Source organism: Brevibacterium otitidis (genome assembly GCF_042429315.1).
GTDB classification, from domain to species: Bacteria; Actinomycetota; Actinomycetes; order Actinomycetales; family Brevibacteriaceae; genus Brevibacterium; species Brevibacterium otitidis.
The window spans coordinates 57381-107475 of sequence record NZ_JBHMAU010000046.1; the positions used below are offsets into that span (position 1 = coordinate 57381).

Below are 50095 nucleotides of genomic sequence, written 5' to 3' on the forward strand. Positions count from 1 at the left end.
TGCCTCCCGCCTCGGGCGCGGCCGGAACCGGGTACCCGCGCCCGCAGCGCACCGCCGAACAGCGGCCCATATTTCCCCCGCCGAACAGCGCCGGCCAGCGCAGCGAGGGCGGAAACCCGAGCGGCCGCCCGTTCCCACCGGCCACTCAGCCTGCAGCCGGGCAGGCACCGCACACCTTCCCCCCAGCGCCGGCGAGCGCCCCGACGACGGCAGCGAGCCAGCCCTATGGCTCCAGCAGCGGACAGACTCCGCAGCCCGGCCCGCAGCCGGGAATGCAGCCCGGACCGCAGTCGTTACCGGCACGCCGTGAGCGACGCGGCCCCGGCTGGGGTGCGCTGACACTGTTCACCCTCATGGCGGTGCTGTTGGGCGGACTGCTCGGCGCGGGCACGATGTACGGCATGCAGGCGCTCGGCCTCGGTTCGCAGCAGGGCCAGTCGGAGGCGACGACCGCCGATCCTCCGCAGCGCACGCAGGAGACTCCGGACTGGGCGACGATCGCTGAGACCGCCTCGCAGTCGGTGGCGGCGATCCAGGTCGGCGTCAACGGCCAGGTGCAGGGGCTGGGCTCCGGTTTCGTCTACGACAGCGACGGCCACATCGTGACGAACAACCACGTCATCGCCGCTGCCGATACCGGCGGCGGTCAGGTCAACGTCGTCTTCAACAACGGCGACACCATCGAAGCTGAGATCGTCGGCCGCGATCCGGAGACCGATATCGCAGTCCTCAAGCTGCGCCAGAACCCCGACGGCCTCACCCCGCTGCCGATCGGCGACGACAGCCAGCTGAGCGTCGGCGACCCGGTTATGGCGCTGGGCAACCCCCTCGGTCTGGCCGACACGGTGACCACCGGCATCGTCTCCGCGCTCAACCGCCCGGTGACGACGGAGAACATCGGCGAGGACACCGATGACCCGCAGGGCACCCTGACGATCACCAATGCGATCCAGACCGATGCGGCGATCAACCCGGGCAACTCCGGCGGCCCGCTCGTCGACGGCAACGGCAACCTCATCGGCGTCAACTCCGCGGCTGCCACCCTGCGCGATGCCCAGGACAGCGGCCAGCAGAGCGGCTCGATCGGCATCGGCTTCGCGATTCCGGTCACGCAGGCGAAGAACATCGCCGATCAGCTCATCTCGAACGGCTCGGCTGAGCACACAGCGCTCGGTGTCGCCGTGCAGGATTCGCAGGTCGACCACAACGGGATCGCGCGCGGTTCGGCGAAGGTCTCCGAGGTGGAGGACGGTTCGGCGGCTGCGCAGGCCGGCATCCAGCCCGATGACGAGATCATCGCCGTCGACGACACCCCGGTGAACAACTCGGTGGCGCTCCAGGCGCTCATCCGCTCGTATCCGATCAACCAGACGGTCACCGTCACGCTCGTGCGCGGCGGGCAGAAGCAGCAGATGGATGTGACCCTGCAGGCGAAGTGAGCCCCCTCCCTTCCCGAGGCGGGACGCGGGCAGCCTGAGAAGCGTCCTCGCGACTGCAGACTCGCGGGCACGGCCGGGTGTGGACACCGCTGGATGTCCACACCCGGCCGTCGTCGTGCCGGCTCATGTGCGGGCCGGCGGTGCAATGGGTGCCGTACCTGTCACCCGAAGGAAGGAGCCAGCGATGGCTGTCATACAGGTCGACGCCCAGGAGATCGAAGCCACTGTCGCGCGCACGCAGGAGTCGTGCACGGTGCTGCACAGTGAGGCGGCCAGTCTCATGAGCCACCTGCGGAATCTGGAGAACTCGTGGCGCGGCGGGGCCGCTGAGAGCTTCCAGCAGATCGCCGGGGAGTGGGAGGTGGTGCAGCGGCAGGTGCAGGAGAGCATCGAGAGCATCCGCGATGCCCTTTCGGCTGCCGGCGTGCAGTACTCCGAGGTGGAGGAGGCCAACCGCAAGCGCTTCACCCGCTGATTCCCTGTCAGCCGCCGGCACGCACTGCAGCTCGCCGCAGTTCTGGTCGAGGCTGTCGCGCGTGCCGGCGGCCGCGGTCTGCCCCAAGCTTTTTCCAATCTCACGCAGTAGAGTGAGGGAGAACGCAGAACATGAGCTTGAGCTCGAAGGAGATCCCCGGGATGAGCATTTTCTCACGCATGAAGATGATTTTCGGCGCGAAGGCCAACTCGGCCCTCGACAAGGCCGAGAACCCCAATGAGACGCTGGACTACTCGTATCAGAAGCAGCTGGAGCTGCTGCAGAAGGTGCGCCGCGGCGTCGCCGATGTCGCTACCAGCCGCAAGCGCCTCGAGCTGCAGATCGGACAGCTGGAGAAGCAGCAGGACAAGCTGCAGGGACAGGCGCAGAAGGCGATGGAGGTCGGCCGTGAGGACCTCGCCCGTGAGGCGCTGACCCGCAAGTCCGGCCTGCAGCAGCAGATCTCCGATCTGCAGACCCAGCACCAGAACCTGCAGGCCGAAGAGCAGAAGCTCGTCACCGCTTCCCAGCGCCTGCAGGCCAAGGTCGATTCCTTCCGCACCCGGAAGGAGACCATCAAGGCCAACTACAACGCCGCTGAAGCACAGTCGAAGATCAGCGAAGCCTACTCCGGCATCTCCGAGGAGTTCGGCGACGTCGGACTGGCGATCCAGCGCGCTGAAGACAAGACCGCACAGCTGCAGGCACGCGCCGGTGCCATGGACGAGCTCATCTCCGCCGGCGCCCTCGACGATATGACCGGCACCGCGCAGGACGATATCGACGCTCAGCTCAACGCCCTCTCCAGCGACAACGATGTGGAGATGGAGCTGGCACGCCTGCGCCAGGGTCTGCCCGGCGGCCAGGAGGAGCGCCCGCAGATCACGAGCGAGGCTCCTGTCGACGCCGAAACCGCAGATCCGCAGAACTCCGCTGAGCAGCCAGGGCAGGGGGCCTGAGATGATCGTACGCATCATGGGCGAAGGCCAGTTCGACGTCGCCGATGTCGAACAGGATGCCCTGCAGGACTACGACGACAAGGTCGAGCACGCTGTACAGGCCGGCGATGAAGAGCAGACCAGCACCGCGCTGCGGGATCTGCGCTCGTTCATCCTCTCCCACGGCTCCCCCGTGGCAGACGACTTCCTCGGAGTCTCCGATATCGTCGTGCCCTTCGCAGACGCGTCGCTTGAGGACATCCGAAAGCTGCTCGACGGCTCGGGTCTGATCCCCGATATCAGCACCGTCGAGCAGCAGAACTGACGCGCGTGGCAGAAGAAGGCACCGCAGCAAAGGCAGGAAGAACGTGAAGAACCGTTTCGTCAAGGACCGTGGGCTGACCTTCAGGATGACGACGGCCATGTTCCTCAATGGCCTCATCTTCGTCCTGCTCATGGCCGCGATCTGGTTCATCCTCGACCGCAGCTCCATCGGTCTCGTCCTCGCCCTGCTTGTGAGCGCCGGTGCCTTCTTCTTCCAGTGGTTCTTCTCTGACTCCATCGCCCTCAGCGCGATGGGCGCACGCGTCGTCACCCCGGAGCAGGCCCCGGAGCTGCACGCCATCGTCGACCGACTCTGCCAGCTGTCGGACACCGTCAAGCCGCGGGTCGCCTACTCCGACTCCCCCACTCCCAACGCTTTCGCCACCGGCCGTTCGCCGAACCACTCCGTCGTGTGCGTCACGCGCGGCCTGCTCGACACCCTGGAGCCCAAGGAAGTCGAGGTCGTCCTCGCCCATGAGCTCTCCCACGTCGCCCACCGCGACGTCACCGTCATGACGGTCGCCGGCGTCACCGGTGTCGTCGCCTCGCTCATGGTGCGTGCCGGCCTCCATACGCGCAGCTCCAGCCGCAACAGCAACGGCCTGCCGATCCTGCTGGCGATGATGGTCGTCGGCGCTGTCGTCTACGTGCTGAGCTTCGTGCTCATCCGCGTGCTCTCCCGCTACCGGGAGCTGGCAGCCGACCGCGCCGCCGCGATCCTGACCGGCCAGCCTTCGACGCTGGCCTCGGCGCTGACGAAGATCAGCGGACAGATGACGCAGATCCCGTCAGAGGATCTGCGCAAGAACGCCAGTGCCAATCACCTCGCGCTCGTCCCGGCGATCAACGGCCGCGACGTCAACCAGCTGTTCTCCACGCATCCGAGCCTGGAACAGCGCCTCGAGCAGCTCAGCCAGATCTCTGCTCAGCTCTCCCGCCCCGTCTGATCTTTGCCTTTCTGATCCCTGCCTGGAGATCTCCGCTGCGCCGGAAGCCGCCGTTGCAGTTTCCTGCCCGGCAGCAGGCTCGTAGACTGGGCGCATGGGATTCTTCGACGCGATTCTGGGCCGCACCCAACCCAAGCGAGCCAACCTCGATGACCTCTTCGCCCTGCCGAACGTCTCTCTGACGCTGCAGTCCTCCTCGACTTTCGTCCCCACCGGAGTGGGCGGGGTGTGCTTCCGCGAAGTGGAGGGTCGCGCCTTCGCCGATGCGGAGCAGGAGAGCCGCGAGCTCATCTCCCAGGATCCCGACTGCGAGGTCGAACAGGTCAATGACGGCTACGGGTTCACCTGGCAGGTCATCAGCGACGCCCAGGCCAATATCTCGAACTTGGCGACGAATATGCACGCGATCAACTCGGCTCTGGTGAATCAGGGTTTCGACACGATGCTGCTGTGCACCGCCCTGTACTTCCGCGACGCTGAAGGCCGCAGTGCAGCGATCGTCTACCTGTACAAGCGCGGAACCTTCTACCCCTTCGTGCAGGTCGGGCCGCATCAGCGCGACAATGCCCTGGAGATCCAGCTCAAGGGCCTGCTCGCAGGCGAGGTGCCGCTCGAAGAGGATCTGTCGAAGTGGTCACCACTGTGGGACGCACCGGGCATGAACCGTACGACAGGCTCCGGAGGCAACAGCCTCTGACCGGCCCCTCGGCTCAGCCGATCGCCGGCGGTTCGCTGGCCGTCTCGACGGTGAACTCGACTCCGGCAGCCGGAACCGCCACGACGTCCCCGGCGACGATCCGGGCGCTGCGGCGCGTATCGACCTCGCCGTTGACGAGGACGTCACCGGCAGCGATCATCTCTTTGGCCATGACGCCGTGCTCGGCGACACCGTGCAGCTTGAGCAGCTGACCGAGGCGGATGTCCTCGGAGCGGATCTCAACAGTCTCCATACGGCTCAGCAGTCCTCCATACCGTTCAGAATCCGAAGTCGAAGTCGCCGAAGCCGCCGCCGTCTCCGATGCCGCCGCCATCGGCGCCGCCGCCCATGCTGTCAGCGCCCATGCCGTCCTGGAATCCCTCGCTGTAGGCCCCGTCCCAGCCGTGGCCGAAGCCGTTGACGAGCATGGCGCCCATGAGGACGCCGGGCAGCAGACCGGAACCGGCATAGGCGTTGAAGTAGCCGCGGTTGTACTCGGCGTAGCTGGGGCCGGCCTCCCAATAGGCGCGGCGCCCCAGGCCATCGGCAGTGGCGACCTTGCGGACTGCCGGTTCTGCGCCGACGGCCACGCGCTCGGCATCGGCCGCGCACACAGGGATCGGGCGCGGCTGGCCGCCGGCCGGGGCCCAGTCGATCTCCTCAGTCGAGGGACCGTGCTGCGGGTTGAAGAAGCATGGCGGGCGACGGGTGGGCAGCGGCTCACCGTTGACGCGGGCGCGCACGCACTTGGCGGCATAGCGGCCGTCTTCCAGCGCCTCGGTCACATGGCGGATGTCCTCGGGTCGCTGCACACGCTCGAGGGTCTCCTTGGCGGTGTCATACGCATCGAGGGCCCGCTTGTACTCCTGGCGGCCGCCTTCGTCGAGGTCAGCGCCGGTGGTGATGATGTCGAGATCGGCGACTTCCTCACCGAATGCCGTGACGTCCTCAGCTGCGGACTTCGCGACGAAGCTCAGTTGCTCAGCCTGCTCCTCGAGCTCCCTCTGCTTCTGCCGGCGCGAGCCGAAGAACATGAGCGCGCCGACGATGATGAGCAAACCGAGAAACACGTACCCCATGCCTGTTCGATCCTTCTTCCATCACGGGTGCAGCTGACTGATCTATTATCACCGCGCAACCTTAGCGCCGTCTGAATCGCACAGAGCTCGCACACAGCGGCGCGCGGGCGCCTGATCAGAGCCCGGCAAGCCCCTTGACGAGGGTCGCCGCTCCCCCTGCGAGAGCGATGGTGATCATGCCGATGCGCGCCACCCGCACCGGGATCCGCTCAGCCGTCAGATCACCGATGATCTGCCCGGCGGCCAATGCCGCGAAGACCATGAGCCACTGGCCGATCCCGAGGTGGGGAAGGACGTTCGGATCGAAGATCACCTTGGCGATGATCGACATGACCGAGGCGATGGCCAGCAGCGGCTGCATCGTCGCCGCGAAGCTGCGCTGCTCCCAGCGCGTGAGCACCGCGTAGGTGCTGAAGGCCGGGCCGCCGACACCGGCGGCGGCGTTGAGGACCCCGGCGAGGAATCCCGAGGTGGCGATGCCGCCGGTGTTGACCGGCAGCTGCCGGCCCACTCTCCCGATGACGACCGAGATGAGGAGCGCACAGACGACGACGGTGCCGATGAAGGTCTGCAGGGGAGCCGTCGGCATCGTTGCGGCCATCCAGGCGCCCGGCAGGGTGCCGATGACCGAGGTGATGGCCAGGATCTTGAGCGTCGGCCAGTGCACATCGCGCCAGGTGCGGGAGAAGACGATGACGCAGGAGACGAAGCCGACGATGTTGACGAGCACCACGCCCGACAGCGGGTCGAGCAGCAGCACGAGGAACGGCCCGGAGACCAGCGCGAATCCCATCCCCGTCACACGCTGCGACAGCGCACCGACGAAGACGGCGAGCAGGATGAAGGCGATGACAGGCATGATGGGCTCAGCATAGCCCGCAGGCGGCGGGTGGCTGGCAGACTATGACGGAGGGGCAGGAGAGCACTGCGCTCTCCTGCCCCTCGCACCGCGGCTCAGCGGCCGGCGGTGTCAGTTCTCAGCGGCTCAGAAGCCCATGCCGCCCATGTCCGGCTCGCCGCCCGGCATGGCCGGTGCCGGCTCCGGCTTATCGGCGATGACGGCCTCGGTGGTGAGGAACAGGCCGGCGATCGAGGCGGCGTTCTGCAGAGCAGAGCGGGTCACCTTGACCGGGTCGTTGATGCCTGCGGCCATAAGGTCCTCGTACTCGCCGGTGGCGGCGTTGAGGCCGTGACCGTCTGCGAGGTTGCGGACCTTCTCAGCCACCACACCCGGCTCGAGGCCGGCGTTCGTGGCGATCTGCTTGAGCGGAGCATCGATGGCGACCTTGACGATCGCAGCACCGGTGGCCTCGTCGCCTTCGAGCTGCAGCTTCTCGAAAGCGGTCTTGCCCGCCTGGATGAGTGCCACGCCACCGCCGGCGACGATGCCCTCGTCGACAGCAGCCTTGGCGTTGCGCACGGCATCCTCAATGCGGTGCTTGCGCTCCTTGAGCTCCACCTCGGTGGCGGCTCCGGCCTTGATGACGGCCACGCCGCCGGCGAGCTTGGCCAGGCGCTCCTGCAGCTTCTCGCGGTCGTAGTCCGAGTCGGAGTTGTCGATCTCGGTGCGGATCTGCTGCACGCGGCCCTGGATCTCGTCAGCGTCACCAGCACCTTCGACGATGGTGGTCTCGTCCTTGGTGACGACGACCTTGCGGGCGGTGCCCAGCAGGTCGATGGTGGCGTTCTCGAGCTTGAGGCCGACCTCCTCGGCGATGACCTGACCGCCGGTGAGGATGGCGATATCGGCCAGCTGCGCCTTGCGGCGGTCGCCGAAGCCCGGAGCCTTGACGGCCACGGACTTGAAGGTGCCGCGGATCTTGTTGACCACGAGCACAGCGAGAGCCTCGCCCTCGACGTCCTCGGCGATGATGAGCAGCGGCTTGCCGGACTGCTGGATCTTCTCCAGCACCGGCAGCAGGTCCTTCACGTTCGAGATCTTCGAGTTGACGATGAGGATGTACGGATCCTCCAGCACGGTCTCCTGACGCTCAGCGTCGGTGACGAAGTAGCCAGAGATGTAGCCCTTGTCGAAGCGCATGCCCTCGGTGAGCTCGAGCTCCAGGCCGAAGGTGTTCGACTCCTCGACGGTGACGACGCCTTCCTTGCCGACCTTGTCGATCGCCTCAGCGATGAGCTCGCCGATCGCCGGGTCACCAGCGGAGATGCCGGCGGTGGCAGCGATCTGCTCCTTGGTCTCAACGTCCTTGGCGGTTTCGAGCAGCACGTCGGAGACAGCAGCGACGGCCTTCTCGATGCCACGCTTGAGGCTGAGCGGGTCAGCACCGGCTGCGACGTTGCGCAGACCCTCGCGCACGAGAGCCTGAGCGAGGACGGTCGCGGTGGTGGTTCCGTCACCGGCGACGTCGTCGGTCTTCTTCGCAACTTCCTTGACGAGCTCGGCGCCGATCTTCTCGTACGGATCCTCGAGTTCGATCTCCTTGGCGATGGAGACACCGTCATTGGTGATGGTCGGTGCGCCCCACTTCTTTTCGAGCACGACGTTGCGGCCGCGCGGGCCCAGGGTCACCTTGACCGCATCGGCCAGGGTGTTGAGTCCGGTTTCGAGTCCGCGGCGTGCGTCTTCATCAAATGAGATGAGCTTTGCCATATGGCTGGTCCTCCCTGAACGGAGTGGCATGTCTTCCCGCACCATGAGCGCCCGCGACGGCAGAGCCGGTTCTGCTGATTCCCTTCCACAGCAGCCTGTCTCACTTCCCAGGGGCGGGATTTACCAGTACTAGATTTAGCACTCTCAGGCCGAGAGTGCAAAACTGCACCCACACCTCGGGAGCGGCCGCCAGCGGGCGGAGGAGACGCGAAGAGCCGGGATCAACCCGGCTCTTCAGATCGATCAGCGTACAGCGCCGGCGAGGGGGATGCTCAGAGCACCGTCACCGATTCTGCCTGCGGGCCCTTGGCGCCCTCACCGACCGTGAACTGCACCTGCTGGCCCTCTTCGAGCGAGCGGTATCCGTCCATCTCGATTCCGGTCCAGTGGACGAAGACGTCCTGGTCTCCGCCCTCCACGGTGATGAATCCGTAGCCCTTCTCAGCGTTGAACCACTTGACCGTGCCTTGCGTCATCTCTTCTCCATATCTGGGTGTTCTGCAGCGGGCGCTTATAGGAGGAGCCCCGCCGTTCGGGCCGGTTCCTCCGCCGCCGCCAGCGCAGCAGCCTCGTTCCCAGCTCTCATGCACGGCCGGAGGACTGCCTGAATTCAGCAAGCCTCCTTGTGGCACATGCACTGCAGTAAGACTAAGCCACGGCAGCGGTCGCCGCAAACATGAGCCGCGCGGCCGCGCTGGAAGGTCAGTCGTCAGCGCCCTCGGTGCTGCCGTCGCCACCGAGGCTGCCGAGGTCCTTGTCGGCGATGTCGGAGGTAATGAGCAGGGTCACCTGACCGGGGAACTCCGTGGAGCTTTCGACGGTTTCGACGCCGAGCTCAGCCGCCAGCGCACCGGCCTGCATCTCGAACTCGTCATCGGAGTAGTACACCGCCGAGGTGGTCTCACTCGTCGAATAGTTGCCGACCTCAGCAACGGTCCAGCCGTTCATCTCGAGATGTTCGCGGAACTTCGCCGCCGCGCCGGTGACACCGGAGCCATTGAGCACGTGGACTTCGGCGGTCTTGTCGACGACATCGACCGCCGGGTCATCCGTGGGCTCGTCACTCGGCTCGGATTCCTCGGCGGGGGCTTCGGTTTCGGCGACGACCTCCTCGGGATTCGAGGTGGACTGGCGGATGATGTTGAAGGCTCCGAAGACGACGAGCAGCGCCGCCAGCGCCAGCACGGCAATGAGGGCGAACGCCCCACCCTGGGAGATGGGCCCGCCGCGGCGGTGAGCGCCCTTGCGGCCGGTCGGCTGCAGGTCATCGAATTCGTCACGTGGGTACTGTGCCATCGGCTACCTCGCCATGCGCGCGCGGGCGCGGTCCTGGTGTCGGCTTTCACGGATGCGGCGCAGCCGCTTGATGAGGATCGGGTCGGCCGCATAGGCGGCCGGGTTGTCGAGCAGTGTGTTGAGCAGCTGGAAGTAGGCCGGCGCTGACATATCGAATTCCTGCCGGATGGCGCCGTCCTTAGCGCCGCCGTAGGTATGCCACTGACGCTCGAAGCGCAGTACGCGGGATTCGAGTTCGGTGAGCTCCTGCTCGCTCATGCCACCTGCTTTCGATCGGATAGCCACAGTCTAGCGAAGAATGACACGCATGTGCTTCCCTCGCGCCAGACAGGTGCCATCAGCGCAGACCCCCGCCACGGCGCCTGCCACCAGGCTAACAGTTGTCATCGACACGCTTCTGTGCTCGAATCAGTAGCACAGCGGAAGGAGAGCCATGACCACCTGGCACGCACATATGGCATTCACCACGGACTCCCCGTTCAGTCACGATGCAGCGCTCGACCTGCTCAGCGAACTCACCGAGCATGCCGCGGCCGTCGCGCCCCGCGTTGACGCAACCGGCGGCGACATCAGCTTCACCATCGAAGCGGACGCCATCAGCGCGGCGTTCGACACCGCCATGGCCACCGTCACTGAGGCCGTCGCCGCCATCGACGGATTCCCAGCGCCGGTCATCACCACCGCCCAGGGACCCCTCATGACCAAGGCTGCCGTCGAGCGGTGGCTGGAGAACCGCAACACCCGCCCCGGCCGCCCCGCGACAGGTGGGAGCTGACGAGTGACAGCAGGCGCCCCGCCACCTCACACTGCGGAGATGGCGGGGCGCCTGCTGACCGGCATCGAACCGGATCAGCCGATCTTGACGTTGATCTGCTTGGTATGCGGAGGGGGCTGGTCAGGGCGCTGTTTGGCTTGTTTTCGCGGTTTTCTGGTGGGTGCTGGTGGGTGTAGGTGGGTGCCTGTGTGGGCATTTGGTGGGCATCTGGTGGGCGCGGGGCGAGCTGTAAAGGTTCGGCTTTACAGCACTTTAGACTCCTTGTAGATGTGGTCTAGATCACATCTCTCTGAGTTGCTCTACTACTCACTGAGTAGTATCATGGAGGTACACACAAGGAAAGGACACCACAATGGCACTCCACTACATCCACGACATCACCATCGACACCGACATCATCCCAGCCGAGGTCATGGCCGCCTTCCGCGATGTCACCACCAACGACGACGGAAAGCTCATGGCAATCGGCCGCGACGCCGAACGGGAAATCCGCGCATGGGCCGCACGCCGCTCCCGCCCCGCCGCAGTCGAAACCACCGGCGGGGCAGCGCACGCCGCCCCACTCGCCACTGAGAAGCAGGTCAACTACATCATGCGGCTCATCGACCGTGGCGCCCACGAGGAGGGCGGTTTCATCTCCGGTGGCCCCACCACCATCGACCAGGTGCGCCGGATGACCCGCCGCGACGCCTCCATGTACATCGACTCACTCACCAGCAACTACTGAAAGGACGATCATGGGACTCCTTGAATCCAGCCTCCACAACGCGGACGAGGCGCAACGCCGCCTCACCGCCGCACTCGAAGAAGTCGATCAGCTGCGCGACAAACGCGACGAACGGATCCTCGACGCACTCGAAGCCGGGGCGACCCGGTATCAGCTGTCCAAGAGGCTCGGGATGAGCGAAGGACACCTCGCCCGGTATGTCCCGCGGCTGTCCCGCCGCGCCATCCCCGACACCGCCCCCGAACTCGACAACCTCGACGCATTCGTCGCGCACGTTGTCCAGTTCCCTGACGTTGACGCTGCGGTCATGCTCGACGGGACGGCGCTGGTCTACCGGGGCCGCGTAAGGGAGGAGGCGCGCAACGAATACGGGAACACGGAGGTGTATGGGGTGTCGCGGTACTATGCGCGGCACGGCATCGACACCGTCGGTCTGCTGACGACGGGGATGGGCGAAAAAACCGAGGCATCGGTGCGGAACGCGATCGAGGCGGTGCTCGCCGGCGAGAAACGCTACTAGAACAAAAAGAGACCCCCACCGTGACGGTGCGGGTCTCATCCCCGCAAAGGGCGGGGAACGCTGTGAACGGCTGAGCGACAAACGGCTCACCCCCGCAAACGGCGGGGACACCACTGACAGTACCAGGCCGGAATCGGCTTGTGAATGCTGAAAAGCGCCCCACACCGGGATGGTGTGGGGCGCTTCGTGTCCTCCCTGCAAAGCAGCAGAGGAACTCCTGTCGGGCAACAGATGGGTCGAGTGTATCACTCGGTGCGCGCTGGGTCGGTGCGTTCTATCGTCACCGCTCCCTCTGCGACTTCCAGCCGCCCAACCTTGAACGGTTCTTCGAGGGCTTCGGCGCATTCGACCTGCACGCGGTCCACATGCTCAGCGAGATCACGCTCGACAGCCCGCCGGGTTTTGCGGATGGCGAGCTGCTGCTGCAGACGCTCAATTTCGGCGGCGAGTTCTTCGTCAGTCATCTCGTCCATGTCAGTGCTCCGGACGGTAGATGATCGGCTCTGACGCATCGTCATCGCTCATCTCAACCGGTTCGGGCAGCTCCGGCTCCACCTCGACCGGCTCACCGGTAACCTCCGGGTGCGCCTCCCACGCTTCAGCCTCAGCCGAGCGGACACCGATCGTCTCAGTCGCGACCAGGGCGGGGCCGGGCGTGCCGATCGGTGACGACGCGACCGACATGAGCACCGATGCGACCGTTGCGAGCGCCGCGACGGATAGGACGGAGGTCCAGTCGATGTCGAGGATGCCGAGGCCGTCGCCGGCGAGCAGACCTGCAGCGGTCTGCGCGAACGTGCGGAGGGCGCGCTCACCTGTCGCGGCCCAGAACTCTATCGTGTAAATGTTCATGATGTGTGATCCTCACTCGTAGAACGCGGCCGAGCGGACGCGCTTGATCGTCACAGGACTGGCGGAGTGGTTGGCAATCTCCAGCTGGTACTCGACCGAGCTGACTGTCTTCGTGCCGCGCTTCCCACCTGGCTGGGTGCCGCCAAACTGCTCAACCTGCGGGACATGCACAGACGACCAGCCGCCCGTGCCAGCCGGGAACGAATGCTCCTCGAACGGCCGGGTGATCTCCGACCCGCCGCCCTTGAAGTAGTAGACGAGGACGATCTGCGCCTTCACGTCTGCGCCGGCCGGCACCGACGCGAGGGTCGCGTCTGCCTGCAGCATGAACTTCTGGCCGCGGCGCTTCGGTCGTGCGATGTAGTGCGGGCCAGCGTGCGTTTTGCTCGCCGGGTGCATCCGGATGCGGGTGCGGGTGCGGGGCTTGATGGTCTGGTCGCTGACTCGCGACCTCTGCTCATATCCGGACATGCCGAAAAATCCCTTCTCAGTCGTCTCCGTGGTCGGTGGTTTCGGGGCCGGGACGGTCGTGGTGCCGCCGAGACCCGGCCACGCGCTGGTGTCGTCCTCCAGACGGGAGTACACGCACGACACATGCGCGTGAGCGGTGTGGGGGTTCGCGCCGGCATAGGGTCGCCACCGCCGGGCGATAGACGGGTTGAAAATCTGCCGGTTCGAGATCAGATACTTGATGCGCCGATCGCCGGCCTTGGCGAGCCTGCGCATGTAGGCGTGCGCGTCGAAACCGCCCTTCGGGTCGTGCGTGAAGTCCCGGGCGTGGACGATGCCGCGACTGTCGGGGTTGTGATCGGATTTGCGAGCCGAGTGCGCGGCGTCACCGATCGACCCGTCCGAGCGTTTCGACCGGCGCGGGGCGTAGACGTTGATCTGGGCGAGCAACTTATCGAGGCTGCGCGCCACTCTCCATGAGCGGGCCATAGGCTCCTCCTTGAAAGACGGAACCCCCGGCTAGTGCGGGGGTTCTGGTGGTGCCGGCGGATAACCCGGCTTGTCTGGCGGCGGGAGGGTGACGTATGCGGCCCACAGGGTGGCATAGGCCGACCTGTACCAGCGCAGCTCCCAATCAGCCTCAGCGGCTTCTTGTGCGTGTTTGTCAGCGATCGCCTGCCATGTCGCGATCGCTGTCGATTCCTCTTGGAGCTCGCCGGCGCGGCGTTCTTGGATGAGCTGCTGGATTTTGACTGCGATGCCGACAACGCCGCCGCCGCCGACGAGGGCGATGATGAGTTGTGCCCAGTCCATGCGGCGGATCACCCTCTCATCTGCTGAGCCAGTCTTGCGCTCCTGATGTCGGCGGACAGGTCGAAATATCGGGCGGCTGCGAACGCTGCGAGTGCCCACAGGATGAGCGTCCCGCCGCCGCGTGTGTGGGTGATGGGGTGTTCGAGCATCACGAGGGTTTGGGCGAGTGCGAGCATCCCTGTGCCGACGACGATCATGAGCATCCCGAGCTGTTCGATCTGCAGGATGCGGGTGCGTAGGCCGGCGGCGGTGACGAGTCCACCGGCGAGGAAGATCCCGCCCCAGACGAGTGGTGGCCAGTCGGCGTCGAAGAACGTGGTGGTGGTGACGGGTGGGGCGAGCAAATAGTAGATGCCTGCCGCGATGACGAGGGTCGTGGCGGTGATCCTGCAGGCCCGGCCCAGCCGGTAGAGGGCATGTTGTTTCCGGGTCATGGTAGCGGAATCCTGATGTTGTCGAGCGACACCTGCCATGTCCTAGGGTTCGGCGTGTGGACGACCAGGTTGTCACGCACTGAGCTGCCCATAGCGGTGGTGAGCAGCGCTGAGCGGCCAACAGGGTTGGTACCGATCGAGATGTTCACGTCCGGGAGATTGACACCCGATATCCATCCGATAGTGGACGGTCCGGTCGTCGAGAAGTCGCCGTTTTTGCGGCGGACAAGCCCCCGCATTTCGATGTAGCCGCGGCTGATCCGGTACTGCACGGGGACTGCCGCCGTATAGGCAGAGGTGAGTGTGATGTTCTTCCATGGCGGGTTGTCGAGGCTTTCCCATCTGGTCGGGCCGCCGGTCTCCTCGGACTCGCCACTTGCGATGAACGTCTCGCCCATCTGGTAGTCGTAGCGGATGTAGCATTGCGCGCCCCACAGCTGTGTGCGCGGGTCAGGCAGGTGCTCTGGGCGGTCAACGTGGGTTGTCGGCGCGATTTTCGGTCGCCGCTGCGTGACTTTCGCCTTCGAGAGCAGCTGGGAGGGGTTACGCTCCACATCCCAGAGGGGGAGGTAGTGTTTCCCGCCTGACCAGTCGAGGCTGGTGAGGACGCGGACACGAATCGGCCCACCCGGCTCCTTGTGCCTCAGGGGGTCGTATTCGAGCACGACTCGGTAGACGGTATTCCGAGATACAGGCGGGAATTTGAGGGTCATGTCCTGGTTGAGGCGGTGGTAGAAGCCCCGCAGGATCGCCTGCGCTGTCTTCGTTGTTTTCGAGACTGTGAGCTTCCCGGTGTCTGTCACGTCCGACAGGTTCCTCAGCCAGTACGGCTGACCGCCGACGTCGAGGAGACCTGACCCGACGCCGAGGGTGACGTACTGCCACATCTCGTCGTCCATCGGCTGATGCACGACAGGGTACGAAAACTCCGACCCCTGGAACGGCTGATAATTCGTCTGGACAAGGTCCTCAACACCCTTGATGCGGGCGTCCTGTGTCAGGTCATACGCTGTCGGTTCGCTCATGGTGTTCTCCTATCTGGTCGCTGTTTCTCGCAGCTGCCTGGACAGCTCACGCACACGCTGGTTGAGTCGGCCTGTCGCCTGGTTGAGTTGGGTTTCGTCCGCAGTCGGGCCGACCTGGTATTTCGTGTCCGTTTTTTTCGCGTCCCACGTGATTTCGGCGATCTGCAAGGTGTCGGTGATGGTCTGCCCGTCGAGGTCGGCTGTGATCCGGTCACCGAGGCCGTAGTCGATCCCGAACCGGCGGTTGGGGACAGGGTGCGCGTCGAACGTCACCAAGCTCTTGGCTTGACCGTCGTCCAGCTCTTTATCAGCGGCCTGCTTCAGCTCGTTGCTGTCGGTGGTGGATTGCCGGTCAACGAACTGCGTGACGCGGATGCCCCAATGTGGGTCGGGGCGGGTGGCGCGCCAGAGTTTCCGTGTCGTGCCGGTGCCTGTCCCGCCGACGATCACCTCAGTCACCTCAGGGGCCTGCTGGGTGAGCGTGTACCCGCCGATACCGCCGTTGGCGCGTGTCAACCGGACAACGCGGGTGAGGTCACGGGGTGCCCTGAGGCGGAAGATGACCTCGGCGTTGTGGGTGTCGAAGAACGTGACCAGCCCACCATTCTCGGCTGCCGTTTTGACCACGTCGAGGAGGTTCGTGAACCTCTCCCCCACCTGCACGGTCTTGCCCTTGACGGTGGAGTCGGGGACACGCAGATATGGGACCTTGTAGTCTGCTGGCGCGGTGGGTCCGATCTGCTCACGGATGAGCCTACGGATCACATCCCCTGCCGGGCCTTGCCCTTTCCACATGTCCTGCGCGGGCAGCTGCCCTGTCACTGTCGGGGGGTTGGGGATGACGAGCGCGCCCGCGAGGAGCGCATGATAGGACACGCCCGAAATGCTGATGGTGCGTGTGTGGTTGTCTGGTGAGGCGGTCTCGGTGAACTCCGTGATGAAACCAGAGACGACGGGTGCCCCGTGGTCGGTGATGCGGACGTGCCAGCCGGGTTGTGCGCGCCGCCATCGTGGGTCGTTGCCGTTCGCCTCCACAGACCAGGTCGAGACGCTGTTGTTGCGGAGGACGGCTTTCCCTGACAGTGATGGGAGCACGCCACGCGGGGCGAGATCGTGGTTGCGGATTTCGACCTGCATCAGAAGCCCGCCAGCCACTGTTCAACATATTTGAGGGTGACGGTCGATTCGGGTTTGCCGTTCACCATGCTCATGCGGATCCTGTTAATGCCAGGCTTGAGGGGGAAGAACGTCGAGTCCTCAGAGACCCGCTCCCATAGGCTGCCGTCCATCGCCGACCCTGAGGTGACATCCTGCTCTTGCGGCCGAGTCGTGATCGTGACCTTCTCCCCGAACTGGCCTCGGATGAAAATCCGTTCGCCGGTGTCGTCGTTCTGGATCAGCAGGTCCTCACCCGGGCCGGTCACCTCCCAGACGGGCCATGCTTCGGCATCGCCCTGGATGTTGATGACTTGCGCGCCCTGCACGGTGGAGTCGGACAGCATGACAGGGAAGAACGGGTATGCGTGTGAGGCTCCACGCCCGTCCGCGACTGATGGTGTCCTCCCCGGTGCGCCCTCCCACCGATAGTCGGGGTCGCTCGTGTCTGGCGTGTCACCTGAGAAGAACTCGCCCGTCTCGGTCCCTGCCTCGATGATGAGCTGAGATACGGTGATGCTCTCTCCGATAGGCATTGGCCCGCCGTCGGGAGACGTGACATTGAGGTCAAGACTGACCTTGTGGAGTGTGTGTGCCGCATCCGTGCGAGCCTCGACCGCTACCCACTCCCCAGCCGGTGCTTCCACCACGGCAGGGGTGCCGAGGTACGCCCACTCGCTTGCTGGGGTGTCCTGCCTGCTGAATCGGGCTTCCACGCTCATCGGCGCGGACGCCCGCACCATGACTCGGCCCGCGAACAGCGATGCCGGAGGCAGCGTTGACGTCGATCTGAGGCCGGTGGAAATGCCTCCGCTCCCGGCAGCCTTGGCGGTGAGGATGAGTCCGCTACCGCCGTCGATCCCTTCCGTGTCAGTCAGTGAACGGGTGTGCGACTGGCCGCGGTACAGCACCACGTTATGGAACGACGAAAAGGTGGGGTTCTCTGCGAGATTGACCCGCTGCACCCTCGGATCCGCACCCGTGATAAAAGCCTTTCGCGCCGCCGCGACGCGCTGCTCCTGCACCCGCGTCACCCCGAACCAGAGTGGGTCCAGGGCGAGGAGTTTCACCGCACAGTGCCGCCACCACACATGAGAGTCCTGGCCACCAAGCCCACCCTGCAGGCCGTCAACGTAGTAGCACCAGCGGCGGCGCACAGTCCCCAGCTCAGGTGCGCGGACGATCAGCTCGACCGGCTCCGACGATGCTGGGACGAGGACACGCTCAAACTCGCGCACCCGCACCGACACCTGGGACTGGTCTGTGTCGCGGAACGCTACCGGCAGCATCATCTCCGACTCACCGAACCGGGTAGACCGGAACACCGACCCGTGCACGGCAGGCAGCGGGGTTGACTCGATTTCCCGTTCCGGCAGACCGAAACCCCTCACCCCGTCCAGCAGGAACACGCCGGACGCACCACCGACCGTGGACAGCTCGATTTCCCCAGCCGACGATTTGAGAGTGACCTCCAGCCACATCAGAACCCACCCCCATACAGTGCCTGCGTATCAGCGAACGCCTGGACAGTCTTCTTCGCGATCCGCTCCTCAATCAGCCCCGCGTTGTCGTTGTTCACGACCAGCGACGGCGGCAGATTATCCACGACAGCCTTAGCCAGCCGGTCGTAGTCGATTGCTCCGGTACCTGCCGTCGAGGTTGTGTTGGCCAGCCGCAGTGACGACATGACCTCGGGGGTGAGCTGGCTGTTCGGGATGACCTGCTCCCCGCCGTGGAAGTGGACGAGCTCGGGGCCTTGCTCACCGACGAGCGCCCACCCCCGAGTAGCGGCCTCGGTGCCCTCTTGGTAGCCGTGACCCTTGCCGATGAAGCTGAGCATCGACCGGCCGCGCCGGGATGCCTTGAACTTTGCCCAATTCATGCCGGCGACGAGGTTCGCGAGCGGGTGGAACCGGTCGTTGGGCAGGCTCTTGTCACGGAAGGCGCGGAAGGTGGAGCCGATGACCTGGACGAGGCCGTGGGCGAGGTCTCCGGAGCGGTTGTTGACGTCGCCGATGTTGCCCTGGATCGCGCGAGGGTTGCCACCGGACTCCGTCTGGATCTGCCGCAACCACGCGCTGATGTAGTCCTCGGTGGTGGGCAGGCCGACACGCTGCAGGGCCTGGATGACGGTGTCCCGCCAGCGGCCCACACCAGACCCGCCGGGCATTTGGAACGTGTTCTGTTTGCCGTACTCGGCGGCCTTACCGACCAGCCCGACAGCGGCCTTGTCCATGATCCCGCGAGCCATCTGCGCCATCGTCGGGTTGAGACCGTCCAGGGAGATGTTCTTGCGGATTCGGGTGATGTGCTTCGCCGCCGCATCCCGGTACGCCTTCTCCAAGTTCGCGCCCGCCGTGACACCGACCTTGTCGAGGAACGGATAGGAGGGCGTGAACCCACCTCCGTGCATGTCCCACTCACCCGGCGGCACCAGACCAGCACCCATCGGCGGTCGCATCGCCGCGAGGTGGATGTGGTCGAAGTGCATGGCCCGGGTGACGCCGGTGTACATGTGTGGGCGGCCCCGGTGGAGCTGGCGGCGGCCTGCCGGTGAGAAGATCAGCTCGGCGAGCTGGGGGCCGTAGTTGGCTGCGAGCCAGTTGAAGATCGCCATGCTGGGAGTGATGTCGATAGCCCGGCCAGCCCCGTGGTGGGAGCGGTTACCGGTTGCTGTGATCGACCCGGGACGGTATGCGGAGTGCAGGCGTGCTTGCGGGAACTGGTTTTTGACCAGCGCCCACCATGGCCGCCAGATGCCGGAGTCAGCGAACGCGGTCACTCCCGGGATCGCTGGGATGACGCCGCCGTGGGCGAAGTGCATCATCGAGTGGACGGCGGCAGTGTCTCCGGCGCGGGCGGCACGGTTGATGGCCTTGACTCCGTCCGCGCCGCCGACCATGCGGGTGAACTCGGGCCGCATGATCGCTTCTCCACCAGAGAGGTAGAGGTCGCCGCCGGTGCGTGACCGGAAGTGGTGCACGTCCTTACCAGGGGTGTAGCCAGGTAGCACACCGCCAGATGCAAGAGCAATCGGCTTGGGTGCCGAGAGTTTCACGCCCACGTCACCGAACGCGCCGTTGACCTCCTTCGTGAACTTCCCGAGCACGTCAATCAGCCGGTTGAGGTCGCTGCCGAGGACAGGCCTAGCTGCCTGCATCTGGCCGTGCATCCCATCCCTGAGGCCCCGGAATGCGGTAACGCCGGTGTCGCGCATCGAGTGGAAGCCCGCCCGGTTCACGTCACGCATCACGCTCATGTGCGCTGCATGGTCGGCCCGCATCCCGGACTGTGTGGCCGCGTTGACGTTCCGCAGTGTCTGCGTCTCCGTGATGCCGGTGGCGCGCATCTGAGCGAAGCTGGTGCGGGTGCCAGACAGCATCTCCGACTGCCGCAGACGAGTATCAGCCAGCATCCCTGCCTGGTTCGTCTGCACAGTCGTGAGCATCGTCGCCTGCTCCGCCGCAGTCGCCTGACGGGCCTGCGCCTGCGAGGTCTGCGTAGCGACACCCATCGCCTTCTGAGCGAGCTGCGTCGCGGTCGCCATGCCCTGCTGGGAGGTCTCAGTCTGGGCCTGCTGCTCCGTCATCGACAGCGAGACAGCGTCACGCATCACCTGCATCGCCGTGAGGGTCTGCGCCGACATGTCCGCCATCACAGTGGAGGCCTCGGGCAGGTCACCGACCGTCACCGGGATCGCACCCATCGACGGGATCGCCGCGTCAGCCATCGCTGCTGCAGCCGCCTGGATGCCACCCAGCTGGGACATGATCCCGACCGTGAGACCCTCAGCGGTATTCGCGCCGAGTTCCGCCATGACGGTGGATGGGGAGCGGATTCCGAGCACCTGCTTGAACACCGCCTCCATCTGGCGGGCGAGGGAGGCGATCTGGCTCTCGACGTTCTTCTTCTGCGACTCGATGCCCTTGACGACACCCTGAGCCGCGTTCACGCCACCCTTGTGGAACCCCTCGGTGACGATCTGCCCGATCCGGTTGGCCTGCTTCTCGTAGTCCGACCAGAGACCAATGTAGGACTGCCGATCGCTCTTCGACGCGCCGAGGAAAGCGTCCGCCAGCGTGATGCCCTCAGCGGGGCCAGCGGCGGCGATCTCCTGCAGGATCGCGCCCGGCACACCAGCCTTGCGCAAAGCGGTCAGCTTGTCAGCGAACTGCCGCAACTGTCCCACGTCAGCGGACATGCGGCGGTTCGCGCCAGCGACACCCGTGTGCGTGTCCCACCGTCCGCCGGAGAACTCCTGGTAGTCGCCGAGGTCGAGCTTCCGGCCCGACAGCAGCCCGGACGCGACAGATTTCTGGATGCCCTCCAACTCGCTGGCTTTGTCCTTAGCGTCCTTGAGGCGTGCGTCGAGCTTCTCAGCCTGCCCGTAGAGGCGGCGCAGTGAGGCTTCGAAACGGCGAGCCGAGCTGTTCGCGATCGAGCGTGCCCGCTGGGAGAGGTCTTCGTTCTTCCCCAGCCCGAACATCCGATCCACCGCACTATATGCGCCGGAGAGCCCACCAGTGACCTGATCCCTCAACGACCCGCGCCGCACATCCGTCCGGAAGTCCGCCCGCAACTCGTTGACCCTGGCACTGCGTTCCTGCTCAGCCTTCCTGCGCTCACCCGCGAGCTTCGCGGCACGCTCATCCTCCTGCGCCCGCTTCTTCGCCGCCGCCAGAGAACGTTTCGCCGCATCCAGCTCATCCTGAGCGACACGAACCCTGCGCTCCGCCGCCTGCTTCGCCGCCTTGCTCTTCGCGTCCGACTTCTGCCGGCGAGCACGAGTCAACGCCGCCTGCGCATCATCCACCCGCGACTGAGCAGACGCGACACCACCAGCAGCCATCGGCATCACACCCGGCATCCGCCGCATCGACTCGGCCAGAATCCGCCACGACCGGCGAGACCCATCCAGCGGGATGAACGCCTCATCCACATCCATCCGATCACCCACGACCCGCCACGTGTTCGGCGGCACCATCTGAGCGATCGGCTGCATCGACGTCAGACCGCCATAAGCCATCGGGATCGCGAACCCGCCGTCATGCCACAGGTCAGACCGCCGCGTCGTTACCTTCCGGAGTGGATCCTGCGGATTCGTGAGCCGATAGTTCGGATTCACCAGACGGTCAGGGAAGTTCTTGAACTGCCCCTCGTTGATCTTCAGCTCACCGTAAACGGTGACCTTTCGATCTTTTGTCAGCTCTTTGAGCTTCGCTTCGGAAGTCTTGATCTTCTCTTCAAGCGCCGTAATCTGAGCGGCCACAATGGGGCTAGGCTCCATCGCGTTAAGTTCGTCCAGGCGGGTTTTCGCGCTATCGACCTGCTCCTGCAGCGTCGTGGCATCCGCTTCGAGGTCGATGTCCGGGATACCAGTGGCGGAGTTAACGAAACCGTCAACAGCGCTCTGGCCCTCATTGAACTTGTCGATGGCGCGCTGAAGTTCCGCGTCAGAGGCGTCAGCGAGCTGCTTCACCCGGAAAGCGCCCTCCTCACCAAGGGACATAAGGAAGTCGATGAACTCTTGCGGGGCACCGCGCTGCATCAGCGTTTCGAGATTCGAAAACCACGTCTGCTGAGCCTCGACCTGCTTCGCCATGTCATTGATCCACTCCGACAGCGTCAGCTTCGCGTCCTTCGCGGACGACGCGAAATCGAGGAACCCCTCCGCGCCCTCACGGAGCGCGTCAGCGTACTCTGTGAGCCGCTGTTGCGCCTCAGCTGCCTCTGGGGACATCGCGCCGATACCGTCAGCGGCGGACTCGGAAGCAGTGCCAGCCTCTTCGGCGGCGTTGACATATTCGGGGAAAAGCTCCTTCAGCTTCTCCATTGAGATGCCCTGCTCTTCAGCCTGCTTCTTAACGTCAGCGAACGCGGCAGCAGCCTCCGCGGTCTTGCCACTTTCGACCAGACCGGCAAGAGCTTGATCGACAGAGGAAACCCCGGCTGAAAGCTCTCCGAGCGGAGACCCCCACCCGGTCATCTCTCCGAGAGAGTGATTGAGCCTTTCGTACCAATCAGCGTTGGCTACCTTATTGAGAGCTTCCCCAAAGCTCGTTACCTTTTCTTCCCCGAGCCAATCCCCGCTAGCTTCCCACTTAGATATTTTGTCTATCGCGGAGACAAAGTTGCGAGACCCTTCAGCCGCTCTTTCAAGCGCCCTCTGGTACTTATCTGAGGCGACCTCTACGTCGCGGGGAAACACCTTGGCAGCGATGGCCATCGTTGCCATTGCAGCAGCTACCGCAGCTAGTGCGCCGCCGGCAATTTTAGCGGCAGGCTTTAGCTTCTCCAGGCCGCGTGCAGTCTTTCCGATCAACCCCTTCTGCCCGGAGAGCGTGTCGAATGCGCCCTGTATCTCGACAATCTTCGGCATGAGGAGGAGGAATCCGCCGACACCCAGCGATGCGGCACCACCGAGGCCAGCGAGGGCAAGGCCCGTGTTCCGGATCGGGGCCGGCAGAGACTCAAACGCACGGAGCGCATCAGCGAGCTTATTCAGCCCAGCAATGGCGAGACCTCCGCCCTCCGGGCCGACCAACGGCTCAGCGATCGACGCAGACAGGTCACGCCAAGCAGCCTTCACCCGGTCGAACGCCCCAGCGAAAGTATCCTTGACATTCGCGGCCGCGCCCCCAAACCTCTCCGACATGCCAGCAACCAGCGCATCAAGCGCCTCCGTCGCATCCAGCGACCCAGCGGTGATGTCCTCACGGATCTGCGCGCCCGTCTTGCCCATCTGAGAGCCGATCAGCGTCGCCGCGTCGATACCACGGTTGCCGAACTCGATCAGATCCTGGGCGGTGATCTTCGCAGCCGACTGGATCTTCGAGATCGTGGTCGAGATCTCAGCGATCTGCTGATTACTGCCACCTGTCGCGGCCACAGCGTCCTGGATCGCTTCGAGATAAGGGATCGCCTTCTTCGCTTCAATGCCGAAGCCGATCATCTGCTGCTGAGCCTGGATGAACACCTGCTTCGCGAACGGCGACTTCCTCGCGAACTCGTCCAGCTTGTCCATCTGGGCGTTCGCTTCCTTAGCCCCACCCATAAGCGTATTCATCGCGGCGCGAGAAGTCTGCTGCAGCGTGTTGTACTCGATACCGGTCTTCGCAGCCGCCGCACCCACCGCGGTAATCGCGCCACCAACAACCGTCAGAGCAGTGCCAGCAGTGGTCCAGGCCTGCTGGTTTTCGCGTGCATGCTGCAGCATCGACCCGAAACCGGACTTCGAACTCCGTTCCGCACCATCGATCTTCTTGCCAGCACGCTCCGCAGCCGCACCGACCTTGTCGAAGCCGTCAACGGCCTGCTGATACTCGGCCCGGAGGCGCAGTACGATAGACCTATCAGCCACAGCTACCCCCGTTCAAAGGAAAAGAAAATGGACGATCACGGCCGCACTGAGCGAACGCGTAAAGAGATGACAAGCGAGTCAAAAACAGAATCACGAGTTGCCGGCAAACCAAATTGGGCTAAATCGCTGATTTTCGCCGGGTTTTTTCTTCTGTCTATAGGGCTACTAATTGCTATCGTTGGGGTTCCGGCATTAGGGCTGGGCCTCATCCTGATGTCCGTGCAGTGCTGGATCGCGGCGGCGATAGCGCGTCCGCTTGAAGCGATCTACGACGTTCTGCGGACGCGGGCCTGACGGACTTTCTTCTCCCGGGCTACGTCTTCCTCGTTCAACGAGACATACGTCAATTGCCCCGGCGTCGGCTCATCATCATTGGACTTCTTCTTCTTCTGCTGCTCAGCGGTATGGGCGCACGCATAACACGTCACGTCCTCATGCGTCTCCCACGCCCCAGCGGTGTCCGGATCCCATGCCTTAGACCTCAACTGCCCACATCCGGGGCAGTGAGCGGTGGAGTCGAACTCGATGAGCGCCTCAGCAAGCACCCGGTCACGTTCGCCCCACTCCTGCAACAAGACGGTAGGGCGAACGGACCAGGCCTTTGCTGCGCGCAGCGACCGGACTAGCTGCGGTCGTTCTTCGAGTTCTTTCGCGACAAAGGGACCGGGATCGTGACCTCCTGCGTCGTCGCGGCCATCGCCGCGGCCGCGAGGCGGAGGATCTGCACTGTCCCGAGCCGACCCTTCATGATCTCGACTTCGTTAGGTGTGATGTCGGTTTTGACGACATCACCGACTGGGTTCTCCACCTTCACGAGCGCTTTAGCGATCAGCCGGTAGTTCGCCTGATCCTGCGCTTTCTCAGTGGCTTTCTCGTGAGCCTTACGCGTCTCATCCGAAGCGTTCTCCGGGAGGTCGTCCGGGAAGCCGCATTCGTCCTTGGTGGACTCGATCTCGTCCTCGCTGAGCGCACGGATATACCAGGTCGTCTTCGATGCCTGCCACTGTTCATACAGTTGTCGCATCTCTTCTTCGATGTCATCGACAGTCGAGGAGCTCATCGCTTCCTCACCCTCAGCGACATCGCGTTCAATGGCGAGCTGCCGGTCGAGGGACTCGAAACGGGCGAATAGGTCGGGGCGGCCGTAGATCTCGACGGAACGCTGAGCAACAGTGCCGGATTCGAGCCACTGGTCGAACCATGACTCGGTCACATCGACCGGAGTGCCAACATCGTGGTTATCAGGCATGATTGTGTCTTTCTCTCGATGGATGATCGGTGGATGAAAGAGGTGACCTGTCGGGGCCGGTCATCCACCAAACCGACCCCGACAGGAGCTCGTCATCAGACAGCCGCGATCTTGCCGTCCAGCCACGCATCCTGAACGAGGCCGACGATGTGGCGCTTGATGTAGCCTCCCTGATCGCCGGGCTTCTGCGGGTTGTCCACGACGATCTCGTAAACGTTGACCTCATCATTGGCGGCCCACTCGTCGGTGGACTTCTTACCGGTCTCACGCTCAGCGAGCCAGAAGCGGGTGCCCTTCGTCTTCAGCGCCTGATAGAGGGTGTCACCGATGCCGCCACCGTCACCGGACTCAGCGGTCTCGGGAGCGCCGGTTTTCTCATCGAAGTAACGGAAGATGTCGAACTCAGCGGTGTAGTTCGAAGCGCCGGGAGCCTGCACGTTCAGTTCGGCGCACAGCGGTGACTCATCGACGGTCTCCGATGCCTGCGGGCCGACGTTGTACCCGCCGGACACGATCCGGCACGCAGCGTCAATACCCGCATTGAGTTCGGCCAGAGTTGGAGCCTTCGGGTCGGCGGGCTTGGCCGACAGGATCGCAACCTTAGTCTTGCCCTTAGCCAGTGAAGTGGGCATTACTTATCCCCTTTCTTGTTGCTGTCGGCCTTGCTGGCCGTGCGATCGGCCGCCTGCTCAGCGACCGCCTTCGGTGTTTCCCGGAGGTTCTTGAAGATCCCGAACCACTGTTCGGGTACGCGGCCGACCTTTCGGCCGGTCGTCTTGTCGTAGGCGTCCTTGAAAGCCATGACGTGTTCCTTTCGGGCATGAAAAAGCCCCGGCGACGGGGCTTGGGGGTCATTTCTCGACGGTGTATATGTCTACGGCGAAACACGGGTGCCGGTTCGTTCCCGCTATCACCTCATCCCGGTCCGGGGTGGCGGCCTGGTGGTCGTCCAGGGTGAGGGTGTAGCCGGCGACCCTGACGGGCAGACCTCCTGGTTGGAGGATCTGTCGGGCGCTGGCGATCATCACGCGGGCGCCTTCGCATGTGCCGGCCGCGCCGGTGATGCCGAGCCGGTCTTGCACGCCGATCATCCGGGATGACAACGGCCGCTCTACATGCGGGCGGGCTTCCCCACCCCACACGACGAAGTACGGGTATTTCGGGTTCGATTCGGTCACGTCCGTGTCGTAGACCGGGTAGCCGAGCTGCTTCAGCAAGGAGATGAGGTCAGAGAGCATCTCCCATCACCCGCCTCAGATACTCACTCAGCGCCGGCGATTCCTTCCGGAGGCCGTTCTCCACATCGACAGTCCCACCGCCACCACGTGACGACCCGAAGTAGGCGATGTTCGCCAGCCTGGCTGCCCGGTAGCGTTTGTCGGGGCCGATCTCCACCTCGACCGATGAGTCATCGGACTCGATGTCGAAGTTGATGGTCTTGCCGATCTGATGGAAGTGCTTCGACCGTGAGAAATCGTCCCGCATCGTGTTCTTGATGTTCACCGCGGCGCGCTTCATCACCCGGTCGATGCCGGTTTTCATCCGCTCATTAACCCGACCGCAGTCAGCGGCAAACTTCCTGAGGTCGTCCATCACGCCGCCTTGAACTCGACAGCCACCCGGCATGCGGTGGCGAACGTTTTCACCGGTGCCGATTCCGTGACCCGGTACTGCAGGCCGACGAGTTCCGGGTCGTGGGACTGTACGAAAGTCACCAGATGCCCGACCTGAGGTCGGTAGCCCCCGACCGGGAGGTGCAGCATCATCATCTGTGTGACAGCCGTATGCGAGATGACCTCGTTGGTGCGCCCGGTGGAGGCGTAGGCGTTGAGTTTCGCTTTCCCCTCATACACCAGCACCTGCAGCCCCTCCCCGGTCAGAGGATCGACCTGGCCAGAGAGCTCGACAATCTTCACGGTGTCGGTCATGAGACGTTCGGCGGCAGCCCGGCCAGCGCGCACAGCATGGAACGCAGTCATCGCGGATCCCGGAACATCAACGACGTGAACGCTTTCCCCCGCCGTGATGTCGGCATGAGGTCACGCCACTCTTCATCGGTGATGAACACTTCACCGCGAGCCCAATTCGAGTTCAGGCCATATGAGTAGTCGTCAATACGTTCATTCTGCTTACCGGTCGGGTTCTGCCACTTCCGCTCCACAGCGTTGACCACAACCCTCGTGAGGGTGCGGTCGGACAGTTTACCGGCCTGCAGCATCGCGTCGATGTCCTTGCGTTCACGGATGAACCGTGAACGGATGATGTCCTCGGCATCACCGATCCATGCCAGGACGCGCTTTTCGTCTGCCTCCGAGAGATCGATGCCGAGGCGTTCCTCCACGTCGTGAAGTTCCGCCCATGCCATTACTGCACCAGCGCCTTGATTTCGGTGCGAGTCATCTCGTCATCGACGTGGATGCCGCGGCTCGCCGCGTACGCCGCCCATTCGTCGCGGGACGCATTGCCCCGAGGGACAGTCTCGTTCGCCTCGACCACAGTGGAGTCTGCGACTTCCTGAACGAGAACGATGTCGGCGGTGCCATCCGGGCGGTGCTTCAGTACGTAACCCATGCGGGCCTCCTCCATGTTGGAGGGTGGGGAGACATCGGCCTCCCCACCCGGTGGGTCACAGAACCTCGATCGCCATGGACAGGTTCGCGTTCGCCAGCACCGGCATACCGATAGCTGCCGAACGGATCCATGCCGTCAGCGGATCGTCCTCTCGGTAAGCGCCCACCACGAGGCCAGGCTGATCCGCCTGCGGGAGGTTGTATCGGGCATCCTGAGCCTCAAGGGTCGTACCCAGGAACGTGGCACCGAGCGCTGAACCTTCCTCCGCGTTCGGGTCAGTTGCGGCCGGGAGGAAGAACAGGTTGTTCTCCGGCAGGACCCGCACTTTCCTGCCGCCCTGCTGGACCTTCCGGTTGTAGGTCGTGACAGCGGGCAGTCCGTGCGTGCCCAGGATGGCGTTGACGGCCTCGATGGACAGGATCGACGGGACAGTCCCACCGACGCTGGCCAGACCCTTCAGCGCATCCGATCGGATGAGCGCAGACACGACCTTGGTCGAGGTCAGGATCGTTCCCGGCATTTCACCGTTCTCATCCGAGTACAGCTCGGCCGCAGCGATGAGGTCAGTCAGCGGATCGCCGCCGGCACCCCACTTCTTGTCCACGGCAAACGTGAACTCCGGCTTGCGTCCGAAGTCAGCGTTGGCGATGAACTCGTTCTCGGCGATCGTGGCCTTGCCGGTCGCGAGCGACTGGCCGCGCTGCAGCTCAAGCCGGTCAACGACGGCTCTGGCGGCAGTCCGTGTCAGCCGGTCAGCTGATGCCTGTACCGCCTCAGTGGAATCGCGCCCGCGTGAACGCAGCTGGTCGTACTCCGACCAGCGGTACTTCCGACCCAGGGGCGGGAGTTCCAGCTTCACGCGCTGACCGCCCGGGGTGTCACCGATGGGGGTCTCAGCGTCGTAGGAGCGGTACTCCGCGACCTCGGTCAGGCCGGTGTCGCCGACGGTGAACGCCACGTCAATGTCGTCCACGGTACGGTTCGGAAGCCAGCGGGCGAGGGTGCCCTGCGCGGCTTCGTAGTCCTCAGCAGTCTGGCGGGCGAATCCCGTCTGATCTGCGGGATCAATCACATCTGTCCACAACATGGTTGTTTCCTTCCTCAGACGTAGATGAACGCGCCAGCGTCAGACGGGGCGGTGAACTCGACAGGCAGCTTCTTGACGATGATCCGGCCGTGGTCGAGCAGCGGGGCGACAATGTCGCCGCCGTCAGTCTTGACGGTCTGATTCGTCAGGAGGAAGCCGACGAGGGTCTCACCCTCACCCAGCGGCTTGTACTTGTTGCCGGACTTCGCCAGCGGCAGACCGGAAGGCAGGTAGCCTTCCGGGTAGTGGGTTTCCTTCGTCAGCGACGAGCGGTCAATGGTGATGGTGCGCGCATTCGTAACTGCGTGCCGCGAACCAAGCCACGACGCCTTGTCGTCACCGACCTTCTCAGTGATGACAGTCAAATCCATGATTCAACCTTTCTTGTGATGGGTGCCGTGGCGGTTTCACGGCCTTACTTGGTTTTGGCCCGCTCCCGACCGGTGGACACAGAGGTCACAGATTCGTTAGGGTCACCCGTCCCAGATGCGGGGACAGGGGAAGGTGTGGTGTTGCCGCGGAACTGGAGGAGCTCGTCAGCGAACGCTTCGAGTTCTTCCTTCGTCGTGCCCTGCAGCATGTTGGCGGGCACGCCTTTCTCAAACGCGACAGTGCTGCGCAGAGCTGTGTGCTCTGCCTGCTGCTTCGCGGCTTCCAGGTCGGCTGTCTGCTTTTCGAGAGTGGCGATCCAGTCTTCGGCCTTCTGCAGTTCCGACTTCTCGCCGTCTTCGATCTCTTTGAGTCTGGCGGCGGCTTGTTTCAGGTCTTCGTAGTCGTCAGGGACGACTGGTTCACGGTTCTTCCGGTCACGCGCGAGGCGGTCCCCGATGATCTTGTCGAGTGCTTCCTGGCTGGTGATCGGCTGGAAACCGTTCTTACCCTGATCGGTGGATTCGTTGGTGGATTCGTTGACCCTGGTGTCACCCATGGTTTTCTCCGTTTCTGCCCGTCGGCACCGCCCATTGATCCGCTGGACGTTAGCGGCCCGAACCTGGTGGTTCGGAAGTTCAGTTGGCACCGAGGATGCGGCGCATGTTGGCGATGGTGCGCTTGTTGAGGTCCACTTCCTCGCCCGTGGTCCTGTCGAACCATGCAGATCGGCGCTGGCCCTTCCTGCGGTTTCGGCGCTGTCGCAGCTCGACTTGGTCGCGTGTGGTGTCTCGCGCCTGCTGGTAGGCGGTGTAGAACCGGTCCGCACTCGGGTTGAAATCCCGGACCTGTGCCATCGGGTCAGTGCTGTCAAAGCGCGTCATGACGAGGGCGACACTGCATTTGCACCAGTCGTGATACTTGCTGCCCTCTGGGCGTCTACCCCTCCGGTCGCCCTGAGTGAAAAGCGCAGTCTCCTGCGAGTGGTAGACGTTTGTGGATAGGAGAGCACAGAACGTGCAGCAGCCTGGCTGTGGGACTCGCGCCCACCCAAAGGTGGCGGGATCCTGAGCCTCATTCGCGGCGATGGTGTCGCGGGCGGCGTTGCGCAGATCGCGATCCAGTCCCCCGATGAGTCGTTCAACCGGGTCGCCGTCGGCTTCGGTCAGCAGCGCCCAGCCGACGAGCGCGCCAGCATGCGCCGGCGACATACGGTAGTCCTCAACCGACGGGGTGTGGCCGGTTCCGAAACTGCGGTACTGCTCAGCGCCTAGCTCAGTGGCGGCGTTGCCGTAAGGGCGCATGAACGTCGGCAGAGTGGCCGTGAGCCGGTTCTGCCACTCCCTCGTGTCCGATGTGTAGGTCGCGTCAGCGAGGGCGAGGGTGTCGGAGATGAGGATCGTGGCCAGGTCGTCAATCGGTGTTGCCACGGCGGCCTGCCAACTCGCCTACCCGCTCATAAGTCTGGCGCTTCGCTGCGCCCTCACGGACAGCCTCGGTGAGCTTGCGGACGTCATCTTCCCGCTGGTTCTTCTCCAACTGGTCGATCATCGACTGCGAGTAGCCCATCCGCTCCCACGTCACCCTTCCCGTCGGCGGGAGGATCCCGGCACCAACCTCAGTTGCGACAGCTTGCGAGAGGGTCTGCTGGGTTGGGGTCGAAGGTGACCGGAAGTGCGTCGTGAGAGTTTTCAGATCCGCGGCCATCGTGTCCGTCCACTCACCATGGAGCAGAGCGACACGGTCTTTCGCCAGCTGCGTGCGAGCCATGTCAATGCCGGGAAACTCCGCTTCCGCCGACGACACGAGGTCCTCTTCGGACGCCCACTTCGCTTCCGCTGACTCGGGATTATCTTGGATGATGCCCAGGTAGCCCGGAGGGATCGACGTTTCCCCCGAGAACATCATTGCGATGGTGCGCATATGCGCCGAATGCGGTTCCATCGACATTTGACGGAACTCTCCCACATCGACGCGCTTAGCGTCAGGGTTCTCATCAGGGTCGGGGTCGGGCGCGACGAGCAGCGCACCGATCATCGCCTCCCACGCTGGGATAGGGTTGCCGTCCTCGTCGGTGAACATGTCGTCCGTTGCACCGAGCATGTACCGTTGCGGGGCGGAGTAGAACTCGGCGGAAACTTCCTGACGTAGCAGGGTGCGGACAGCCATGTCGGTGAAACCCATCACCGGGCGGGTGATCCTGGACTGCCCAAACGGACGTTTCAACGTCGCCCCATGGATGTAAGGGACGCAGAAAACTCTCCCAGGAACAGTCGGATAATCATCGACGGCGACCCACTTCCCCAGCTGAGACGCACACAAGGTCACCATGCCGGGAGTGTGGAGCAGCCAGCGGGTGTTCGACACCATCTCCAACGCTGCGACTGTCTGCCCTGTGCGCGGATCTAGCTTCGCCGTCGCCTGTTCCGCGTCTTTCACGACAGTGACGACATCCGGTTCACCAGCCACGCCACGGGACTGAAACACAAACGCGACAGAATGCTGGACAGCAGCATCGATTGCTTGGCGCTCCAACCACTGCATGCGGGCGGCAGCGAACTCTTCCCGGATCTCATCCAGCAGCTCACTCGGGTGGGAGAGCGTGAAACCCTCGGGTTTGATCCGCCGGGACTTCGTCGTGCACGCCTTCGCCGGCCAACCGATCACAGTCTCGAAATCCCGTAACTGCGGTGGCACCGAAATGCCGAAGCTGTCGAGCCGCTTCTTGCCCTCAAAGTATTTTGTGCGTAACTGGTTTCGGCGTCGCTTCATCACGATGAGGCTGTGCATCTCCGAGATGAGTCCCCATTCCTGGGCGGTGAGTTCGCGCACGGTCACCTCCTGACGACAGTGATGCGTTTGCTAGTGGGATTCCGTTTCCGTCCGACACCCTTCGCCACGGCATCGAGACGGGCCGTCCACGCCATGACAGCGGCATAAGCGGCGTCAATTTTGTCTGGGGACTCAGGGAACGACTTGTACAGCAACACACCGGACGTTTTGTGCCGGCGGCGCGCATTAAGGAGGTGACGAACAAACACGCTCGACCCGTCGATCGAACACTCACGGTTGACCACGGCGTCGTGGAACTTCTTCACGTACTCCGCGATCTGGATGCCCTTACCGCGAGGCCACATCGTCATCGGGGCATCTCGTTTAGATTTCACTCGCAGACGGTGACCGTACTTCGCTTCCCACGCGGCAACATTCGACGCCCACCCGGATGGGTCAGCGTAGAGTCCCACAACCCTGTAGTCACGGAACGTGTTATGCAGGACGAGCTCGACTTCATCGACCGGGACCTGCCAGAACGGTTCATCCTTCGTCGGTGTGAAGTTCTTCGGCTGCTCCCAGATGCCGATCTCGAACAAGTGCCCATCGGAGACCCTGCAACCGATAATCGCTGTCGCGTCGGCATGGCCTTTGACGCGACCGCGGGAACCATCGAAACCGAGGACGATCGGTTCAGTGGCATCGACGGTCTTCATCATATCAACAGCGGCTATCACTTCGGGCTTCGACAGCCACGAGTCCGAGGCGTGCGTGATCTGGTTCAGCCAGTCGGCGCGGGAGACCTGCACGTCTTTCGTCGGATCCCACATCGACTGGATGCGAGATTCCAAATCGGCGTGGCCTGGTGGGCACGGCGGTTCATGGATCAGGCATCCGTCGGGGTGCTTAGCGGCATCCCCGTAGGCGATGCGGAGTCCCAAAGTGAGGGATTCACGGTCGGCAAGATCAGTGTCGGCAGGAGCCTCACGGTGGTCGTAGTAGAGGCCAGTCGCTTTCGCTGTCCCCTCCTGGATCTGAGCCCAATACGACGCGGTCCGCTCCGCGACTGAATCCGTTCCGGGCACGAAAGCATTCGGAGTTTCGATGTACGAGCCGCCCATTTTCGCGGCATTCGAGTCCATCGTTTCATGCAGTTTGTGGCCGCCATTGGACGAGAACCAACTCTCAGTCTGGTCAAGCGCGGAGAACACTGTTCTCGCGCCCTTGACGGACGTACCAGACGATGTGATGAACCGCATCCACCCTCTCGGGAGGTTGACGAACGACGACATCGGCTCCAGCCCAGGATAGTTATCCACGACCGGGCCTTCGAGCATTTCCAGAAGCGCCGACCATGTGTTGCGCGTCTGGTCCTCAGATACGGCGGCGACCTGCACGAGTGGCGTGACGATGGAAGCCCATGGCTTGCCGACAGGCTGCCCGTTCGCGTCCCAGCCGTCGAAGACAACATTCCCGAGCGCTTCAGCGGCCATGATCGCCCCGACGATAGGACTTTTCCCCCACCCGCGAGGGCGGGAGAGGACACCACGGCGGATTTTGCGCCGCCCGGTCGCCGGGTCGATCTCGTAGAACCGGAGGATGAAGTCTTCCTGCTCCGCATACGGGATCAGCGGCTCATATTCGAGCCGGTCAGGTGCGGCGAGATTCTCGGTGATCCAGTCAATGACTGACCAGCCGAGTGTGGGGAAGTCACCCTCATGCTGAGGTTTCCACGGCATCCGCAGTCACCCCTTCGGTTTATCCAGTTTTCGGCGTCTTTAGTACACGCAGGTTCCCGCGACGCTCACGTGCCGACTCGACCCTCGGCCTCTTCGCATCAGCCTCGTCAGCCTCAGCGAACTGCATACGCAGACGGGCGCGGTCCTCGGGGGTCGCGCCGAACTTCGCGACCCGGATCCGCAACTCGGATAGCACGGTCGTATCGCCGTTACCCCACAGGTTCGCGTGGAGGATCGCCGTGTCAAGGAGGAACGACCAGTCCGTTGAACCAAAGTGCTCAGCTTGGGGGGAGTCACGCCACATCTCCCACCATTCGACGGTCTCTTCCGGCCACGGCAGAGAGTCCGGGAGGTCCGGCTGCTCTGCCTCCTCGAACCGGAGGACCGTCGGTGGAGTAGGGTCAGCGTTCTTCCGCACTCGCCGATGCGCCGGCTTCGGCGCTGGCCCCATTCCAGCCATGATCCCTCCTAGCTACCAGAGGTGCGGCCACCAGATGCAGAAGCGCGAGATCGATTGCCCACAAGGTTCGCGAACGCTTCAGCGCTGGCAATACCGGAGTCGATGTACTGACGCAGTGAACGTTTCACGATCCACTCACTCGCGATCCGGACGCAGACACACGGGATCGCTGTCCTGGTGCCTGTAAGACGTTGTATCTGGCGTTGGTTGCACGGCGCGTTGCTGCACGGTTCATGATGATTCCTTTCGGGGACGACGAAGGCCACACCGGAATGGTGTGACCTTCAGATGGTTTCTCTTATTGCGGTAGCTGGCCATCCAGCTCTATCCCTGACACCCGCCTACCCTCACCGGGCAGGAGAGTCAACTCATAATCTGTGACAAACACGTCAGCATCGTCAGCGGTGGAGAAACACAGGCAGAACCACCACTCGGAGTCTGTCGCGGCCTTAAACCGGCGCTTCTCTGCCTTAGCGCGTTCAGTCCAGCCGGTGCCGCCATCATCGAAATCTTCACCGGACTTCTGCGTCTGCCCGATGGAGAAGCTGCCCTTGCGAGGGCGAGTCTGGAACTTCTTCACAGCACGGGCACCATCAAGGTATTTGTCCTCCGGCTGATGATGTCTGCGCTTCAAGAAATCCACGCACTCTGTGCGGGTCGGGAAGACGACACACACCCAATGCGGGGAATCGGATGCCGGCCGGTCAGAGAGATCTTGGCCCTGCAGGGCGGCGAGCAGAGCGCGTAGCTCAGCTATCGAGTCCTGCTGCAGGTCATCGGTGTACTCGACCTCAGCCAGAGGATCAGCGACAGTGAACCCGCGGGACATCGAAAACCCCTGCTCGCTGCTGAATTGCGGTTTCATCTCAAAGGCCATGGCGCACCATCCCCAGATCAGCAAGCGGGAACCAGTCGAGGACTCTCTGGTAGTCCTCCGGGGCGTTTGCCTTCAGAGGCTCCAAGAACCTCGGGTCGATGCCATCGAACGACCGGCCGAACCACCCGTAGTCAACCGGGGTCGGCACGCCCTTGTCAGCCATGCACTCCCGGATCTCCGCGATCGACCAATCCCACACCGGGGAGACCTTCCGGTTCTTCGGCTTCATCACGCCAAACCTCTTGAACGCCATCCGCCGCTGCTGGGAGTCATTCGCTCGTACCCCATCAGCGACCCAGGTGTCAGCATCGAGCCCAGTGTCTTCGCGGATAAGATCCCATGTGAGCTCGTAGCTCGGTTCCACGAGGTTCGCCGCTTCGATCACGGCGAGACGCTCGGGTGGTTGGAACACGGAGTTCCGCAGCCACCGGAAAAGCGACGGGTGCGGGTATTGACGTATCTGCTGCCCGAAGTGGTCTTCGAGCTCAGCGACAGTGCGCTGCACGAAGCCGAGATCCGGGATCAGAAAGAGGTAGGCGAGGCGAGTCTCCACGCCGGCATCGCGCAGCGCATGATTCGCGCATATCGCATCCTTGCCGAGTGAGAACGCCACGAGAACGGGTCGGCCTTCGGCTTTGAGTGCTTTTCTGACCTCCGCGCTTGGCGGCTGGCCTTCAATTGCTGTAGGCATGTCTATATTCTAGACACGCAGGGGGATAATGTAAAGTCTCATAGACATGAGCACTCTTGACGACCTCCGCCAATGGCGACACCTCCACACCCAACGTGATCACCTCATCCTCCAAGCCCGCCGCGAAGGCCACACCTGGGACGAGATCACCGACGCCACCGGACTCAGCCGTGCCGCCGCCCACAACGCCGCCCAGCGCGCCAACGACGGGAAGCCAATCCCCGGCAACCCCCGCTTCAACGCCCCGTATCGCGAATAACCCCAGACCCGCAGACACCCTGAGCGACTATGCCCAGCGGTCTTTCCCGGTTCGGGGGGGAGGGGGTGCCGGGTATTTATATATCCGGTGGAATATATGTGCGAAGGTATATATAGCTTCAATATTTATATAAACCCGGGTGGTGTTCAGTTGGTTTCCGGTTGGTGGCCCTGCGGGTCTCGCGGCTGGTCTTGATCTTGTGGTGGGGGCGGCAGAGCCATTGGAGGTTGGCGAGTGAGTGGTCATCGCCGGCGATGATGTGGTCGCAGTCGGTGCCTGGGTTGGTGCAGCGGTCGCCTTGTTCGGTCCATTCGCATTGGCCTTGGGCGCGGGTTTTGACTTGGCGGCAGAGGGTCTGCCAGTTGGGTGGGAGGCGGTGGCGGCGGGTGCTGGTGGACCAGGGCATTGTCGGTGTCCTCCGGGTAGGGTCTGATGCAAGGAGGTTGATATGAGACCGAAGTGTGACCGGTGCGGTCGGCTGATGCAAAAGGTTCGGGATGGGGAGAGAGTTCTTGGTGTTGATTCCCGAACGCATGAGGCGCTGAACTATCTGTGGAAGTGCTTCCGCTGCGGAATTGAGAAGATCCCGGATCAGTCGATGAGTTGATCTTGGGCTGCGGTGAGCATGCCGGCTTGGGTGACGAAGCCCGTGTGTTCGGTCATGCCGATGGCGAGTGTCTGGCCGGGTTGTTCCAGCTCTTGGGTGACGGCGATGATCATGATGTCGGTGATGATGTCGCCGGGGTTGAGGTCAAGGGTTATGGTGTGGTCTCCGATGTGGATGTCCATGACCTTCCCCTCCTCTGTGGTTCCGCGGGTGGGGTTCGAACTCACACTGTGCGGGGTTTGAGCCCGCTGCCTCTGCCGGTTGGGCTACCGCGGATCGGTGCCTGGGAGTGCCCTGTGTCAGGGGAGTCGGCCTGCGGGCACTCCCAGGTGGCATGAGAAAAGCCCCGCATCGGCAGGGCTGACGTTGCGAGAATTACATGGGTGTAATACATCGCCTAGACGGTAGTCTACTCCTGTGATGCGACATCGGCAATCGCCGGGTTGCGGTGTGCCGCTTCTGCCTCGGCTGCCTCTAGGTCGGGGAGGTTCAGCATGAGTGGCATGCGCCGGGACAGCCGCGCCTCGCGGATGGGGTAGACCTGTTTCCATCGCTCGATAGTGCGGCGGGTGACGTCGAAAATATTGCACGCTTCCTGTGTAGTGACCCATTCCCGGTTCATGCTGTCCTCTTCTTCTTCGCTTTGAGTTCTCGTTCGCGGGAGGCGCGGCGTTCCATGATTTCGATCTCGGAGTGCCACTTGCCGCAGGTCTTGCAGATGAATGTTTCGTCCGTGCCGAAACTGCGGGGTGGATGTTTGAAGACGGTGAGGCGGCGGCAGTTCCCGCATCTGGCCTGCAACCTCTCGGGTAGTGCTTCGGGTGGGTATTTGGCGGTGAGTGTCCGGTAGGAGCGGACGATGTCGGCTTCGATCTCCCGGATCATGAAGTCGTCTTTGACCATGTGGAGTTGGTGGGCGATGAACCGGCAGAGTGTGCGGGTCTTGACGAACGCAGTCTCCGGGGGTGTGTCGGCGGGGAAGCCTTGCGGCCTGTCGTTGACGCGCCTGATGCCGGTGTCTGGAGGTCTGGTGTCGAGTGCTTCTGCGATGGCTTCGCAGTGTTCGGTGAGGGCGGCGTAGGTGTTGTCGGCGTCGTGTGTGGGGCCGATGGCGATGGGTGGTGTTGAGCCACGGAATCTTGTTGGGCGGTCTGATGGCGTTTTGCCGGGTTCGATGTAGGAGCGGAGTTCGCCGACAATGTCGGGGAGGTGTTTGAGCGCTGCTCTGTACGTGTCGTTCATGGTGTCCTTTCCTGCCCCGGCCTGTGGTGGGCCGGGGCATGAAAAAGGCCCCTTATGCGGGGCCTAGTGTGGTCTTCCGGCTGTGGTGGACGATGATGTGGTGGCCGGCGAGTTCGAGTCTGACCGCCCGGTCGGGGCTGTGGTGGATGCCGGTGAGTGTGCCGGTGCGTGGTTTGCCAGGTAGGTGGATGGTGATGTGCTGTCCGACGTCTTCTCGGTCGAGGAAACCAGCGGTGGTGGTGGTCATTGGTAGTGCCACTCTTCGCGCCCGGGCTGCAGGGTTCTCATGTTGAGTCTCCTAGCAGGGTGGTGAGAACGGTGCGGGCGTCATTCCTCGCGTCATCACGCTCACCCGCCCCGGCGTACCGCCGCGCCTCGTCGGGGGTGCATCCGCGATATTTGCGCAGCAGGATCGCCATCGCTGCACGCTCGATCACGTCGTCGGTGAGGAGCTGCTCTCGCTGCCAGGCGGCCATCATGCGGCCTGTGGCACACATGGTGGCGGGCCATTCGAGGTCACGCATGAACGCTGTCGCTCGCTCATCCCAAGTCGTCATGATCGTCTCCTTCCAGCCCGAGGGCATCGATGATCGCGCGTCGCGCATGATGCAGGAGCTCGCAGTCTGGACAGTCCTCATCGGGCTCATGCGGGTCTGGTGGTGCCCACCTGTCGAGTACGCCAAGGACATCACGGAGTGCGGCGACGGCCTGCGGGAGCCGTGTGCGTGACTCGGCGATGAACTCGGCGTCGGGCTTGTCGACAAACGCGATGCCATTGATCAGTTCCCTGGTTCGCGCCAGGACGGAGTAAACCACTCGGCGCGAGTCGTCCGGGTCCGGGAGCCCACAATCAGTCGCAGCCTCCCACGGCCCTGGGTGCGCCCTGTCTGCGAGCTGCTGGGACTCGTCCAGCCACCTCGTGATCCGGTCAGTCATTGTGCCTCACCTCCCACGGACTCACGGCCCGCCGAACGATGCGCGGGTTCCGGTAGAGATGCGGGGGGCCACCGCAGAAGTTGCGCCAGCGCTGGCGTGCATCCTCGAACGACTCCATCCCTCCGTAGACGAGTGGAGTCCAGGCGTCCTTGCCACGCCTGCCGTCGTTCCGCTCGACATAGACTCCCCACTCCCAGGGCGACTCGTCCCATTCCTCCAGGCCGAGCCTGATCTGCACTGCTTCTGACTCACTCATTGCATTCCTCCCATTCGCTTGCGGGGGCGATCCGCGAGACGATCAGCGCGTCAGCGATAGGCGTGTCCCGGCGTGCGGTATCTGCCTGCTCCGCCGACCCGAAGCGCGCGCTGGAGATGATCGTGTACCGCTGCCGCCCGTCCATGTTTGGCATTGAGGCAGGGCGTGCCAGCGCGTACTCGCGCGTGCCCATCATTCGTTGATAGTCCTCGATCACGCGGATCGCTTCGCACAGCGTGTCAGCCTGGTAATGCTGTTCTTTGCTGCGCAGCTTGTCCCGAAAGCCACCCAGCTTTTCCACTAGGTCTGTCATGACATGTCCTCTCGCCATGTGCTGACGCGAACACGGAACCCTCCGGGGCAACCCTGCCAGCGTGCCAGCACGGCCACGCTCCCGTCATCGAGGGCTTCGACTTCGTGGACGTCGAGACCGTCCTCCTCACCAAGGAGCAGGAGCGCGACCCTGCTGGCCACCTCGTCGCGGGTTGGCGGCTCCCACTTGCAGGGTTCGACGTCGTTTGGTGAGCCGATGCCGAACGGGCCGTGTCGATTCCATCCCTCCATGTTCCACTCGTCTTCGGCTGGGTCAGGGTTGATTTCCGTGACGGTGAACACTTCGCCAGTCGGTTTGAAGCGGGCCTTGCCACCTACCTTGAACTCAGTCATCGTTCTCCCCTCTCTTGCAGGTACTGGGTGCCCGGTACCTGTGCGTCGGGCACAGATGTTGATACCCGTAAGGGCCGCCCGGTTCGACGGAAATCCACCATCCGGCAACCTCAGCTTGCCTCTCCGTGGCGGCGGTCGTCTCGGCGTGGAACACTGACCCGGCCCAGAATGTCTGATGACACGCCCGCACGTCGCATATCAGCCGGTCGGAACTACCTCGCATCACACTCATCGGTCACCCCTCCTGTCCCGTCGAGGTTCCAGCTGGTGCCGCACCCCTGACAGACCAGCCCTTCGTCCTCCTGCTCGATGTCACCGATACCGTCATCGCAGACCGAGCAGCAGGCCGTCGGCTCCCAGTCCACCGCAATGTCCAGTGCCCTGTCCGGGCGGTGCTGGGCGATGTGGTCTGGCATCCACGACTCACACGAGTGCGCCCTATCAGGCCGGGCTGCCGCAGACTCGGTGTGACCGCACGCGGAGCATTCGACCTTGATCACGCTCATCCCGTTCTCGGGGTGATCGGTGATGGTGACGATCTCGCGGGCCTCACTCATCGTCTTGCTCCTCTGCTCGCCCCATTGGTCTGCCATGCTCATCCCAGATGTGAGCACAGTCCGGGCACCGGTAGACGAGCCGGTCACCGACGACCTGATCGCCCTCATAGTGGGCTGGGTCTAGAGTCAGGCTGGCGGTGCCGTCACAGTCGCTAATGGTGCACGGATATGAGCGCTCACTCATTGTCGGTCACCACTTTCACGCCGTGCTTGTGCAGGAACTCAGCCAGCTCTTTTGGCTGGAAGTGGTCATGCCAGCCATGCAGGACAGCGGTAAGGTCGGCCACCGGGTCAGGCTCCGGTGCGCGGTAGATGATCCGCTCACCCCGATTAAGAAGGGTCTCACCATTGACCACAGCAGTGGCGAGACCCCCATTGGACATTTCCCATGCGATGGTGTCGCCCTTGCGGGTCTTGCCCGTTTCGCCGTGCTCCCAGGCCCGCTTCAGCGCCTCCGGGCTGTACGGCTCGGCATAGACAGGGATGCAGCTCTCCGTAGCCATGTCCTCGCTGGTGCGCCAGGCTCCATGCCCGTTCTTCCAGGGGAAGTCATCATCGGCGTAGAAGCGCACCCAGCGCCGGGCGAGCGGGTGAGCCTCACTCGGGTCGATTGCGAACTCCGCCTCCGCGAAATCCTCGGCGGTGTACGTGTACTCACTCATTGGCTTGTCCTTTCAGGTGCTCTGCGACCTCGACCAGCAGCTCGGAGAGGGTCGGGGCGGGGCGTTCGATCAGCTCGACTGTCCAGCCAGCGTTCTCGAACGTCCCCAGCGTGTGCAGGTTGACTTCTGGACTCTCGCTGATGCCCTCCGTGACCGTCCGCACTTCGACCCGATATCCGGGCTTGTCTGGCTCACCCTTCATGATCCGCACGATGTCACCGATCTTGAACTCGGTCATGGTGTTTCCTTCCCTGCCCGCAGCTGACGGCGGAGTGCCTCACGGTGTCGTCGCCGGTCGTGTCGCCGGTCGAGTATCCACGCCCACGCACGGGCGGGGGCGGCGATGATCTGGTCAAGAATCCACATTGTTGGTTCCTCCTTGCGTTGAGTGTTTCGTGGGTGTCGGGACAAGTCCCAAACATTTGTTCTGTGAGGTCGTTGGTGCGGTGTGCGGGTGCGTGAGGTTCGGTTCGCAGGATCGTTTCTGGCGGCCTAGTTTTTCTTCTGCGGGTAGGAACGTGGTTTTTGTGTTCTGGGAGCTTCTGGGCGGGTTTTGCGCGTGCGGGTGGGTGTTATGCCGCGCCGAGCTGTCCTTGGCTGATCCAGTCAGCGAGTGGCTGCCCTGACGTGTGATAGCGGCGGTAGTCGTCTGCCGTGACGTGTCCGTCTGCGATGAGCTGTATGAGCCGGCGTCGAGTCTCGACGTAGGTGGTGGGGTCGTCAGCGTCGGCGCGGTTGGGTTCGACGGTCTCCCGTACAGCTAGGAGGCGGTCCTTCCGGAGCTGTTTGACGTGGCGGATGATGTGGGCTGGCATGAGCCATTCGGTGGAGGTCTGGAAGTGGTGGACGACGGCGGCGCGGCAGTCTGCGTATGGGTATTGGCCGAGGATGTCGAGCCATGCGGCTGGCATCTGTTGGGTGAGTTTCCGGCCGTCGGTGGAGGCGATGAGGTTGAGGAGGTCGGCGACTTGTGCACGGTTCATGATGTGAGCTCCTGGTATGGGGGCGGGTCGTCGTTGACGAATTGGTGGAGGATGGCGAGGTTGTTGTCTTCTTTCTGGCTGCGGTGGCTGGTGCGGGATTTCGCGACAAGCTGTGCGAACTTCTCGCGGAGCTTGGCCGCGGAGAGGATGTTGGCTTGCCAGAAGTTGTCTTGTTGGCACCATCGGATGATCCAGGCGATTTGGTCGTGGGTGTAGCCGTCTCGGTCGAGGAGTAGTCGCATGGCGTCGTGGTTGGTTTTGTTGCGTTTGGGTGGTCTGTTGCCGTTGGCTGCGATCTCGTGGTCGAGGAGGTCGAGGAGGTCTTCGATGTCGGGACGGGGCTGCTGGTCCGGGTCGCTTGCGACCTCGGACGAGAAGATCTGTTCCCCTGTTCCTCTGTTCCTCTGTTCCCCTGTTCCAGCGCCCGATTCCCGTCGAGGGTTCGGCGGGTTCTCGGCGGGTTCCTCCGAGTGTCCGCCGAGTGGCGGTCTGACCTGGGGTTTTACTGTCGGGTCGTATGGTTCACCATCTTCTGGAGCGGGCCAGCGTGAACTAGACCGTTTGTCGATCTTCTGGTGTTTTTCCCATGACGGGATGGAGTAGTACGACCTCCCATCGACTCTGTAGAAATTCACGCCGAACACTCGGCGGACTTCGCCGAGTCCTCGGCGGAACTCTCCGAGGGTCATGTCTTCATCTCTGGGGAATGCGAATCCCATGAGTTCACGAGCCTCGGCTTTCCCGCGCCCGGTGTCGTCGGCCCAGTTCCACATGGCGATGTAGAGCAGCCGCCACATGGGGTCGATGGTTTCGATGCCGGGCGAGTCCCAGAACTCGGGTTTCACCGTGCGGATCCGCGCCATGTCATATCGGTCCTTTCAGAAAAGTGGTCGGTCGGGATTTGAGACCGACCAGGTTGGTCGTGGCGGCCATTCGATGGTGCGGTACCAGCGGGTCGCGTAGTTCATGCGCCGTATCACGACGCCCCGGGTTGCGGTGAGGATGTCTTCTATCTCTGTGGCCGGGTATCCACTGCTGGCTGACAGAGTTTCGGTGGTGGTGGCATCCTGGCGCTGCTCGGGCAGTAACGGCATGACAGCTTCACGCAGACGCGCCGCCCGGATGATGTCGCCGTAGTAGTGCTTCTCCCAGTCGGCGCGACCTTTCCCGGCGTTGCGAACTCCGCCGAGGGAGTGGACGCGCAGCCAACGCCGGTCGAGTGCCCCTCCGTAGCTCATCCCGTAGGCGGGGTGGACTGGCAGGTCTCGGGCGTGCAGGTACGCGAACACGTCGGTCGCTTCCCACCTGCCGATAGGCCGGCAGGTGTCTCGTGTGGCGTCTCCGAACCGGCGCAGCACCATGTTGCGGATGCGGGACTCTTCAGCCCGGATCCCGGTGATGCGGCGCGGCCCGTACCGTCGCTCGGTGAGTTTCCAGCCGATATCGACGTCAGCTTTCGTCCGTTCGACGATCTCATGTTCTTGCGCCCATGACCGGTTCGGGAACGGCGGCAGGGTCAGTTCGTCGTAGCGGAGACGCGGATGCTTGGCGAGCACGGCGTCACGGACGTCGTCAGTGCCGTCCATTTCCTGCCCGTCGACGCGGACGGACACGACTGGGATGTCAGCTCCGGTCTGTGCGACGAGATCGACCAGGACGGTGGAGTCCTTCCCCCAGGAAGTCGACACGTAGCAGGGGCCGTCTTGCAGGAACCCGGCGATCACCTGCATGGCGTGTTCGATGAGCGGTTCGAGGTGCCCGGTCGCGGCGATCGCTTCGTCGTAGGCTTCGAGACGTTCCCACGCGGCGAGGTCTCGTGGCGTGTGCCGGTGGCTGTGGATCAGCATGGTTTCACCCACACGACCTCGGTGCGGGGGCTCGACGTGACGCCGAGACCGCGGGCGGACGCCTTGAACTCATGCCGCTGCCAACCTGCCAGCCGGTCATCATACAGGGGTGACGGATACCCAGAGATGACGACTTTCGCGGTGCATGAGGTGACCCGGTCGAGCAGATCTAGATGGTCCTGCTCAGTCATGTCCGTCGGATACTGTGCCCCGGATCGGGTTTCGGGCAGGTATGGCGGGTCGAGGTAGAGGCACACATCCTTGGCGCGGGCATACCGGTCCAGCATCTCGACGGCAGGCCGGTTCTCGATGGTGACGTCGGCGAGCCGGTCAGCAACAGGCTGGATGCGGTCACGGAACCGGCCGAGCTGTGCCGGCAGGCTGACACTCTTCGGCGTGTAGGTGACGTAGGTGCCCCACATGCCGCCGTGCCGGGTGGTGCGGGAGATGCCCTGCCACAGGACGGTGATGGTGCGGCGGGCCTGCTCGACCCGATCGTCCGTGGAGGGGTAGTCGCGCAGGCACCGATAGTATTCCTCGGGGCCGTGCGGGGTCATCGCGAGCGCGTCGGCGAGTTCACGCGGCTGGTCACGGATCACCCACCACAGGTTGTGGATGTTGCTGTCCATGTCGTTGACCGTCTCGGCGAGGGACCTCGGCTTGGCGAGCAGCACGGCAAGCGACCCAGCGTATGGCTCCACATAGTGGGTATGGTCTGGGAGCAGAGCGATGATCTTCGGCGCGAGCCGTGACTTCGACCCGAGGTAGGGGAACGGTGGTTTCATGCCGCGGCCCTCCCGACTGGATGCCAGTATGGTGGGCGGGTGCGCTGCCCCGGCTTGAACCCGCGGTCCTGCCATGCGGCCGGGTCGGTGGACGGTGACACCTGCCAGTCGGTGACGTGCCCGAACCCGATAGAGACGTGCTTCCCGATGCCGTGCACGCGGGTGAGCAGGCACACCAGCTGGTCGACGTCCGTGGCGATCGCATGCCATCGCATCTCGTGTATCCAGGCTGCTTCACGACGGATGTCACGGGCTTTGTGCGGGCCGAGCCCGAGGTGATGGTTCTTGAAGTCGCCGTAACGGGCCATCGCTTCGACGGCGGGTTTCCGACGGATCTCCACGGTCGTGTAGCCGGCGATCCGGTAGTGCGCCTGCGACACCTTCCACCCCCACCCTGTCGTGTCCTCCCACCGTTCGAGGGGCAGCGGGATCTCTGGGTCGGTGTCGAGGCGCAGGAGCGGCAGATCACCAGTCAGGGCGCGGGCGTACGCGAGGATGCTGTCGAGCATGATGGGCCACCGGCCCGCCTCGATCACTGGGCTGTCGAGGCGGGCGGTCACCGTGACTGGGTGTGTCATGACCCGAGCTCCATCATCAGCGCGACGATGTCGTCCCGGTGTTCACGCAAATGGGTCTCCCATTCGAGGACGGCGGCGTCGTTGACGGGCCAGCCGTTGACGATCCCGGTCCCGAAGCCGACAGCGTTCTTCGCCGCCAGCCCGACTTCGCCGTTCGGGGCGGCGAGGGTGAGCGCCGCCTGCAGGACGGTGGCCTGTGCGTCGCTGGCACCGTGCCGCAACCGGATCTGACCCCACATCAGGGACCCCGGTTTCAGGACCTGCATGTCGTAGATCATCTGCGTCGTTCCCGTCGCGGCGGCGACGGTGTCGAGGAACTGGTCGACGGCAGTTCCGGCAGTGTCGTGACGGGTGCCGAACTCCTCACCGCGGAACCGTGCGGCCGGCACCTCGGCAAAGCTGTGGTCGCCGGGATACCGCCACGCGTTCTCAGCGCAGACCAGAGCGAGGTGAGACACTTCGAGAGTGCCAGCGGTGATGTCTGCCTTGGCGGCGTAACCGAGGAGGGACAGCATCGGGAACAGGTCGTCAACCCGCCGGTACAGGTCGAGGTCGATGACCGCGTCAGTCGATGAGACCGCGCCACCAGACCAGAGCAGGTCGATGACTGGTTTTGGCAGCGACTGCTCTTCGATGCTGAGGTGTTTCGCGGCATGCCAGGCGAGTGTTGACCGGAGCATGTGGCGGATGCTGTTCCCGGACACGAACGGCACCTGAGCCTGTCTGCCGTCGGGGAGGATCACGTCTTCGGTGCGGAGCAGGCTGGTGTTCCCGGACGTGCCAGCGCCGTGGTGCAGGGGGCTGGCGAGGGTGATTTCGTAGTCGATGCGTGTCATTTCTTGGTCTCCTTGCGGGTCTTGCGGGTGATCTTGGTGAGGGCGATGAGGTAGGGGGCTTCAGCAGCGACGATCTGCTGCCAGTCCCCAAGTCGCGGCCCGATGGTGTCTTCGAGGGCGACGAGCTGTTCGGAGGATTTCGTGAGCAGCGTGTCGATCTGCAGTTTCCGGCAGGCGATGGTGACGGCTTCGCCGTAGGTGGCGGAGGTGGCCGCGGTTTCGAGTGCAGCGGTCGCGCGGGGCCACCAGTTGGTGACGCCGATGACGTCGACGTGGGCGGAGTCGAGGATCGCGGACAGCCATGCGACTGTCGCTGTCCGCAGGTTGGGTGTGCTTGTCATGTGAGGTGCTCCTTTGTGAGGCACCAGGCCGCGAGGTCGAGGACTGGCGCGTTGGTGAGGGTGCTGATCTGCTGGTGCAGGTCAGCCCAGGTCGTGAGGTCGGTGTCGGTTTTGATCGCGGAGAGGGTCGGCCGGCCGGCGGTGATGTCGTCTGGCCGGTGTCCGGCTTTGCGGAGTGTCCGCACGGTGTCGAACACGGTCTGGAAAGCGGCCGGGGTGGAGGTGACGTTGACGGTTTCCATCCGGACTGTCCACTCGCGGTCGCCGTGGTTGACGTGCGCGTATGGGAGGACGTGTTTCTGGCCGCTCGTCGCGACGGACACGATCCACGGCCCGGCAGGCGGGTGGGTGAGCATGTCGATCACGGGCGTCGTGTGTCCTCGGGTGGTCGCGCACAGTCCGGGTGTGTCCCCGAGCCACGGGCGTGCTTTCTCTGCATGCGCGGGGAGGGTACTGTCGGGGGCGCAGACGATCGTCCAGGCGCGTAGCGTCTCTTTCCCTTTCCCGGAGCACGCCCACAGGCAGGCATGGCAGACACGACTGCCATGCCCATGAAAAAGTGACCGGTCGGTGAAGTTCTTCCCGAGTGCCTTATCGACATCAGCGGTCTGTTCGGCGGGCATGTTGCAGACGGCGCACACGCCGAGATGGTCACGCATCAGCTGCGCGGCCTTTGGTATCAGCTCTGGCCTACCTGCGGTCTCCCATACGAGTCGGGTAGGTGCGGTCATGGCTTCTCCCTGTCCGCGACGATGAGCAGACCAAACCCGTATCCGCGTGCACGACCAACACCGGTGGAGAGCATTTCGTCAAGCTCTCCACGATCTACGATCGTGCCGGTGCCGGTGAACAACGCCGCGGTGAGGGTGAGGCGTCGCCCCCACCGGTATCCGCGCTGCGGCTTCATCGACTGTGCTGCGATCTCATCGATCATGAGTGCAGGGGTGAGCTGGCGGCGAGCCCATTCGATGGCCGCGGTCCCTTCGAGGACGGTCTCGCTGCTTTCGCGGCGACGGACAGGATGGCCGATGAAGGAGAAACGCACATGCTTCCCGGTCGCCTGCTCGTCTCGGCTGGTCAACTCCGACATGTACCTGCGCATCATCTTCGGCTCGGTGATAGATCTGGCGATGATGATGTCGTGACGAGGCTGCGCCCACTGGTGTGGTTGTCCGTTGAAAGCCTCGCGCATGAGTCCGTGAGCAGCCTGCACGTTCCGGGACAGGGCTGTCCCGTGTCTGGTGAGGGTGATGGTGTGGAGCATGATGGTGGTCTCCTTAGAACGGGATGGTGTCTGGTCTGTAGTCGGTGAGGGTGATCGTGAACTTCACGCGCTCAGGTTGCAGCGCGTTCCGCTTCGCGAGGCCCCGGTCGGTGCCCTTGTGGTACAGCCACGGCCCCATCACGTGTGTGATGTCGTCATCCGGGAGGACAGCGAGGGGCCGGCGGACAAGCGCATCAACAATCGCTTTGGCGGTCGGTTGGAGGTTCTGCACGTCGTATGTGCGGTTCGTGGCCTTCGTGACCGCACCCCAGATCGTCGCGGCCTCGACCGGTTCCAGGTGCCGTGCCGCTGTCTGGGTGAGCGCGATGATCTGCTTCGTCCGCCTAGCGCGCTCCTGGTGGTGGAGTCGGTGGTTCGCTGAGATGACGGCCGGTAGCGGCACCGACACCGTGAACTGCTGGATCATGTCGTCCCTCCCGGTGCTGGTAGGTCACGCCACCGGATCAGGCGTGCGGTCTCATCGATGCGGATCTCGACACCGGCAGTAGTGCAGCGGTAGAAGATCCCGTCGAACACGCCCTCGGTGTGCCGGTCGATCAATACCCGCTGGTCATCGAGGTCCCGTGGGTCGCCGGCGCCTGGTGCGCCCATGAGTAGCTCGCGCAGGAGCACCCAATCGTGCAGCTGTTCGTCTGCGAGGACGCGGCCCAGCAGCCTGTCGGACACTCCCGCTTGTTTCGCGGCGAGGATCATCGCTAGCGCGTCCGCGGTCTTCGTCCAGGCGACCGTCTTGTGCGCCGGTGATAGGCGGATGAGGAGCAGCTCCAAGCTGATCTTCTGTGATGCGCACTCGCCTGGGATTGGCGACGGCGGGTAGGGCTCCCGGTGCTCCGGTGCGACCTCAGCTTCACTTCGCTCAGACCACCGGTTGCCGCAGTGCGGGCACTGCCAGCCCGGCGTGGTGTCGAGGCCATAGGTCTCGTCGATCAGATCGAGCAGATCAACCTGCACCGTGCGCCTCCTCTTCGTCTGGTTCCGGGTAGTGGGCCATGAGCCGGTCAGCGAGATCCCCGCGTCCGGCCGCGTCCAATACGGCGCAACAGGCCAGCCACAAACCACGGCTCATGCCGCGTCCTCGCCGTTCGGGTGGAGGTCGGTGTTCCGGCAGGCGGGGCACCGCTTGTACGGCACCGTCCCCCGCGAACCAGTAGCGGCATGGTTGATCGTGCCGACTGCGATGATCGCCAGGTCGGTGTAGGTGATGTGGCAGACCGCGCATTGGACAGTCGCGTCCGCTGTCCCGTTCGGTCGGTCGTGCCAGCCAACGACGCCCTCGACGCATCCGTCGAGCGTCGGGAGTCTCCTGCCTGGCTGCTCCCAGGCGTCTGGTCTTGTGTTCATGTTGTCTCCTCGTGGTTGCAGGACGGGCAGCAGGCCACGCCCCGATCTCGGGAAAGGGTCTTGTAGGCAATCACCGACACTCGACATGCTTGACAGGAGAGGCGCTTGTCCCCCGTCATGCCGCGTCCCTGAGGCGAACGTAATGGCCGGGCACCGGCCTGGACGCGAGCACGCGGCTGTCGTCCTCTCCATATGCGACGAGCACAGACGGAGCGCCAGCATTTGCCGAAGCACGTTCACCGTCGCGGTAGTGGAAGTGCAACCGCCCTTTCAGGAACAGCAATGCGGTAGCACGCTCCCACACCTGAGAATGGAATCCGGCAGTTTCTGTGCGGGCGAAGATCAGGGCCGTTCCTGTCCCGTGGTCGGCGAGACGCGCCAGCCACTTCCACACGTGCGCGTATGGCGGGTTGCACCACACGCGCCCGTGCCATTCCTGCCGCAGCCCGTCGTCCTCGATCGTGTAGTGCCGCTCGGCGGTCGGCCATGGACGCTGGATGGGAGCGCACGGGTCAAGGTCGAAGTGTCCGAGGGTCGCGATCAGGTCGGGTGGAGTGAGCCATTCGTCAGTTCCTCCGACGGCAGACTGATGTGACCCGATAGCTCTTGGTGCGGCAGCAGGGTTGCCGAAGAGGTCAGTAGTCATGCCGCGTCCTCTCTGGCTTGGCGTTCTTCATCAATGAGTGCCTGCAGTCGTGCTGGCCCTTCCGGGTCCGGCTTGTAACGTTCCTTGACGGCAGCGATCCGAGCCTCACGCTCAACCCGCTCCACGTACGCCCGTTCCGCTGCAGCGAGGAACCGATGCTCCTTGGCCGCTTGTTCTTTCACGCGGGCGAGCATCCGCTCCCGCTCCCGAAACCTGCGAGGTAGCCGGCGGAGTTCGGCCTCCGACATGATCGGCATTGACGACAAACCCATCACGGCACCTCCAGCAACGCGACCGCCTGCTTCTCAGCGAACGCGATAGCATCGCCAACGGCACACTCGAACGACGTGTAGAAGCCGAGCACCTCAACGCCATAGACAATGACGCACCACAGGCATGTCGGGGTGGCCCCGTTGTCTTCTGCGACGAGTTCTACCGAGTCCACTCGACGCACGCGAGGCTTCGCTAGCGGGTCGCGTTCAAGCACGATTTCGCGTGTCATGCCGCCACCTCCGGACGCCACGCCCGCTTCGTCT

73 protein-coding genes and 1 tRNA gene (2 of these 74 only partly in view) are annotated in these 50095 nt (G+C 63.8%); 12 read left to right on the forward strand and 62 right to left on the reverse strand.

All coding sequences use genetic code 11. The annotated features are described in order from the left end of the window. From ACFFN1_RS06685 to pspAB, 6 genes are all read left to right on the forward strand, one after another. A protein-coding gene (locus ACFFN1_RS06685; protein WP_376839747.1) for a trypsin-like peptidase domain-containing protein crosses the window boundary here: on the forward strand, positions 1 to 1439 show its 3' portion. The gene continues 130 nt to the left of window position 1, outside the view; 1439 of the gene's 1569 nt are visible here — the last part of the coding sequence; its start codon lies off the left edge, out of view; it ends in the stop codon at positions 1437 to 1439. Between the two features lie 184 nt (positions 1440 to 1623). After that, the gene (locus tag ACFFN1_RS06690) at positions 1624 to 1914 is read left to right on the forward strand and encodes a WXG100 family type VII secretion target (protein WP_376839749.1); all 291 of its coding nucleotides are present in this window, start codon (positions 1624 to 1626) and stop codon (positions 1912 to 1914) included. Positions 1915 to 2075: 161 nt separating this feature from the next. Then, entirely contained in the window at positions 2076 to 2873 is a 798-nt protein-coding gene (locus tag ACFFN1_RS06695; RefSeq protein ID WP_376839750.1) for a PspA/IM30 family protein, read from the forward strand. 1 nt (position 2874) lies between these two features. Next, positions 2875 to 3177, forward strand: a complete 303-nt coding sequence (gene pspAA, locus ACFFN1_RS06700) for a PspA-associated protein PspAA (protein WP_376839752.1) — start codon at positions 2875 to 2877, stop codon at positions 3175 to 3177. Between the two features lie 43 nt (positions 3178 to 3220). Further along, positions 3221 to 4123 carry a zinc metalloprotease HtpX gene (htpX, locus tag ACFFN1_RS06705; RefSeq protein WP_376839754.1) on the forward strand — a complete coding sequence of 301 codons (903 nt, stop codon included), beginning with the start codon at positions 3221 to 3223 and terminating at the stop codon, positions 4121 to 4123. Positions 4124 to 4217: 94 nt separating this feature from the next. Continuing rightward, positions 4218 to 4820 (forward strand): PspA-associated protein PspAB, encoded by a 603-nt coding sequence (pspAB, locus tag ACFFN1_RS06710; RefSeq protein ID WP_376839756.1) that lies wholly within the window; start codon positions 4218 to 4220, stop codon positions 4818 to 4820. A gap of 13 nt (positions 4821 to 4833) precedes the next feature. On the opposite strand, the gene ACFFN1_RS06715 is transcribed toward pspAB, so the two are convergent. The 7 genes from ACFFN1_RS06715 to ACFFN1_RS06745 form a co-directional block, all read right to left on the reverse strand. Next, the gene (locus ACFFN1_RS06715) at positions 4834 to 5073 is read right to left on the reverse strand and encodes an RNA-binding S4 domain-containing protein (protein WP_376839757.1); all 240 of its coding nucleotides are present in this window, start codon (positions 5071 to 5073) and stop codon (positions 4834 to 4836) included. 25 nt (positions 5074 to 5098) lie between these two features. After that, positions 5099 to 5899, reverse strand: a complete 801-nt coding sequence (locus ACFFN1_RS06720; protein ID WP_376839758.1) for a preprotein translocase subunit YajC — start codon at positions 5897 to 5899, stop codon at positions 5099 to 5101. A 115-nt stretch (positions 5900 to 6014) separates the two neighbouring features. Continuing rightward, positions 6015 to 6758: a TSUP family transporter gene (locus ACFFN1_RS06725; protein WP_376839760.1), complete on the reverse strand. Its 744-nt coding sequence runs from the start codon at positions 6756 to 6758 to the stop codon at positions 6015 to 6017. A 126-nt stretch (positions 6759 to 6884) separates the two neighbouring features. Then, positions 6885 to 8510, reverse strand: a complete 1626-nt coding sequence (gene groL / locus ACFFN1_RS06730) for a chaperonin GroEL (protein ID WP_376839762.1) — start codon at positions 8508 to 8510, stop codon at positions 6885 to 6887. Between the two features lie 272 nt (positions 8511 to 8782). Further along, positions 8783 to 8986 carry a cold-shock protein gene (locus tag ACFFN1_RS06735; RefSeq protein WP_376839764.1) on the reverse strand — a complete coding sequence of 68 codons (204 nt, stop codon included), beginning with the start codon at positions 8984 to 8986 and terminating at the stop codon, positions 8783 to 8785. A 226-nt stretch (positions 8987 to 9212) separates the two neighbouring features. After that, a complete protein-coding gene (locus ACFFN1_RS06740; RefSeq protein WP_376839766.1) occupies positions 9213 to 9806 on the reverse strand; it encodes a LytR C-terminal domain-containing protein in 594 nt (197 codons plus the stop codon). 3 nt (positions 9807 to 9809) lie between these two features. Then, the gene (locus ACFFN1_RS06745) at positions 9810 to 10064 is read right to left on the reverse strand and encodes a DUF3263 domain-containing protein (protein WP_376839767.1); all 255 of its coding nucleotides are present in this window, start codon (positions 10062 to 10064) and stop codon (positions 9810 to 9812) included. 175 nt (positions 10065 to 10239) lie between these two features. Here ACFFN1_RS06745 and ACFFN1_RS06750 point away from each other — a divergent pair, with 175 nt between their 5' ends. The 3 genes from ACFFN1_RS06750 to ACFFN1_RS06760 all read left to right on the forward strand — a co-directional run bounded on the left by ACFFN1_RS06750 (position 10240) and on the right by ACFFN1_RS06760 (position 11828). Beyond that, complete coding sequence (locus ACFFN1_RS06750) at positions 10240 to 10581, forward strand: hypothetical protein (RefSeq protein ID WP_376839769.1); 342 nt, start codon at positions 10240 to 10242, stop codon at positions 10579 to 10581. A gap of 352 nt (positions 10582 to 10933) precedes the next feature. Then, positions 10934 to 11308: a hypothetical protein gene (locus ACFFN1_RS06755; protein ID WP_376839770.1), complete on the forward strand. Its 375-nt coding sequence runs from the start codon at positions 10934 to 10936 to the stop codon at positions 11306 to 11308. 10 nt (positions 11309 to 11318) lie between these two features. After that, a complete protein-coding gene (locus tag ACFFN1_RS06760) occupies positions 11319 to 11828 on the forward strand; it encodes a hypothetical protein (protein ID WP_376839773.1) in 510 nt (169 codons plus the stop codon). Positions 11829 to 12073: 245 nt separating this feature from the next. Here ACFFN1_RS06760 and ACFFN1_RS06765 read toward each other — a convergent pair whose 3' ends face one another. Genes ACFFN1_RS06765 through ACFFN1_RS06805 form a run of 9 tightly spaced genes read right to left on the reverse strand, consistent with a single transcriptional unit; the run spans position 12074 to position 23917 of the window. Continuing rightward, positions 12074 to 12301, reverse strand: a complete 228-nt coding sequence (locus tag ACFFN1_RS06765) for a hypothetical protein (RefSeq protein WP_376839775.1) — start codon at positions 12299 to 12301, stop codon at positions 12074 to 12076. A 1-nt stretch (position 12302) separates the two neighbouring features. Beyond that, positions 12303 to 12680, reverse strand: a complete 378-nt coding sequence (locus tag ACFFN1_RS06770; protein WP_376839777.1) for a holin — start codon at positions 12678 to 12680, stop codon at positions 12303 to 12305. 12 nt (positions 12681 to 12692) lie between these two features. Beyond that, positions 12693 to 13619, reverse strand: coding sequence for a hypothetical protein (locus ACFFN1_RS06775; RefSeq protein ID WP_376839778.1), 927 nt, complete (start codon positions 13617 to 13619; stop codon positions 12693 to 12695). Between the two features lie 30 nt (positions 13620 to 13649). Beyond that, entirely contained in the window at positions 13650 to 13943 is a 294-nt protein-coding gene (locus ACFFN1_RS06780; RefSeq protein WP_376839781.1) for a hypothetical protein, read from the reverse strand. Between the two features lie 8 nt (positions 13944 to 13951). After that, positions 13952 to 14377 carry a hypothetical protein gene (locus ACFFN1_RS06785; protein WP_376839783.1) on the reverse strand — a complete coding sequence of 142 codons (426 nt, stop codon included), beginning with the start codon at positions 14375 to 14377 and terminating at the stop codon, positions 13952 to 13954. Further along, entirely contained in the window at positions 14374 to 15402 is a 1029-nt protein-coding gene (locus ACFFN1_RS06790) for a hypothetical protein (RefSeq protein WP_376839785.1), read from the reverse strand. The genes ACFFN1_RS06785 and ACFFN1_RS06790 overlap by 4 nt, the downstream gene beginning before the upstream one ends. A gap of 9 nt (positions 15403 to 15411) precedes the next feature. Then, complete coding sequence (locus ACFFN1_RS06795) at positions 15412 to 16539, reverse strand: Gp37-like protein (protein ID WP_376839786.1); 1128 nt, start codon at positions 16537 to 16539, stop codon at positions 15412 to 15414. Further along, positions 16539 to 18038 carry a phage distal tail protein gene (locus tag ACFFN1_RS06800; RefSeq protein ID WP_376839788.1) on the reverse strand — a complete coding sequence of 500 codons (1500 nt, stop codon included), beginning with the start codon at positions 18036 to 18038 and terminating at the stop codon, positions 16539 to 16541. Before ACFFN1_RS06800 ends, ACFFN1_RS06795 begins: the two co-directional genes overlap by 1 nt. After that, entirely contained in the window at positions 18038 to 23917 is a 5880-nt protein-coding gene (locus tag ACFFN1_RS06805; protein ID WP_376839791.1) for a tape measure protein, read from the reverse strand. The genes ACFFN1_RS06800 and ACFFN1_RS06805 overlap by 1 nt, the downstream gene beginning before the upstream one ends. A gap of 27 nt (positions 23918 to 23944) precedes the next feature. Here ACFFN1_RS06805 and ACFFN1_RS06810 point away from each other — a divergent pair, with 27 nt between their 5' ends. Continuing rightward, positions 23945 to 24211, forward strand: a complete 267-nt coding sequence (locus ACFFN1_RS06810; RefSeq protein WP_376839794.1) for a hypothetical protein — start codon at positions 23945 to 23947, stop codon at positions 24209 to 24211. 328 nt (positions 24212 to 24539) lie between these two features. Here ACFFN1_RS06810 and ACFFN1_RS06815 read toward each other — a convergent pair whose 3' ends face one another. The 17 genes from ACFFN1_RS06815 to ACFFN1_RS06895 all read right to left on the reverse strand — a co-directional run bounded on the left by ACFFN1_RS06815 (position 24540) and on the right by ACFFN1_RS06895 (position 35654). Further along, entirely contained in the window at positions 24540 to 25166 is a 627-nt protein-coding gene (locus ACFFN1_RS06815; protein WP_376839795.1) for a hypothetical protein, read from the reverse strand. Between the two features lie 95 nt (positions 25167 to 25261). Next, on the reverse strand, positions 25262 to 25798 hold the full coding sequence (locus tag ACFFN1_RS06820) for a phage tail tube protein (RefSeq protein WP_376839797.1): 537 nt from the start codon (positions 25796 to 25798) through the stop codon (positions 25262 to 25264). Beyond that, positions 25798 to 25968 (reverse strand): hypothetical protein, encoded by a 171-nt coding sequence (locus tag ACFFN1_RS06825; RefSeq protein WP_376839799.1) that lies wholly within the window; start codon positions 25966 to 25968, stop codon positions 25798 to 25800. The genes ACFFN1_RS06820 and ACFFN1_RS06825 overlap by 1 nt, the downstream gene beginning before the upstream one ends. Positions 25969 to 26017: 49 nt before the next feature. Next, positions 26018 to 26404: a hypothetical protein gene (locus ACFFN1_RS06830; RefSeq protein ID WP_376839802.1), complete on the reverse strand. Its 387-nt coding sequence runs from the start codon at positions 26402 to 26404 to the stop codon at positions 26018 to 26020. Further along, positions 26394 to 26708 carry a hypothetical protein gene (locus ACFFN1_RS06835; protein ID WP_376839805.1) on the reverse strand — a complete coding sequence of 105 codons (315 nt, stop codon included), beginning with the start codon at positions 26706 to 26708 and terminating at the stop codon, positions 26394 to 26396. The genes ACFFN1_RS06830 and ACFFN1_RS06835 overlap by 11 nt, the downstream gene beginning before the upstream one ends. Before the next feature lie 50 nt (positions 26709 to 26758). Continuing rightward, positions 26759 to 27145, reverse strand: coding sequence for a DUF6093 family protein (locus ACFFN1_RS06840; RefSeq protein WP_376839807.1), 387 nt, complete (start codon positions 27143 to 27145; stop codon positions 26759 to 26761). Then, entirely contained in the window at positions 27142 to 27531 is a 390-nt protein-coding gene (locus ACFFN1_RS06845; RefSeq protein ID WP_376839809.1) for a Gp19/Gp15/Gp42 family protein, read from the reverse strand. Before ACFFN1_RS06845 ends, ACFFN1_RS06840 begins: the two co-directional genes overlap by 4 nt. After that, entirely contained in the window at positions 27531 to 27737 is a 207-nt protein-coding gene (locus ACFFN1_RS06850) for a hypothetical protein (protein WP_376839812.1), read from the reverse strand. Before ACFFN1_RS06850 ends, ACFFN1_RS06845 begins: the two co-directional genes overlap by 1 nt. A gap of 55 nt (positions 27738 to 27792) precedes the next feature. Next, complete coding sequence (locus ACFFN1_RS06855; protein ID WP_376839815.1) at positions 27793 to 28824, reverse strand: major capsid protein; 1032 nt, start codon at positions 28822 to 28824, stop codon at positions 27793 to 27795. A 14-nt stretch (positions 28825 to 28838) separates the two neighbouring features. Then, positions 28839 to 29195: a head decoration protein gene (locus tag ACFFN1_RS06860; protein ID WP_376839817.1), complete on the reverse strand. Its 357-nt coding sequence runs from the start codon at positions 29193 to 29195 to the stop codon at positions 28839 to 28841. Between the two features lie 44 nt (positions 29196 to 29239). Beyond that, the gene (locus tag ACFFN1_RS06865) at positions 29240 to 29752 is read right to left on the reverse strand and encodes a hypothetical protein (RefSeq protein WP_376839820.1); all 513 of its coding nucleotides are present in this window, start codon (positions 29750 to 29752) and stop codon (positions 29240 to 29242) included. A 79-nt stretch (positions 29753 to 29831) separates the two neighbouring features. After that, on the reverse strand, positions 29832 to 30623 hold the full coding sequence (locus ACFFN1_RS06870; protein WP_376839822.1) for a VG15 protein: 792 nt from the start codon (positions 30621 to 30623) through the stop codon (positions 29832 to 29834). Beyond that, positions 30607 to 32025 carry a hypothetical protein gene (locus ACFFN1_RS06875; protein ID WP_376839823.1) on the reverse strand — a complete coding sequence of 473 codons (1419 nt, stop codon included), beginning with the start codon at positions 32023 to 32025 and terminating at the stop codon, positions 30607 to 30609. The genes ACFFN1_RS06870 and ACFFN1_RS06875 overlap by 17 nt, the downstream gene beginning before the upstream one ends. A gap of 2 nt (positions 32026 to 32027) precedes the next feature. Then, positions 32028 to 33704 (reverse strand): terminase large subunit domain-containing protein, encoded by a 1677-nt coding sequence (locus ACFFN1_RS06880; RefSeq protein WP_376839826.1) that lies wholly within the window; start codon positions 33702 to 33704, stop codon positions 32028 to 32030. 19 nt (positions 33705 to 33723) lie between these two features. Beyond that, complete coding sequence (locus ACFFN1_RS06885; RefSeq protein WP_446680472.1) at positions 33724 to 34164, reverse strand: phage terminase small subunit; 441 nt, start codon at positions 34162 to 34164, stop codon at positions 33724 to 33726. 298 nt (positions 34165 to 34462) lie between these two features. Further along, positions 34463 to 35041: a hypothetical protein gene (locus ACFFN1_RS06890; RefSeq protein ID WP_376839830.1), complete on the reverse strand. Its 579-nt coding sequence runs from the start codon at positions 35039 to 35041 to the stop codon at positions 34463 to 34465. Then, positions 35031 to 35654 carry an adenine nucleotide alpha hydrolase family protein gene (locus ACFFN1_RS06895; RefSeq protein WP_376839832.1) on the reverse strand — a complete coding sequence of 208 codons (624 nt, stop codon included), beginning with the start codon at positions 35652 to 35654 and terminating at the stop codon, positions 35031 to 35033. Before ACFFN1_RS06895 ends, ACFFN1_RS06890 begins: the two co-directional genes overlap by 11 nt. A 124-nt stretch (positions 35655 to 35778) precedes the next feature. Between ACFFN1_RS06895 and ACFFN1_RS06900 the strand changes: the two genes are divergently transcribed. After that, positions 35779 to 35991, forward strand: coding sequence for a hypothetical protein (locus ACFFN1_RS06900; RefSeq protein ID WP_376839834.1), 213 nt, complete (start codon positions 35779 to 35781; stop codon positions 35989 to 35991). A 591-nt stretch (positions 35992 to 36582) separates the two neighbouring features. Here ACFFN1_RS06900 and ACFFN1_RS06905 read toward each other — a convergent pair. The 6 genes from ACFFN1_RS06905 to ACFFN1_RS06930 all read right to left on the reverse strand — a co-directional run bounded on the left by ACFFN1_RS06905 (position 36583) and on the right by ACFFN1_RS06930 (position 38397). After that, a complete protein-coding gene (locus ACFFN1_RS06905) occupies positions 36583 to 36780 on the reverse strand; it encodes a hypothetical protein (RefSeq protein ID WP_376839836.1) in 198 nt (65 codons plus the stop codon). 17 nt (positions 36781 to 36797) lie between these two features. Then, positions 36798 to 36874, reverse strand: a tRNA-Leu gene (locus ACFFN1_RS06910). Positions 36875 to 37007: 133 nt separating this feature from the next. Continuing rightward, positions 37008 to 37220, reverse strand: a complete 213-nt coding sequence (locus ACFFN1_RS06915; protein WP_376839837.1) for a hypothetical protein — start codon at positions 37218 to 37220, stop codon at positions 37008 to 37010. Beyond that, complete coding sequence (locus tag ACFFN1_RS06920) at positions 37217 to 37840, reverse strand: hypothetical protein (protein ID WP_376839840.1); 624 nt, start codon at positions 37838 to 37840, stop codon at positions 37217 to 37219. The genes ACFFN1_RS06915 and ACFFN1_RS06920 overlap by 4 nt, the downstream gene beginning before the upstream one ends. A 52-nt stretch (positions 37841 to 37892) precedes the next feature. After that, positions 37893 to 38087 (reverse strand): hypothetical protein, encoded by a 195-nt coding sequence (locus tag ACFFN1_RS06925; protein ID WP_376839843.1) that lies wholly within the window; start codon positions 38085 to 38087, stop codon positions 37893 to 37895. Positions 38088 to 38124: 37 nt separating this feature from the next. Next, a complete protein-coding gene (locus ACFFN1_RS06930) occupies positions 38125 to 38397 on the reverse strand; it encodes a hypothetical protein (RefSeq protein WP_376839846.1) in 273 nt (90 codons plus the stop codon). On the opposite strand from ACFFN1_RS06930, the gene ACFFN1_RS06935 reads away from it, so the two are divergent. Beyond that, positions 38396 to 38569 (forward strand): hypothetical protein, encoded by a 174-nt coding sequence (locus tag ACFFN1_RS06935; RefSeq protein ID WP_376839848.1) that lies wholly within the window; start codon positions 38396 to 38398, stop codon positions 38567 to 38569. The two genes, ACFFN1_RS06930 and ACFFN1_RS06935, sit on opposite strands and share 2 nt — an antisense overlap. Before the next feature lie 199 nt (positions 38570 to 38768). Here the strand turns inward: ACFFN1_RS06935 and ACFFN1_RS06940 are convergent, their stop codons facing one another. From ACFFN1_RS06940 to ACFFN1_RS07050, 23 genes are all read right to left on the reverse strand, one after another. Further along, positions 38769 to 39032 (reverse strand): hypothetical protein, encoded by a 264-nt coding sequence (locus ACFFN1_RS06940; protein WP_376839851.1) that lies wholly within the window; start codon positions 39030 to 39032, stop codon positions 38769 to 38771. Beyond that, positions 39025 to 39345 (reverse strand): hypothetical protein, encoded by a 321-nt coding sequence (locus tag ACFFN1_RS06945; protein ID WP_376839853.1) that lies wholly within the window; start codon positions 39343 to 39345, stop codon positions 39025 to 39027. Before ACFFN1_RS06945 ends, ACFFN1_RS06940 begins: the two co-directional genes overlap by 8 nt. Continuing rightward, on the reverse strand, positions 39342 to 39698 hold the full coding sequence (locus ACFFN1_RS06950; RefSeq protein WP_376839856.1) for a hypothetical protein: 357 nt from the start codon (positions 39696 to 39698) through the stop codon (positions 39342 to 39344). The genes ACFFN1_RS06945 and ACFFN1_RS06950 overlap by 4 nt, the downstream gene beginning before the upstream one ends. Positions 39699 to 39910: 212 nt before the next feature. Continuing rightward, positions 39911 to 40255 (reverse strand): hypothetical protein, encoded by a 345-nt coding sequence (locus tag ACFFN1_RS06955; protein ID WP_376839857.1) that lies wholly within the window; start codon positions 40253 to 40255, stop codon positions 39911 to 39913. 176 nt (positions 40256 to 40431) lie between these two features. Next, positions 40432 to 40917: a hypothetical protein gene (locus ACFFN1_RS06960; protein WP_376839860.1), complete on the reverse strand. Its 486-nt coding sequence runs from the start codon at positions 40915 to 40917 to the stop codon at positions 40432 to 40434. Continuing rightward, positions 40910 to 41155, reverse strand: coding sequence for a hypothetical protein (locus ACFFN1_RS06965; protein WP_376839862.1), 246 nt, complete (start codon positions 41153 to 41155; stop codon positions 40910 to 40912). The genes ACFFN1_RS06960 and ACFFN1_RS06965 overlap by 8 nt, the downstream gene beginning before the upstream one ends. Continuing rightward, positions 41152 to 41283: a hypothetical protein gene (locus tag ACFFN1_RS06970; RefSeq protein ID WP_376839865.1), complete on the reverse strand. Its 132-nt coding sequence runs from the start codon at positions 41281 to 41283 to the stop codon at positions 41152 to 41154. The genes ACFFN1_RS06965 and ACFFN1_RS06970 overlap by 4 nt, the downstream gene beginning before the upstream one ends. Before the next feature lie 206 nt (positions 41284 to 41489). Then, on the reverse strand, positions 41490 to 41900 hold the full coding sequence (locus tag ACFFN1_RS06975) for a hypothetical protein (protein WP_376839867.1): 411 nt from the start codon (positions 41898 to 41900) through the stop codon (positions 41490 to 41492). Then, positions 41897 to 42763, reverse strand: a complete 867-nt coding sequence (locus tag ACFFN1_RS06980) for a phage replication protein O (protein ID WP_376839869.1) — start codon at positions 42761 to 42763, stop codon at positions 41897 to 41899. The genes ACFFN1_RS06975 and ACFFN1_RS06980 overlap by 4 nt, the downstream gene beginning before the upstream one ends. Before the next feature lie 15 nt (positions 42764 to 42778). Continuing rightward, positions 42779 to 43747: a phosphoadenosine phosphosulfate reductase domain-containing protein gene (locus ACFFN1_RS06985; RefSeq protein ID WP_376839872.1), complete on the reverse strand. Its 969-nt coding sequence runs from the start codon at positions 43745 to 43747 to the stop codon at positions 42779 to 42781. Then, the gene (locus tag ACFFN1_RS06990; RefSeq protein ID WP_376839874.1) at positions 43741 to 44532 is read right to left on the reverse strand and encodes a DNA adenine methylase; all 792 of its coding nucleotides are present in this window, start codon (positions 44530 to 44532) and stop codon (positions 43741 to 43743) included. The genes ACFFN1_RS06985 and ACFFN1_RS06990 overlap by 7 nt, the downstream gene beginning before the upstream one ends. Further along, complete coding sequence (locus tag ACFFN1_RS06995) at positions 44529 to 45110, reverse strand: Csf3-related protein (RefSeq protein WP_376839876.1); 582 nt, start codon at positions 45108 to 45110, stop codon at positions 44529 to 44531. The genes ACFFN1_RS06990 and ACFFN1_RS06995 overlap by 4 nt, the downstream gene beginning before the upstream one ends. Then, complete coding sequence (locus ACFFN1_RS07000) at positions 45107 to 45946, reverse strand: hypothetical protein (RefSeq protein WP_376839879.1); 840 nt, start codon at positions 45944 to 45946, stop codon at positions 45107 to 45109. Before ACFFN1_RS07000 ends, ACFFN1_RS06995 begins: the two co-directional genes overlap by 4 nt. After that, positions 45943 to 46287, reverse strand: a complete 345-nt coding sequence (locus tag ACFFN1_RS07005; protein WP_376839881.1) for a hypothetical protein — start codon at positions 46285 to 46287, stop codon at positions 45943 to 45945. Before ACFFN1_RS07005 ends, ACFFN1_RS07000 begins: the two co-directional genes overlap by 4 nt. Further along, positions 46284 to 46652, reverse strand: a complete 369-nt coding sequence (locus ACFFN1_RS07010) for a hypothetical protein (protein ID WP_376839883.1) — start codon at positions 46650 to 46652, stop codon at positions 46284 to 46286. The genes ACFFN1_RS07005 and ACFFN1_RS07010 overlap by 4 nt, the downstream gene beginning before the upstream one ends. 362 nt (positions 46653 to 47014) lie before the next feature. Next, complete coding sequence (locus tag ACFFN1_RS07015; RefSeq protein WP_376839886.1) at positions 47015 to 47551, reverse strand: type I-E CRISPR-associated protein Cas6/Cse3/CasE; 537 nt, start codon at positions 47549 to 47551, stop codon at positions 47015 to 47017. A gap of 13 nt (positions 47552 to 47564) precedes the next feature. Then, positions 47565 to 47978 (reverse strand): hypothetical protein, encoded by a 414-nt coding sequence (locus ACFFN1_RS07020; RefSeq protein ID WP_376839889.1) that lies wholly within the window; start codon positions 47976 to 47978, stop codon positions 47565 to 47567. Beyond that, a complete protein-coding gene (locus tag ACFFN1_RS07025) occupies positions 47975 to 48523 on the reverse strand; it encodes a hypothetical protein (protein ID WP_376839890.1) in 549 nt (182 codons plus the stop codon). The genes ACFFN1_RS07020 and ACFFN1_RS07025 overlap by 4 nt, the downstream gene beginning before the upstream one ends. A 111-nt stretch (positions 48524 to 48634) precedes the next feature. Then, positions 48635 to 48913 (reverse strand): hypothetical protein, encoded by a 279-nt coding sequence (locus ACFFN1_RS07030; protein WP_376839892.1) that lies wholly within the window; start codon positions 48911 to 48913, stop codon positions 48635 to 48637. 115 nt (positions 48914 to 49028) lie between these two features. Next, complete coding sequence (locus ACFFN1_RS07035; protein ID WP_376839894.1) at positions 49029 to 49559, reverse strand: DNA N-6-adenine-methyltransferase; 531 nt, start codon at positions 49557 to 49559, stop codon at positions 49029 to 49031. Continuing rightward, entirely contained in the window at positions 49556 to 49831 is a 276-nt protein-coding gene (locus tag ACFFN1_RS07040) for a hypothetical protein (protein ID WP_376839897.1), read from the reverse strand. The genes ACFFN1_RS07035 and ACFFN1_RS07040 overlap by 4 nt, the downstream gene beginning before the upstream one ends. Further along, on the reverse strand, positions 49831 to 50061 hold the full coding sequence (locus ACFFN1_RS07045) for a hypothetical protein (protein WP_376839899.1): 231 nt from the start codon (positions 50059 to 50061) through the stop codon (positions 49831 to 49833). The genes ACFFN1_RS07040 and ACFFN1_RS07045 overlap by 1 nt, the downstream gene beginning before the upstream one ends. Next, positions 50058 to 50095, reverse strand: partial view of a WhiB family transcriptional regulator gene (locus ACFFN1_RS07050; RefSeq protein WP_376839902.1) — the 3' end only. The gene runs 274 nt beyond the window's last position; the window shows 38 of its 312 coding nt (coding positions 275–312); the start codon falls outside the window, past its right edge; its stop codon occupies positions 50058 to 50060. Before ACFFN1_RS07050 ends, ACFFN1_RS07045 begins: the two co-directional genes overlap by 4 nt.

Coding starts and splice junctions, on each gene's coding strand:
- ACFFN1_RS06690 (WP_376839749.1), top strand. CDS start 1,624: ATGGCTGTCATACAGGTCGACGCCCAGGAGATCGAAGCCACTGTCGCG.
- ACFFN1_RS06695 (WP_376839750.1), top strand. CDS start 2,076: ATGAGCATTTTCTCACGCATGAAGATGATTTTCGGCGCGAAGGCCAAC.
- pspAA (WP_376839752.1), top strand. CDS start 2,875: ATGATCGTACGCATCATGGGCGAAGGCCAGTTCGACGTCGCCGATGTC.
- pspAB (WP_376839756.1), top strand. CDS start 4,218: ATGGGATTCTTCGACGCGATTCTGGGCCGCACCCAACCCAAGCGAGCC.
- ACFFN1_RS06715 (WP_376839757.1), bottom strand. CDS start 5,073: ATGGAGACTGTTGAGATCCGCTCCGAGGACATCCGCCTCGGTCAGCTG.
- ACFFN1_RS06720 (WP_376839758.1), bottom strand. CDS start 5,899: ATGGGGTACGTGTTTCTCGGTTTGCTCATCATCGTCGGCGCGCTCATG.
- ACFFN1_RS06725 (WP_376839760.1), bottom strand. CDS start 6,758: ATGCCTGTCATCGCCTTCATCCTGCTCGCCGTCTTCGTCGGTGCGCTG.
- groL (WP_376839762.1), bottom strand. CDS start 8,510: ATGGCAAAGCTCATCTCATTTGATGAAGACGCACGCCGCGGACTCGAA.
- ACFFN1_RS06735 (WP_376839764.1), bottom strand. CDS start 8,986: ATGACGCAAGGCACGGTCAAGTGGTTCAACGCTGAGAAGGGCTACGGA.
- ACFFN1_RS06740 (WP_376839766.1), bottom strand. CDS start 9,806: ATGGCACAGTACCCACGTGACGAATTCGATGACCTGCAGCCGACCGGC.
- ACFFN1_RS06745 (WP_376839767.1), bottom strand. CDS start 10,064: ATGAGCGAGCAGGAGCTCACCGAACTCGAATCCCGCGTACTGCGCTTC.
- ACFFN1_RS06750 (WP_376839769.1), top strand. CDS start 10,240: ATGACCACCTGGCACGCACATATGGCATTCACCACGGACTCCCCGTTC.
- ACFFN1_RS06755 (WP_376839770.1), top strand. CDS start 10,934: ATGGCACTCCACTACATCCACGACATCACCATCGACACCGACATCATC.
- ACFFN1_RS06760 (WP_376839773.1), top strand. CDS start 11,319: ATGGGACTCCTTGAATCCAGCCTCCACAACGCGGACGAGGCGCAACGC.
- ACFFN1_RS06765 (WP_376839775.1), bottom strand. CDS start 12,301: ATGGACGAGATGACTGACGAAGAACTCGCCGCCGAAATTGAGCGTCTG.
- ACFFN1_RS06770 (WP_376839777.1), bottom strand. CDS start 12,680: ATGAACATTTACACGATAGAGTTCTGGGCCGCGACAGGTGAGCGCGCC.
- ACFFN1_RS06775 (WP_376839778.1), bottom strand. CDS start 13,619: ATGGCCCGCTCATGGAGAGTGGCGCGCAGCCTCGATAAGTTGCTCGCC.
- ACFFN1_RS06780 (WP_376839781.1), bottom strand. CDS start 13,943: ATGGACTGGGCACAACTCATCATCGCCCTCGTCGGCGGCGGCGGCGTT.
- ACFFN1_RS06785 (WP_376839783.1), bottom strand. CDS start 14,377: ATGACCCGGAAACAACATGCCCTCTACCGGCTGGGCCGGGCCTGCAGG.
- ACFFN1_RS06790 (WP_376839785.1), bottom strand. CDS start 15,402: ATGAGCGAACCGACAGCGTATGACCTGACACAGGACGCCCGCATCAAG.
- ACFFN1_RS06795 (WP_376839786.1), bottom strand. CDS start 16,539: ATGCAGGTCGAAATCCGCAACCACGATCTCGCCCCGCGTGGCGTGCTC.
- ACFFN1_RS06800 (WP_376839788.1), bottom strand. CDS start 18,038: ATGTGGCTGGAGGTCACTCTCAAATCGTCGGCTGGGGAAATCGAGCTG.
- ACFFN1_RS06810 (WP_376839794.1), top strand. CDS start 23,945: ATGGACGATCACGGCCGCACTGAGCGAACGCGTAAAGAGATGACAAGC.
- ACFFN1_RS06815 (WP_376839795.1), bottom strand. CDS start 25,166: ATGCCTGATAACCACGATGTTGGCACTCCGGTCGATGTGACCGAGTCA.
- ACFFN1_RS06820 (WP_376839797.1), bottom strand. CDS start 25,798: ATGCCCACTTCACTGGCTAAGGGCAAGACTAAGGTTGCGATCCTGTCG.
- ACFFN1_RS06825 (WP_376839799.1), bottom strand. CDS start 25,968: ATGGCTTTCAAGGACGCCTACGACAAGACGACCGGCCGAAAGGTCGGC.
- ACFFN1_RS06830 (WP_376839802.1), bottom strand. CDS start 26,404: ATGCTCTCTGACCTCATCTCCTTGCTGAAGCAGCTCGGCTACCCGGTC.
- ACFFN1_RS06835 (WP_376839805.1), bottom strand. CDS start 26,708: ATGAAAACCGGCATCGACCGGGTGATGAAGCGCGCCGCGGTGAACATC.
- ACFFN1_RS06840 (WP_376839807.1), bottom strand. CDS start 27,145: ATGACTGCGTTCCATGCTGTGCGCGCTGGCCGGGCTGCCGCCGAACGT.
- ACFFN1_RS06845 (WP_376839809.1), bottom strand. CDS start 27,531: ATGGCATGGGCGGAACTTCACGACGTGGAGGAACGCCTCGGCATCGAT.
- ACFFN1_RS06850 (WP_376839812.1), bottom strand. CDS start 27,737: ATGGGTTACGTACTGAAGCACCGCCCGGATGGCACCGCCGACATCGTT.
- ACFFN1_RS06855 (WP_376839815.1), bottom strand. CDS start 28,824: ATGTTGTGGACAGATGTGATTGATCCCGCAGATCAGACGGGATTCGCC.
- ACFFN1_RS06860 (WP_376839817.1), bottom strand. CDS start 29,195: ATGGATTTGACTGTCATCACTGAGAAGGTCGGTGACGACAAGGCGTCG.
- ACFFN1_RS06865 (WP_376839820.1), bottom strand. CDS start 29,752: ATGGGTGACACCAGGGTCAACGAATCCACCAACGAATCCACCGATCAG.
- ACFFN1_RS06880 (WP_376839826.1), bottom strand. CDS start 33,704: ATGCCGTGGAAACCTCAGCATGAGGGTGACTTCCCCACACTCGGCTGG.
- ACFFN1_RS06885 (WP_446680472.1), bottom strand. CDS start 34,164: ATGGCTGGAATGGGGCCAGCGCCGAAGCCGGCGCATCGGCGAGTGCGG.
- ACFFN1_RS06890 (WP_376839830.1), bottom strand. CDS start 35,041: ATGGCCTTTGAGATGAAACCGCAATTCAGCAGCGAGCAGGGGTTTTCG.
- ACFFN1_RS06900 (WP_376839834.1), top strand. CDS start 35,779: ATGAGCACTCTTGACGACCTCCGCCAATGGCGACACCTCCACACCCAA.
- ACFFN1_RS06905 (WP_376839836.1), bottom strand. CDS start 36,780: ATGGACATCCACATCGGAGACCACACCATAACCCTTGACCTCAACCCC.
- ACFFN1_RS06915 (WP_376839837.1), bottom strand. CDS start 37,220: ATGAACCGGGAATGGGTCACTACACAGGAAGCGTGCAATATTTTCGAC.
- ACFFN1_RS06920 (WP_376839840.1), bottom strand. CDS start 37,840: ATGAACGACACGTACAGAGCAGCGCTCAAACACCTCCCCGACATTGTC.
- ACFFN1_RS06925 (WP_376839843.1), bottom strand. CDS start 38,087: ATGACCACCACCACCGCTGGTTTCCTCGACCGAGAAGACGTCGGACAG.
- ACFFN1_RS06935 (WP_376839848.1), top strand. CDS start 38,396: ATGATCGTCTCCTTCCAGCCCGAGGGCATCGATGATCGCGCGTCGCGC.
- ACFFN1_RS06930 (WP_376839846.1), bottom strand. CDS start 38,397: ATGACGACTTGGGATGAGCGAGCGACAGCGTTCATGCGTGACCTCGAA.
- ACFFN1_RS06940 (WP_376839851.1), bottom strand. CDS start 39,032: ATGAGTGAGTCAGAAGCAGTGCAGATCAGGCTCGGCCTGGAGGAATGG.
- ACFFN1_RS06945 (WP_376839853.1), bottom strand. CDS start 39,345: ATGACAGACCTAGTGGAAAAGCTGGGTGGCTTTCGGGACAAGCTGCGC.
- ACFFN1_RS06950 (WP_376839856.1), bottom strand. CDS start 39,698: ATGACTGAGTTCAAGGTAGGTGGCAAGGCCCGCTTCAAACCGACTGGC.
- ACFFN1_RS06955 (WP_376839857.1), bottom strand. CDS start 40,255: ATGAGTGAGGCCCGCGAGATCGTCACCATCACCGATCACCCCGAGAAC.
- ACFFN1_RS06960 (WP_376839860.1), bottom strand. CDS start 40,917: ATGAGTGAGTACACGTACACCGCCGAGGATTTCGCGGAGGCGGAGTTC.
- ACFFN1_RS06965 (WP_376839862.1), bottom strand. CDS start 41,155: ATGACCGAGTTCAAGATCGGTGACATCGTGCGGATCATGAAGGGTGAG.
- ACFFN1_RS06970 (WP_376839865.1), bottom strand. CDS start 41,283: ATGTGGATTCTTGACCAGATCATCGCCGCCCCCGCCCGTGCGTGGGCG.
- ACFFN1_RS06975 (WP_376839867.1), bottom strand. CDS start 41,900: ATGAACCGTGCACAAGTCGCCGACCTCCTCAACCTCATCGCCTCCACC.
- ACFFN1_RS06980 (WP_376839869.1), bottom strand. CDS start 42,763: ATGGCGCGGATCCGCACGGTGAAACCCGAGTTCTGGGACTCGCCCGGC.
- ACFFN1_RS06985 (WP_376839872.1), bottom strand. CDS start 43,747: ATGCTGATCCACAGCCACCGGCACACGCCACGAGACCTCGCCGCGTGG.
- ACFFN1_RS06990 (WP_376839874.1), bottom strand. CDS start 44,532: ATGAAACCACCGTTCCCCTACCTCGGGTCGAAGTCACGGCTCGCGCCG.
- ACFFN1_RS06995 (WP_376839876.1), bottom strand. CDS start 45,110: ATGACACACCCAGTCACGGTGACCGCCCGCCTCGACAGCCCAGTGATC.
- ACFFN1_RS07000 (WP_376839879.1), bottom strand. CDS start 45,946: ATGACACGCATCGACTACGAAATCACCCTCGCCAGCCCCCTGCACCAC.
- ACFFN1_RS07005 (WP_376839881.1), bottom strand. CDS start 46,287: ATGACAAGCACACCCAACCTGCGGACAGCGACAGTCGCATGGCTGTCC.
- ACFFN1_RS07015 (WP_376839886.1), bottom strand. CDS start 47,551: ATGCTCCACACCATCACCCTCACCAGACACGGGACAGCCCTGTCCCGG.
- ACFFN1_RS07020 (WP_376839889.1), bottom strand. CDS start 47,978: ATGATCCAGCAGTTCACGGTGTCGGTGCCGCTACCGGCCGTCATCTCA.
- ACFFN1_RS07030 (WP_376839892.1), bottom strand. CDS start 48,913: ATGAACACAAGACCAGACGCCTGGGAGCAGCCAGGCAGGAGACTCCCG.
- ACFFN1_RS07035 (WP_376839894.1), bottom strand. CDS start 49,559: ATGACTACTGACCTCTTCGGCAACCCTGCTGCCGCACCAAGAGCTATC.
- ACFFN1_RS07040 (WP_376839897.1), bottom strand. CDS start 49,831: ATGGGTTTGTCGTCAATGCCGATCATGTCGGAGGCCGAACTCCGCCGG.
- ACFFN1_RS07045 (WP_376839899.1), bottom strand. CDS start 50,061: ATGACACGCGAAATCGTGCTTGAACGCGACCCGCTAGCGAAGCCTCGC.